Annotated in this window: 49 protein-coding genes, 1 tRNA gene and 1 pseudogene (2 of these 51 cut by a window edge); 33 read left to right on the top strand and 18 right to left on the bottom strand. The window is 72.4% G+C overall.

The window, feature by feature from the left end; translation table 11 throughout:
• The 4 genes from A1QA_RS0110290 to A1QA_RS0110275 form a co-directional block, all read right to left on the bottom strand.
• Positions 1-2,231, bottom strand: partial view of an ABC transporter permease gene (locus A1QA_RS0110290; RefSeq protein WP_017178826.1) — the 5' portion only. Its footprint begins 172 nt before the window's first position; only the first 2,231 of its 2,403 coding nucleotides appear in the window; its start codon is at positions 2,229-2,231; its stop codon lies off the left edge, out of view.
• A gap of 1 nt (position 2,232) precedes the next feature.
• Positions 2,233-2,991, bottom strand: a complete 759-nt coding sequence (locus tag A1QA_RS0110285) for an ABC transporter ATP-binding protein (RefSeq protein WP_017178825.1) — start codon at positions 2,989-2,991, stop codon at positions 2,233-2,235.
• A gap of 146 nt (positions 2,992-3,137) precedes the next feature.
• Entirely contained in the window at positions 3,138-4,442 is a 1,305-nt protein-coding gene (locus tag A1QA_RS0110280) for a HAMP domain-containing sensor histidine kinase (protein WP_017178824.1), read from the bottom strand.
• On the bottom strand, positions 4,442-5,137 hold the full coding sequence (locus A1QA_RS0110275; RefSeq protein ID WP_017178823.1) for a response regulator transcription factor: 696 nt from the start codon (positions 5,135-5,137) through the stop codon (positions 4,442-4,444). The genes A1QA_RS0110280 and A1QA_RS0110275 overlap by 1 nt, the downstream gene beginning before the upstream one ends.
• A 136-nt stretch (positions 5,138-5,273) precedes the next feature.
• Between A1QA_RS0110275 and A1QA_RS16820 the strand changes: the two genes are divergently transcribed.
• From A1QA_RS16820 to A1QA_RS0110220, 11 genes are all read left to right on the top strand, one after another.
• Positions 5,274-6,695, top strand: coding sequence for a hypothetical protein (locus tag A1QA_RS16820; protein WP_017178822.1), 1,422 nt, complete (start codon positions 5,274-5,276; stop codon positions 6,693-6,695).
• The gene (locus A1QA_RS0110265) at positions 6,692-7,753 is read left to right on the top strand and encodes an HAD-IIA family hydrolase (RefSeq protein WP_017178821.1); all 1,062 of its coding nucleotides are present in this window, start codon (positions 6,692-6,694) and stop codon (positions 7,751-7,753) included. The genes A1QA_RS16820 and A1QA_RS0110265 overlap by 4 nt, the downstream gene beginning before the upstream one ends.
• Before the next feature lie 11 nt (positions 7,754-7,764).
• Complete coding sequence (locus A1QA_RS14360) at positions 7,765-7,995, top strand: hypothetical protein (RefSeq protein ID WP_017178820.1); 231 nt, start codon at positions 7,765-7,767, stop codon at positions 7,993-7,995.
• Between the two features lie 10 nt (positions 7,996-8,005).
• Positions 8,006-8,875 (top strand): TlyA family RNA methyltransferase, encoded by an 870-nt coding sequence (locus A1QA_RS0110255; protein WP_017178819.1) that lies wholly within the window; start codon positions 8,006-8,008, stop codon positions 8,873-8,875.
• Between the two features lie 77 nt (positions 8,876-8,952).
• On the top strand, positions 8,953-9,819 hold the full coding sequence (locus A1QA_RS0110250) for an NAD kinase (RefSeq protein WP_026048862.1): 867 nt from the start codon (positions 8,953-8,955) through the stop codon (positions 9,817-9,819).
• Positions 9,816-11,681, top strand: a complete 1,866-nt coding sequence (recN, locus tag A1QA_RS0110245) for a DNA repair protein RecN (RefSeq protein ID WP_017178817.1) — start codon at positions 9,816-9,818, stop codon at positions 11,679-11,681. Before A1QA_RS0110250 ends, recN begins: the two co-directional genes overlap by 4 nt.
• Positions 11,678-12,880, top strand: a complete 1,203-nt coding sequence (gene steA / locus A1QA_RS0110240) for a putative cytokinetic ring protein SteA (RefSeq protein WP_017178816.1) — start codon at positions 11,678-11,680, stop codon at positions 12,878-12,880. Before recN ends, steA begins: the two co-directional genes overlap by 4 nt.
• Before the next feature lie 44 nt (positions 12,881-12,924).
• Positions 12,925-13,854 (top strand): copper transporter, encoded by a 930-nt coding sequence (locus tag A1QA_RS0110235; protein ID WP_017178815.1) that lies wholly within the window; start codon positions 12,925-12,927, stop codon positions 13,852-13,854.
• A gap of 4 nt (positions 13,855-13,858) precedes the next feature.
• A complete protein-coding gene (locus tag A1QA_RS0110230) occupies positions 13,859-14,785 on the top strand; it encodes a hypothetical protein (protein WP_017178814.1) in 927 nt (308 codons plus the stop codon).
• Positions 14,782-16,494, top strand: a complete 1,713-nt coding sequence (gene murJ / locus A1QA_RS14355) for a murein biosynthesis integral membrane protein MurJ (protein WP_017178813.1) — start codon at positions 14,782-14,784, stop codon at positions 16,492-16,494. The genes A1QA_RS0110230 and murJ overlap by 4 nt, the downstream gene beginning before the upstream one ends.
• Before the next feature lie 5 nt (positions 16,495-16,499).
• A complete protein-coding gene (locus A1QA_RS0110220; RefSeq protein WP_017178812.1) occupies positions 16,500-17,717 on the top strand; it encodes a glycosyltransferase in 1,218 nt (405 codons plus the stop codon).
• Here A1QA_RS0110220 and A1QA_RS14350 read toward each other — a convergent pair.
• Positions 17,714-18,562 (bottom strand): inositol monophosphatase family protein, encoded by an 849-nt coding sequence (locus tag A1QA_RS14350; RefSeq protein WP_017178811.1) that lies wholly within the window; start codon positions 18,560-18,562, stop codon positions 17,714-17,716. The genes A1QA_RS0110220 and A1QA_RS14350 overlap by 4 nt on opposite strands.
• A 239-nt stretch (positions 18,563-18,801) precedes the next feature.
• Here A1QA_RS14350 and A1QA_RS0110210 point away from each other — a divergent pair, with 239 nt between their 5' ends.
• The 8 genes from A1QA_RS0110210 to A1QA_RS0110175 all read left to right on the top strand — a co-directional run bounded on the left by A1QA_RS0110210 (position 18,802) and on the right by A1QA_RS0110175 (position 26,317).
• On the top strand, positions 18,802-19,476 hold the full coding sequence (locus A1QA_RS0110210; protein ID WP_017178810.1) for an NUDIX domain-containing protein: 675 nt from the start codon (positions 18,802-18,804) through the stop codon (positions 19,474-19,476).
• A 225-nt stretch (positions 19,477-19,701) separates the two neighbouring features.
• Entirely contained in the window at positions 19,702-20,466 is a 765-nt protein-coding gene (locus A1QA_RS0110205) for a helix-turn-helix transcriptional regulator (protein ID WP_017178809.1), read from the top strand.
• Positions 20,463-21,902 (top strand): Fe-S cluster assembly protein SufB, encoded by a 1,440-nt coding sequence (gene sufB / locus A1QA_RS0110200; RefSeq protein WP_017178808.1) that lies wholly within the window; start codon positions 20,463-20,465, stop codon positions 21,900-21,902. The genes A1QA_RS0110205 and sufB overlap by 4 nt, the downstream gene beginning before the upstream one ends.
• Positions 21,903-21,951: 49 nt before the next feature.
• Positions 21,952-23,202: a Fe-S cluster assembly protein SufD gene (gene sufD / locus A1QA_RS0110195; RefSeq protein ID WP_017178807.1), complete on the top strand. Its 1,251-nt coding sequence runs from the start codon at positions 21,952-21,954 to the stop codon at positions 23,200-23,202.
• 68 nt (positions 23,203-23,270) lie between these two features.
• On the top strand, positions 23,271-24,020 hold the full coding sequence (gene sufC, locus A1QA_RS0110190; RefSeq protein WP_017178806.1) for a Fe-S cluster assembly ATPase SufC: 750 nt from the start codon (positions 23,271-23,273) through the stop codon (positions 24,018-24,020).
• Between the two features lie 16 nt (positions 24,021-24,036).
• Positions 24,037-25,401 carry an aminotransferase class V-fold PLP-dependent enzyme gene (locus A1QA_RS0110185; protein ID WP_017178805.1) on the top strand — a complete coding sequence of 455 codons (1,365 nt, stop codon included), beginning with the start codon at positions 24,037-24,039 and terminating at the stop codon, positions 25,399-25,401.
• Between the two features lie 5 nt (positions 25,402-25,406).
• A complete protein-coding gene (sufU, locus tag A1QA_RS0110180) occupies positions 25,407-25,871 on the top strand; it encodes a Fe-S cluster assembly sulfur transfer protein SufU (protein WP_017178804.1) in 465 nt (154 codons plus the stop codon).
• Between the two features lie 53 nt (positions 25,872-25,924).
• Positions 25,925-26,317: a metal-sulfur cluster assembly factor gene (locus tag A1QA_RS0110175; RefSeq protein ID WP_017178803.1), complete on the top strand. Its 393-nt coding sequence runs from the start codon at positions 25,925-25,927 to the stop codon at positions 26,315-26,317.
• Positions 26,318-26,427: 110 nt separating this feature from the next.
• Here A1QA_RS0110175 and A1QA_RS0110170 read toward each other — a convergent pair whose 3' ends face one another.
• The 5 genes from A1QA_RS0110170 to A1QA_RS0110150 all read right to left on the bottom strand — a co-directional run bounded on the left by A1QA_RS0110170 (position 26,428) and on the right by A1QA_RS0110150 (position 30,976).
• Complete coding sequence (locus A1QA_RS0110170; RefSeq protein ID WP_017178802.1) at positions 26,428-26,910, bottom strand: flavodoxin family protein; 483 nt, start codon at positions 26,908-26,910, stop codon at positions 26,428-26,430.
• Complete coding sequence (locus A1QA_RS0110165) at positions 26,898-28,580, bottom strand: hypothetical protein (RefSeq protein ID WP_017178801.1); 1,683 nt, start codon at positions 28,578-28,580, stop codon at positions 26,898-26,900. The genes A1QA_RS0110170 and A1QA_RS0110165 overlap by 13 nt, the downstream gene beginning before the upstream one ends.
• Positions 28,577-29,530 carry an ABC transporter ATP-binding protein gene (locus tag A1QA_RS0110160; RefSeq protein ID WP_017178800.1) on the bottom strand — a complete coding sequence of 318 codons (954 nt, stop codon included), beginning with the start codon at positions 29,528-29,530 and terminating at the stop codon, positions 28,577-28,579. Before A1QA_RS0110160 ends, A1QA_RS0110165 begins: the two co-directional genes overlap by 4 nt.
• 113 nt (positions 29,531-29,643) lie before the next feature.
• Entirely contained in the window at positions 29,644-30,462 is an 819-nt protein-coding gene (locus A1QA_RS0110155) for a MerR family transcriptional regulator (RefSeq protein ID WP_017178799.1), read from the bottom strand.
• A gap of 103 nt (positions 30,463-30,565) precedes the next feature.
• Positions 30,566-30,976: a DUF488 domain-containing protein gene (locus A1QA_RS0110150; RefSeq protein WP_017178798.1), complete on the bottom strand. Its 411-nt coding sequence runs from the start codon at positions 30,974-30,976 to the stop codon at positions 30,566-30,568.
• 115 nt (positions 30,977-31,091) lie between these two features.
• Here A1QA_RS0110150 and A1QA_RS16775 point away from each other — a divergent pair, with 115 nt between their 5' ends.
• The 4 genes from A1QA_RS16775 to A1QA_RS0110135 are packed head-to-tail and all read left to right on the top strand — an operon-like array spanning position 31,092 to position 34,019.
• Entirely contained in the window at positions 31,092-31,247 is a 156-nt protein-coding gene (locus tag A1QA_RS16775) for a hypothetical protein (RefSeq protein WP_017178797.1), read from the top strand.
• Positions 31,248-31,262: 15 nt separating this feature from the next.
• Positions 31,263-31,733 carry a CDP-alcohol phosphatidyltransferase family protein gene (locus A1QA_RS16770; protein WP_341858231.1) on the top strand — a complete coding sequence of 157 codons (471 nt, stop codon included), beginning with the start codon at positions 31,263-31,265 and terminating at the stop codon, positions 31,731-31,733.
• Between the two features lie 10 nt (positions 31,734-31,743).
• The gene (locus A1QA_RS14340; RefSeq protein WP_425265734.1) at positions 31,744-32,694 is read left to right on the top strand and encodes a phosphatidate cytidylyltransferase; all 951 of its coding nucleotides are present in this window, start codon (positions 31,744-31,746) and stop codon (positions 32,692-32,694) included.
• A gap of 47 nt (positions 32,695-32,741) precedes the next feature.
• Entirely contained in the window at positions 32,742-34,019 is a 1,278-nt protein-coding gene (locus A1QA_RS0110135; RefSeq protein WP_017178795.1) for a lysophospholipid acyltransferase family protein, read from the top strand.
• 52 nt (positions 34,020-34,071) lie between these two features.
• On the opposite strand, the gene ypfJ is transcribed toward A1QA_RS0110135, so the two are convergent.
• Entirely contained in the window at positions 34,072-34,977 is a 906-nt protein-coding gene (gene ypfJ / locus A1QA_RS0110130; RefSeq protein ID WP_017178794.1) for a KPN_02809 family neutral zinc metallopeptidase, read from the bottom strand.
• Positions 34,978-35,069: 92 nt separating this feature from the next.
• Between ypfJ and A1QA_RS0110125 the strand changes: the two genes are divergently transcribed.
• A complete protein-coding gene (locus tag A1QA_RS0110125; RefSeq protein ID WP_017178793.1) occupies positions 35,070-36,125 on the top strand; it encodes a quinone-dependent dihydroorotate dehydrogenase in 1,056 nt (351 codons plus the stop codon).
• A gap of 153 nt (positions 36,126-36,278) precedes the next feature.
• Here A1QA_RS0110125 and A1QA_RS0110120 read toward each other — a convergent pair whose 3' ends face one another.
• Together A1QA_RS0110120 and A1QA_RS0110115 are read right to left on the bottom strand one after the other, a co-directional pair.
• Positions 36,279-37,292, bottom strand: a complete 1,014-nt coding sequence (locus tag A1QA_RS0110120) for an aldo/keto reductase family protein (RefSeq protein WP_017178792.1) — start codon at positions 37,290-37,292, stop codon at positions 36,279-36,281.
• Positions 37,293-37,363: 71 nt separating this feature from the next.
• Positions 37,364-37,981 (bottom strand): DUF3043 domain-containing protein, encoded by a 618-nt coding sequence (locus A1QA_RS0110115; protein WP_017178791.1) that lies wholly within the window; start codon positions 37,979-37,981, stop codon positions 37,364-37,366.
• 19 nt (positions 37,982-38,000) lie between these two features.
• On the opposite strand from A1QA_RS0110115, the gene A1QA_RS0110110 reads away from it, so the two are divergent.
• Together A1QA_RS0110110 and A1QA_RS15520 are read left to right on the top strand one after the other, a co-directional pair.
• Entirely contained in the window at positions 38,001-39,389 is a 1,389-nt protein-coding gene (locus A1QA_RS0110110; protein ID WP_017178790.1) for a dipeptidase, read from the top strand.
• A complete protein-coding gene (locus tag A1QA_RS15520) occupies positions 39,386-40,603 on the top strand; it encodes a glycerate kinase (RefSeq protein WP_082181205.1) in 1,218 nt (405 codons plus the stop codon). The genes A1QA_RS0110110 and A1QA_RS15520 overlap by 4 nt, the downstream gene beginning before the upstream one ends.
• A 44-nt stretch (positions 40,604-40,647) precedes the next feature.
• Here A1QA_RS15520 and A1QA_RS14335 read toward each other — a convergent pair.
• From A1QA_RS14335 to A1QA_RS0110085, 5 genes and pseudogenes are all read right to left on the bottom strand, one after another.
• A pseudogene (locus A1QA_RS14335) lies at positions 40,648-41,652 on the bottom strand (LacI family DNA-binding transcriptional regulator); the annotation flags it as partial.
• Between the two features lie 167 nt (positions 41,653-41,819).
• Entirely contained in the window at positions 41,820-42,779 is a 960-nt protein-coding gene (locus A1QA_RS0110100) for a sugar ABC transporter permease (protein WP_017178788.1), read from the bottom strand.
• Positions 42,780-42,800: 21 nt separating this feature from the next.
• Positions 42,801-44,402: an ABC transporter permease subunit gene (locus tag A1QA_RS0110095; protein WP_017178787.1), complete on the bottom strand. Its 1,602-nt coding sequence runs from the start codon at positions 44,400-44,402 to the stop codon at positions 42,801-42,803.
• Between the two features lie 52 nt (positions 44,403-44,454).
• The gene (locus A1QA_RS0110090) at positions 44,455-45,747 is read right to left on the bottom strand and encodes a sugar ABC transporter substrate-binding protein (protein ID WP_017178786.1); all 1,293 of its coding nucleotides are present in this window, start codon (positions 45,745-45,747) and stop codon (positions 44,455-44,457) included.
• Positions 45,748-45,905: 158 nt separating this feature from the next.
• The gene (locus A1QA_RS0110085) at positions 45,906-47,132 is read right to left on the bottom strand and encodes an alpha-amylase family protein (protein WP_026048856.1); all 1,227 of its coding nucleotides are present in this window, start codon (positions 47,130-47,132) and stop codon (positions 45,906-45,908) included.
• A gap of 322 nt (positions 47,133-47,454) precedes the next feature.
• Between A1QA_RS0110085 and A1QA_RS0110080 the strand changes: the two genes are divergently transcribed.
• From A1QA_RS0110080 to A1QA_RS0110050, 7 genes are all read left to right on the top strand, one after another.
• Complete coding sequence (locus tag A1QA_RS0110080; protein ID WP_017178784.1) at positions 47,455-48,732, top strand: deoxyguanosinetriphosphate triphosphohydrolase; 1,278 nt, start codon at positions 47,455-47,457, stop codon at positions 48,730-48,732.
• 128 nt (positions 48,733-48,860) lie between these two features.
• Positions 48,861-50,855, top strand: coding sequence for a DNA primase (gene dnaG / locus A1QA_RS0110075; RefSeq protein WP_017178783.1), 1,995 nt, complete (start codon positions 48,861-48,863; stop codon positions 50,853-50,855).
• 134 nt (positions 50,856-50,989) lie between these two features.
• Positions 50,990-51,457, top strand: a complete 468-nt coding sequence (locus A1QA_RS0110070) for a hypothetical protein (RefSeq protein ID WP_154652352.1) — start codon at positions 50,990-50,992, stop codon at positions 51,455-51,457.
• Positions 51,458-51,548: 91 nt separating this feature from the next.
• Positions 51,549-51,620: transfer RNA gene (locus A1QA_RS0110065), tRNA-Asn, on the top strand.
• A 1,012-nt stretch (positions 51,621-52,632) separates the two neighbouring features.
• Positions 52,633-54,663 (top strand): DUF1800 family protein, encoded by a 2,031-nt coding sequence (locus A1QA_RS0110060; RefSeq protein ID WP_017178781.1) that lies wholly within the window; start codon positions 52,633-52,635, stop codon positions 54,661-54,663.
• Between the two features lie 17 nt (positions 54,664-54,680).
• Positions 54,681-56,144: a DUF1501 domain-containing protein gene (locus tag A1QA_RS0110055; RefSeq protein WP_017178780.1), complete on the top strand. Its 1,464-nt coding sequence runs from the start codon at positions 54,681-54,683 to the stop codon at positions 56,142-56,144.
• A gap of 31 nt (positions 56,145-56,175) precedes the next feature.
• Positions 56,176-56,459, top strand: the 5' portion of a protein-coding gene (locus A1QA_RS0110050; RefSeq protein ID WP_017178779.1) for a peptide deformylase. Its footprint extends 208 nt past the window's final position; the window shows 284 of its 492 coding nt (coding positions 1-284); its start codon is at positions 56,176-56,178; its stop codon lies off the right edge, out of view.

Raw genomic sequence — 56,459 nt, 5'->3', positions numbered from 1 at the left:
GGCTTGACGAGGGGGATCCCTATCGCGAATCCAAGTGCCGTGCCGATCAGCAGCGGCGGCAGGATGCTCCAGCGGATCCTTGCCGCCGCTTGGGCCGAGGTCAGCCCCAGGGCCTTGAGGAGCCCCGAGGTCTCGCGCGACCGCGCCACCTGCGATGCCGTGACGAGCGCGATCACGAGCACGATGACCAGCGCGGTGAACGCTATGAGCGTCCTGGACAGGATAGGGACGACGGAGACGGCGCTGTCTATCTGGATGGCGATGTTCTTCCCGTAGTTGCTCACCCGGTACCCACTGCCGAGCTCGTCCTGCAGCGCTCGTGTGACGCTGTCGGCATCGGCGGCGCTATCGAGGTAGACCACCGCTCCGGCGAGCTCGGTCGTCGGGCTGAGCTGGTGGAACGCCTTCTGGCTGAGCATGATGAAGTTCCCTCCGTTGCTCGTCCCACTGGCCAGGCCGGTGACGAGGAGCTCCGCGCTGGCCTCTTTCGTCGTCACCGTCCACGTGTCATTGGGCTCCAAGCCGTAGCGCTTGGCGATCGCCGGTCCGATGACGATCTCATTGGCATGCGTGGCCGGCCGGCCCTCGTAGATGGCGCTCTGCGGCGCGCTCTCAGGATCGTCCACCACCTCGGCGCTCACGTCGCTCCCGTTGATGACGAGCGACTCGTAGGACAGCGGCAGCGCCTCCTCAACCCCGGCGATCGAGGACGCCTTCTGAACAGCGGTCGGCACGTCGGCACTCGTCCGCCCCCTGATCTCTATATCGGCGATAGTGGCGCCGAGCAGCGTGTCCTTGGCGCGGTCCTTATCCGCGAGCGCGCCCAGACCCGCCACCGAGAACACCGCGGCCATCGTGCAGGCCATCGCCACCACCATGATCAGCGTCGTGCGCCCTGGCGCGGATAGCATCGATTTCAGGCCGAGGCGTGTGGCGAGCCGCCCTGGCAGGAGGTCGAGCCTGAGACCCGCGTGGCGGAACGAGTGGGCCGACGCGCCGCCATGGAGCGCCTCAACGGCCCCCATCCTCCTGACCCGTCGGGCGACGACGGCCCCGGTCACCCACACGAGGAGCGCCAGCGCGCAGGCAGTGCCCGTCAGAAGGAGAGGGTCGATGCTCGGCCTCCATGTGATGCCCGTCTGCGAGCTCAGGATCTCGGCCATGTGGGGCAGGACGCCGTGGCTCCCCGCGGCGCCGAGAGCGGCGCCCAGCAGGGCGATCAGGGCGAAGCAGAGCACCATCGGGCGCAAGACCCCGCGGGTCGTGTACCCCATCGCGCGCAGCGCCCCGAGCGTCGTCAGATCGTCCCGGATAGCGGCGCGCTGGAGGAACGCCTGGATGACGATCGAGATCGTGGTGATCATCGTCGAGAACAGGAGCATGATGACGGCGATCAGCCCGACGGTGGTGCTCTGCGCGATGGCCAGCATGTCCCTGTCATAGGTCCTCGCCCCGGGGACGTCCAGATCTGAGACGACCCGGATGATGGCGCTCGTGTCCTCCTGCGGATCCACCAGACGCGCCTTGATCATCGATGAGGGCACCCAGCCGGGCACCGAGTCCGGCGATATCCGCGACTCGCCGCCCGCCGCCTGCTGCGCGGCCAGGTCCGTGTAGTACTCGCGCGCCTGGTCGCGGAGGGCATGGAAGGCGTCACTCGGCAGGCCGAGCCACAGCATCCCCAGCAGTGGCGTCCCGCCAGCGCTGGACTCCACGAATCCCTGGATGTGGAAGCGGCGCTCGCCCAGGGGCGAGGAGAAGACCAGCTCATCCCCAAGGGAGTAGCCGCCCGCCGTCTTCAACGCGCTTGGGGCCCACACCGGATCCGCTACGGGTGAGCCGAGCTCTTCGACGACGTCCCATGACCCGATCCTGGGTGCCGCTCCGGCGTCGTAGAAGAGATAGGTGGTGGGAAGCGTGGAATCGCCGTAGGGGATCGAGCCCTGGGAGAGCACCGTCTCGTCGGTCTCCAGGTCGGCGACACGCTCGTCGGCCCCAAGCGTGGATGTGATGGTGTCGGCGCCCTCCCCGCTCGGGGCAATGGCGGTGACATCGGGGAAGTTCCATTCGCGGGTCTTGGCGCTCAGGTAGGAGCCGTGCTGGGTGAGCATCATCAGAGCGGCGTAGACCAGAAGACCGGTGATCAGTGAGAGCGCGCCGATGGTGCCCACCAGGCCGGGGTGCTTGCGCAGGGCTCGGCGGGCGAGAAGGCGGGAGGAGGGGGCGAGCACGTCACCACCCCATGTCATCGAGGAAGCGGGCGAGGGACTCGGTGCGCTCACGCTCCGAACCGCTCAGCGCGCATTCATCGAAGACGCGCCCGTCGCGCAGGTAGAGCACGCGCTCCGCGCGCGCGGCCGAGTTCAGATCATGGGTGACCATGACAACGGTCTGGCCGTCCTCATGAACCTCTCCGAGCAGGTCGAGGACTGCCCTGGAGTGCTCTGAGTTGAGCTGGCCGGTCGGCTCGTCGGCGAAGACCACTGCGGGGCGGTTCATGAGGGCGCGGGCGATGGCGACGCGCTGGGCCTCGCCCCCGGAGAGCGTCGACGGCGACTTCCCCCAGTCGCGCTCGGGCAACTGGACGCGCTGAAGGAGCTCGGCGGCGCGATCGACGACGGCGCGGCGATTCCTGCTCACCAGGAGGCCCACCGCCAGGAGGTTCTCCAGCACCGTCAGCGAGTCCACGAGATGCATCTGCTGGAAGACGAAGCCGCAATGGCGCCGCCTGAAGAGGGCCAGGCCGTCCTCACCCAGGTCGGTGAGGACCGTGCCATCCAGCGCCACCGATCCCAGGGTGGGGCGGTCGAGGCCGGAGAGCGCGTAGAGGAGCGTCGATTTCCCCGCCCCCGAGGGACCCATGACAACGGTGAAGGAGCCCTTCTGGATCCTCATATCCAGGTTGCGCAGGACATGCTGCTGGGCGCCGCCGACCGAGAAGGATCTGGAGAGCTTGCTCGTGGTGATGATGGGAACGTTCTGTGATGACATGCGCTCTCCTCCTCGCGGGGGACCCTCCCGCCGCTCCCTCGACCCTAGGCGCGTTGGGGCGGGCGAATCCTTACGATTCCCTGACGCCTCGCCTCTGATCCCGCGTCGGGGAGGCGCGCGAGGAGCAGGGGCGCGCAGGGGGAGGGCTAGGACAGCGGGAGCGTGAGAGTGATCCGCAGCCCTCCCCGCGCTGGAAGGCTGGCCTCGATATGCCCGCCCATCTTGTCCATGAGCTGCGCGCTGGTGAACAGGCCCAGGCCCTGCCCGGGCTTGCCCGTGGCGCCCCGGCCGCGCTGACCCCGGGCGAAGATGATGCCGGTCTCGTCCGGGTCCACGCCGGGCCCCGAGTCAGTCAGGCTCAGGCGCAGGCAGTCCGCCTCGATCTCCGCGCGCACGGCGAGGGGTGTGCCAGCGTACTTGTAGGAGTTCTGCAGGACGTTGTCGATGACCTGGGCCAGGCGCAGTCGATCCGCGCGCACCAGCGCATCGGGGCCGGGATGGATGCGCGCTAGGCCCCGATGATCCGCCTCGCGCAGCATCCTGGTCACCTCTGCGCAGCTCATATCCTCCAGGTCGATGGGGAGATCGGCCACCCGCGCGCGGTGGGCCCGGACCAGATCCGTGATGAGGGCGTCGATCTGCGCGCTCTTGGACTGGATGATCGCGAGCCTCTCGGCATTCCTGCCGCCCCCATCATCCCGCCCGGGCCCGCTCTCGAGGGCGAGGAGCTCCGCCGTCGCCGAGATCGTGGCCACCGGGGTTCGCAGATCATGACCGATCTGGGCGATGAGCGCCTCCTTGGACGCGCGCTCCGCCGCCTCTCGCAGCCGTGAGGCCTCCAACTCGGCGCGCATGAGGTCGAAGCTCTCGGTCCAGGCGCCGAAGGCGTGCTCGCGGTCCATCTCGAGCGGGGCGGACAGGTCCCAGGCCGCCACCCGCGCAGCGAAGCGCTCCATGCGGTGGAAGGGCATGAGCACGCGCGATCTCAACCAGAGGATGGCCGTCGCCGCGACGAGGACCGCGGCGAGGACGGTGCCCGCGCTCGCCCAGGCCATCGCGCGTCGCCCGGCCCCCGCCCCGGCGGGATACCCGTCGTCGAGGGACAGCCAGGCGACGACGCTACCGTCCACGACGACAGGCGTGGTCAAGGGGCGGTGCTCCGCGCTCCACACGAGGGTCCCGAGGCCCGCGGCGCCACCGGCCTGGCCGACGGGCGCGCCGTCGAGGGGGATCTCCCTGCCCGAGGCGTCGACGAGCCGCAGGTCCTCGCGGAGCGCGCCCAGATCGGCCTGCTCGGGATGGGGCCAGGCGGACGCGATGCGCGCGGCGGCGTCGTTGAGGGAGCTGGTCGCGGGCGCGGGCGGTTCCTGGCGGGACAGGACCGCGATGGCGGCGAGCCCCGCCACCATCGTGGCGATCAGCAGGAGGGCCAGCCAGCGCAGCCCGCGCATCAGGGAGCCTCGAAGAGATAGCCCCGGCCCCACACCGTGCGGATGTAGTCGGGGGACTCCGGGCTCGGCTCGATGCGGGTGCGCAGGCGCCTGATATGGACGCTCAGCGTGCCCTCGGAGGTGTACTCGTCTCCCCAGACCGCCTTGATGATCTCGGACTTGGCGCACACCGATCCCCGGTGGGTGACCAGGTGCCTCAGGATCCGGTCCTCGAGAGCGGTCAGGCGCAGTTCCCTGCCGGCGATGAAGACGCGGCCGGTGGACAGCTCGACGCGCAGGCGCCCGTCGTCGAAGTCCGGGGGCGGGGGCTGGGCCCCGGCGGCCCCCGCCGAGCGCTGCAGCGCCCGGCGCACTTTCGCGAGCAGCACGGCCAGGGAGAACGGCTTGGTGATGAAGTCATCCGCGCCCAGTGACAGCCCGTGTACCTGGTCGACGTCGGTGGCGCGCGCGGAGATGAAGATGATCGGCGCGTCCGTGACCGCGCGCAGCTCCCGGCACAGGTCGAAACCGCTTATCCCGGGAAGGTTGATGTCGAGCAGGATGACGCCCGGGGGCGCATGGCGCACGGCGTCCCGCGCTGCCTCGGCATCGACGTGGTGCTCGACGCCCAATCCGAAAGCGCTCAGGTAGTCGCGGGTCGCCGCCGCGAGGTCGGCATCGTCCTCGACGAGGAGGACGTCAGGGGCTGCGCTCATGCGAGCAGTCTCGCATCCGAGCCCTGGTTGAGCAGATCACCCGGCCGGCTGGCGCGGCTGAGCGCCTGGCCTGAGTAGGCTTGCGCCAGAAAGACTGCGGGAACCCCCGAGGCAGTCGGCCACAGGAAGAAGGACCATGGCTCACGACAGGGCTTATGACAGGAATGACGGCGCTCGCCGATCCGGCGGCGCGCGCGGCGACCGCCACGGCTTCGGCGCTCGGGGCGCCAATCGCTCTGGCGGTGAGCACGGGCAGCACCGCTCCTACCGGTCCGACGAGCGCCGGGGTGGCGGCCGTGACGGTGGCGGCCGGAATGGCGGCTACCGCGATCGCGGCTACGGGGAGAGCTCCGAGCGCCGCTCCTATCGCTCGGGTGACGACCGCCGCGGCGGCCAGCGGGGCACATACCGCTCTGGCGACAGCCGTGACGGTGGCTACCGGGACAACGGGCGCCGTGAGGACCGTGACGGCGAGCGCGGTGATCGCGGCTACGGGGACCGCTCGGAGCGCCGCCCTCACCGGTCGGGCGATGACCGCCGCGGCGGTTCCGGCGGCCCCCGGGGCGGGCGCTTCGGCGGTGACCGCCGCAAGGGCCGCCCCGGCGCGCGCGACACCCGTCCGCCCCAGCGCAACCGCGTCCCCGAGCCCCGCGTCCCCGACGACGTCGAGCCCGCGCAGCTCGAGGCCTCCGCGCGGCGCGAGCTGCGGGCCCTCGGGCGCTCGAACGCGGAGAATGTCGCCAGGCACCTCGTGATGGTGCAGCGCCTCCTCGACACCGACCCGGAACTGGCCCACGAGCACGCCCGCTACGCCGCCTCCCACGCCGGGCGCATCGCCGTCGTCCGTGAGGCGGCGGGCATCGCCGCCTACCTCTCCGAGCACTACGCCGATGCCCTGCGGGACATCCGCGCCGCGCGCCGCCTGTCCGGCCTCGACCTCCACCGCGCCATCGAGGCCGACTGCGAGCGCGCCCTCGGCCGCTACAACCAGGCCCTCAAGGCGGCCGCGGAGGCCGACCCCAGCCAGCTCGACGACGTCGAGGAGGCCGAGATCGCGATGGTCCTCTCCGGCGTCCGCCATGAGATGGGCCAGGACGAGCTCGGGCTCGTCGTCGTCGAGGACGCCATCCGCCTCTTCCGCGGGGACCGAGAGACCCTGCGCCGGCTCCACTCCGTGCGCGCCGACCGCCTCGAGGACCTCGGGCGCGGGAAGGAGGCCGACGCCATCCGTGAGCGCATCGGCGAGGCCCCCGAGCCCGCCGAGCCGGACGTCGAGGTCTACGACGTCGAGGAGGAGTCGGAGGAGGAGCGCGCTGCCGAGGCCGCTGAGACCGCCGGCGCCACTGCCGCCGACGAGGCGGAGCCGGCTGATCTCCCCGAGCAGGACGAGGAGCCCGAGGGGGCCCCCGCCAGTGACCCCGACGCCCCGGCGCCCAGCGCCGACTCCATCGAGGACGAGCTCGTCGAGCACCTCCAGGCGCACGGCATCCCCGCCGACGCCGGCACGGGCGCCGCCGACGACGCGGACGACACCCACACCGAGGAGGACAAGGCATGAGCCCCACGCCCCTGCCCCCGGGCCTGCTGGGAAGCCAGGCCCCCCTGTCGACCGCCTACGACGGCGCCCTTCTCGACCTCGACGGCGTCTGCTTCGCAGGCGCGGCCCGCGTCCCGCACGCCGCCGACTCCGTCAACGCCGCCCGGGCCGCCGGCATGCGCCTCAGCTTCGTCACCAACAACGCCTCGCGCGCCCCGCGCACCGTCGTCGACAAGCTGCGCGCCAACGACATCCAGGCCGAGCCAGGCGAGGTCTTCAGCGCCGCCATGGACGCGGCCGTCATGCTCACCGAGCACCTCGCACCGGGCTCGCTCTGCCTCGTCGTCGGCGGTGACGGCGTGCGCCAGGCCCTCCTCGACGAGGGCTTCACACTCACCGACACCGCCGCCGACCGCCCCGCCGCCGTCGTCCAGGGCTGGGACCCCGCCGTCGACTGGGCCATGCTCTCCGAGGGCCTCTACGCGATCACCGCCGGCGCTTTGCACGTGGCCACCAACCTCGACGCCACCCTGCCCACCGAGCGCGGCTTCGCCCTGGGCAACGGCAGCCTCGTCGCCGCCATCGCCCACGCCTCCGGCAAGGAGCCCCTGGCCGGAGGCAAGCCCTTCCCCGGCATCTACGAGCGCGCCCTTGCCCGCAGCGGCGCCACGAGCCCCATCGCCGTCGGCGACCGCCTCAACACCGACCACGTCGGCGCCCGCGCCGCCTCCATCCCCGGCCTCCACGTGCTCACCGGCGTGAGCACCGCCCGCGACGTCATCCTCGCCGACCCCGCCGAGCGCCCCGCCTTCCTCCACACGGACCTGCGCGGCCTCATCGAGGCCCACCCCGAGCCCGTCAGCGACGGGGACTGGTGGCGCGTCGGCCAGGAGAGCGCGCGCGTGAGCGGTGATCGCCTCGAGCTCGCGGGGACCGGCGCCCTCGAGCAGCCCGCCACCGTCACCCTCGACGCCTACCGGGCGCTCGCCGCGGCCGCCTGGGCCAGCGCCGACGCCGCCAGCGGGACTCAGGCCGGCGCCCCCGCGCTGAGCGTCCCCGAGATCACCGTCGCGGCCTGAGCGGACAGCCCATGAGCACCGAGAGCGAGCCGGGCCCCGCCCCGGGCCCCAGCACGGCGGCCCCCGCCGTGCCGCGTCCCTCCCCGCCCCGTGAGCAGCGCCTCGCCGAGGCCTCCGAGGCAGGCGCCGGCGCCTCCGAGCGCCTCAGCGCCCTGGCCGGGGAGCCGCTGGAGACGCGGGCCGAGGGACTGGCCGAGCTCGCCGAGGATCTCCGCTCCGCCCTGCGGCTGGCCGAGGGCTGAGGCGGGCCGCATGGCACGACTCATCCGCATCGACTCCGAGCTCGTCCGGCGCGGCGTGGCGCGCTCCCGCGCCCACGCCGCCCAGCTCATCACCGATGGCCACGTCACCCTCGACGGCGCGCCTGTCACCAAGCCCGCCAGGCAGGTCAACCCCGCGCAGGCCATCGAGATCGTCGCGCCCAGCGGCGACGACTACGTCTCGCGGGGCGCCCACAAGCTCGCCGGCGCCCTCGACGCCCTCCAGGCCCGGGGGCTCGCCCCGGTGGTCGAGGGGCGCCGCTGCCTGGACGCCGGAGCCTCCACCGGCGGCTTCACCGATGTGCTCCTGCGCCGCGGCGCGGCCAGCGTCGTCGCCGTCGACGTCGGCTACGGCCAGCTCGCCTGGTCCCTCCAGTCCGACCCCCGCGTGCGGGTCCTCGACCGCACGAACGTGCGCACCCTCGACCCCGCCGCCGTCGCCCCGGCGCCCGGGCTCATCGTGGGCGACATGTCCTTCATCTCCCTGACCCTCGTCCTGGAGCCGCTCCTGCGGGCCGCGGCCGACGACGCCGACCTCCTCCTCATGGTCAAGCCCCAGTTCGAGATCGGCAAGGAGAGGCTTGGGCACGGGGGAGTGGTCCGCGATCCCGAGCTGCGCCTCGAGACCATCCTGACGGTGGCCGAGAGCGCGCACGGACTGGGCCTGGGCATCGACGCCATCACCGCATCGCCGCTGCCGGGCCCCTCGGGCAACGTCGAGTACTTTCTGTCCATGCATGCTGGCGGTGCCGGGAGCGGCGCCGACCTGACCGGCGATGCCCTCATCGCCGAGGCCAGGCGCGCCGTCGCCGAGGGCCCCGACGGCAAGGGCGCCAGACGAGGGAGGACGAGCAGCCGATGACCGCATCGACAGACCCCGGGCGGCGCAGCGACCACAGCGACCACAGTGACCACGGCGATGACAGGATCACGCGCGTCATGGTGGTCCGGCGCGACGTCAACGACCAGCCCGTGCCGCCGGGGCAGCGCCGCTCCGCCTCCACGGCCTCGGCCGGGGCGCGCGCCGAGGCGGCCCTGCGCGAGCACGGCGTCGAATGCGTCGACCACCGCTTCGGCGGGGATATCGACCTCGTCCTCGTCCTGGGCGGGGACGGCACCATCCTGCGCGCCAGCCAGATCGCCCGCGACAAGGACGTGCCCCTCATGGGCATCAACACCGGCCACGTCGGCTTCCTCGCCGAGGCGGACCCCGACGCCGTCGAGCACGTCGTCGCCGAGCTCGTCGCCGGGCACTACACCGTCGAGGAGCGCATGACCCTGGGGGTGACCGTCGAGAGCCCCGAGGGCACGCTCCAGCACGGCTGGGCCCTCAACGAGGCGGCCCTGGAGAAGCGCGACCGCGCGCGCATGCTCGAGCTGGCCATCGGCGTCGACGGCCAGGCGGTCTCCTCCTTCGGCTGTGACGGCCTGGTCATCTCCACCCCCACCGGCTCGACCGCCTACGCCTTCTCACTGGGCGGCCCCATCATCTGGCCCGAGGTCGAGGCCCTGCTCCTGACCCCCATGGCCGCCCACGCCCTGTTCACCCGCCCCCTTGTCGTGGCGCCGAGCTCCTGCCTGGAGGTCGTCATCGACCGCACCGGCTTCGACGGCGCCGAGATCTGGTGCGACGGGCGCCGCAGCCTCGACGTCGTCGAGGGCAGCCGCATCCGCGTCACCCGCGGGGAGCGCCCCGTGCGCCTGGCGCGCCTCAACGACGCCCCGTTCTCGCGCCGCCTCGTGCGCAAGTTCGACCTGCCCGTGCAGGGATGGAGGGCGGCCAGCGAGAACGGGCTGGGCCATTGATCGAGTCCCTGAGCATCGAGGACCTGGGCATCATCGAGTCCGCCGAGCTGCGCTTCGGCCCGGGCCTGACCGCCCTGACCGGGGAGACCGGCGCGGGCAAGACCATGGTGCTCACCTCCCTCGGCCTGCTGCTCGGCCAGAGGGCCGAGGCCTCGGTCGTGCGCGCGGGCGCCCAGCGCGCCCTCGTCGAGGGGGCCTTCCTCACCGACCCCGACTCGCCGGCCGGGCGCCGCGCCGCCGAGGCCGGAGCCGAGCTCGACGACGACCTCCTCATCGCCACCCGCTCCGTGCCCGCCGAGGGCCGCTCACGGGCCCACCTCGGGGGCCGCTCCGTGCCCTCGACGGTGCTCGCCGAGGTCGGGTCCCGTCTCGTGGCCGTCCACGGGCAGGCCGACCAGCTCCGCCTGCGCTCCGCGGCCGCCCAGCGCGCCGCCCTCGACTCCCTCGGCGGGCCCGAGCACGCCGCCCTGTGTCGCCGCTACGCCCAGGCCTATCGGCGCCGGGCCAGCGCCGCCGAGGAACTGGCGCAGTGGCAGGCCGGCTCCCAGGCGCGCGCCGAGGAGGCCGCCCGCCTGCGCGCCTGGCTGGAGGCCATCGAGGCCGTCGACCCCGCGCCCGCGGAGGATACCGATCTTGAGGCCGAGGCGAGCCGCCTGGAGCACGCCGAGGACCTGCGCCTGGCAGCGACAGCCGCCGCCGCTGCCCTGACCGCCGACGCCGACCCCGCCGCGGCCTCCGTGGGCGCTGACACGGTGGATGTCTCCTCCCTCATCGCCGCCGCCGCCCGCGCCCTGGCCGCCGTCGACGGCGTCGACCCCGCCCTGACCGAGCTCGCCGGGCGCGTGCGCCAGCTCGGCATCCTCAGCGCCGATATCGGGGCGGACCTCGGCGCCTACCTCTCCGGCCTCGACGCCGACCCCGCGCGCCTGGCCTGGGTCAACCAGCGCCGCGCCGAGCTGACCCGCCTGTGCCGAGAGACCGGGGGAGCCACCGAGCCAATCGACGGCGTCGACGCCCTCCTGGACTGGGGGCAGCGCGCCGCCGACCGCCTCGCCCGGATCGACGGGCCCGCCGACGGCGCGGAGGCCCTCGGCCAGACCCTCGCCGAGGCCCAGGCCGAGCTCGACGCCACCGCCAGCGAGCTCAGCGCCGCCCGGGCCCGACTGGCCGAGCGCCTCCAGGAGGCCGTCACCGCCGAGCTCGCGGGCCTGCGGATGAGCGGCGCCCGGCTCGTCGTCGGCCTCGAGGCGCTCGACGAGCCCGGCCCCACCGGCGCGGAGGCGGTCTCGCTGCTGCTGTCCCCGCACCCCGGCGCGACCCCGATGCCCCTGGGCAAGGGGGCCTCCGGCGGCGAGCTGTCCCGGATCATGCTCGCCCTGGAGGTCGTGCTCGCCGACGCCACCATGGCCGGGCCCACCCCCGACGCGGAGGACGGCGGCGCGGCGCCGGACCGCCAGCACGCCCGCACCTTCGTCTTCGATGAGATCGACGCCGGCGTCGGTGGCAAGGCCGCGCGGGAGATCGGGCGGCGCCTGGCGCGGCTGGCCCGCAGCCACCAGGTCATCGTCGTCACCCACCTGGCGCAGGTGGCCGCCTGGGCGGACACCCACCTCGTGGTCCACAAGGAGACCCCGGGGGAGGGCGGCGCTCTGGAGGGTGCTGAAGGCACTGACGTCGCTGACGGCACTGCCGGCGCCAGCACCGGGACGAGGATCACGCGCACGCGGGTCACCCATGTCACGGGGGCCGAGCGGGAGCGCGAACTGGCGCGGATGCTCTCCGGCCACGACGATTCCGAGGCCGCCCTCCGGCACGCCGCGGAACTCCTGGCCGAGGCCGGCATGGCAGAATCAAGCGCGTGAGGTTCCCGTTCCACAAGCACTCTTCCCCGGACGACCACCCTGTTGGCGTCATCCGGGTCGATGCCCGTACCAAGGACCTGGTCAAGCGCCTCAACCCGGGCGATATCGCCGTCATCGACCACTCCGACCTCGACCGCGTCGCCGCCGAGTCCCTCGTGGAGAAGCGCCCCGCGGCGGTCCTCAACGCCTCCCCGTCGGTCTCCGGGCGCTACCCGAACCTCGGCCCCGGCATCCTCCTCGACGCCGGCATCCCCCTCATCGACGACCTCGGCGCGGACGTCATGCGCCTGCACGAGGGCGATCGGATCACCGTCACCGACGGCGCCGTGCGCCTCGAGGGCGAGGAGGCGATCGTCGCCGAGGGCACCGTGCAGACCCCAGCAACCGTCGAGGCCTCCATGGAGTCGGCCAAGGAAGGGCTGGCCGTCCAGCTCGAGGCCTTCGCCGCCAACACCATGGAGTACATGAAGCGGGAGCGCGATCTGCTGCTCAACGGGATCGGCATGCCCGAGATCCGCACCTCCATGGCGGGCAAGCACGTGCTCGTCGTCGTGCGCGGCTACTCCTACAAGGAGGACCTGCGGGCTCTGCGCGCCTACATCCGCGACTGCAAGCCCGTCATCATCGGCGTCGACGGCGGGGCCGACGCCGTCATCGAGGCCGGCTTCAAGCCCACGATGATCGTGGGGGACATGGACTCGGTCTCGGACAAGGCCCTGCGCTGCGGGGCGGAGATCGTCGTCCACGCCTACCGCGATGGGCGCGCGCCCGGCCTTGCCCGCGTGGAGGCCCTCGGCGTCGACCATGTGGTCTTCTCCGCGACCGGCACCAGCGAGGACATCGCCATGCTCATGGCCGATGAGGCCGACGCCGAGCTCATCGTGGCGCTTGGCACGCACGCCACGCTCCTGGAGTTCCTCGACAAGGGCCGGGCGGGAATGTCGTCGACCTTCCTGACCCGCCTCAAGGTCGGTGGGCGCCTCATCGACGCCAAGGGCGTCTCGCGGCTCTACCGCACCCGCATCTCCAGCTGGCACCTGTTCTTCCTGGCCATGGCGGGACTGCTCGCCCTGTTGGCGGCGCTCCAGTCCACGCCCGCCGGCCAGACCTTCCTCGGCCTGTTCGGCGCCGCCTGGGATGATTTCATCAACTTCCTGAGGTCGCTCGTGGGCCTGTCCCCGAAGACCCCGTCCCTGTGACGATCCGCATCCGCGCCATTCGCTGAAGCAGCAAGGAACGCATCATGATCGACTTCCGCTACCACCTGGTCTCCCTCATCTCGGTCTTCCTCGCCCTGGCCGTGGGGATCGTCCTGGGGGCGGGCCCCCTGCAGAACTCCCTGGGGGACGCCCTGCACAACCAGGTGGAGTCCCTGCGCGAGGATCGCAACGCGGCGCACGCCCAGCTGGAGACGGCCTCCGCCGCGCTCAACGACCGTGACGCCTACATCACCGCCGCCGCATCCTCCTACCTGCCCGGAACGCTGAGCGGGCGGTCGATCGCGATCGTCTCCCTGCCCGACGCCCAGGATGAGGACGTCGAGCTCGTCATCTCCCAGATCGAGGCCGCCGGCGGCAAGACCGTGGGCCGCGTGACGCTGACCTCGGTGTGGACCGACCCCGACCGCGAGTCCTTCCGCTCCACCTACTCCGGCCAGTTCGCCGGCAACATCGGTCAGCCCGTCTCCAGCGACGCCAACGGCATCCTGGGCGAGGGCCTGGCCAAGACGCTGACGACGGAGGGCCCGTCCGCCACCGCGCTGCGCGACCTGCTCACCGCCTCGGACACGCCCCTCATGACGGTCGACTCCCAGTTGACGGCGAAGGCCGACGCCGTGGTGGTCGTGGGGCCCCGCTCGGCCCAGTCCAATGCCGCGGGCGCCACCCCGACTCCTGGCGCGGACGCCACCGGGAAGGCCTGGGCCTCTGCGCTCAACGGCGTGGCCGCGGGCGGCTCGGCCGTCATCGTCGGCGGGGCCGACGACGAGCTCGACATCATCTCCGTCATGCGCGAGGCCAAGACCAAGGCGACGACGATCGACTCCGTGGGCCAGGCCAGCGCCGCCGTTTCCGTCCCCCTCGCCCTCGCCGCGGTCCTGGCGGGGACGCAGGGCGCTTATGGCTTCGACGACGGCGCCACCGCCGTCATGCCCCCCATCCCCTCGAAGGGCTGACCTCATGACACGCGTAACCTCACCCGTCCGGCACGCGATCACCGCCGCCGCCAGCGGCCTTGCCTGGACGGCCGCTGCCTCCCTCGCCCTGCGCGCGCTCCCGGGGCAGGCGCGCCTGGAGCGCACTAATTTCCACGGGCGCACCGTCTCCCTGCGAGGCGGCATCGCCACCGCCATCGGCGCCACCGCGGCGGCCGGGCGCACGGGAGCCCTCGCCCGGCGCCTCCCGGCCAACCCCGCCCCGCGGCCAGTCCTCGCCGCCGTCATCGCCGCCTCCGCCGGAGGCACCGCCGGCCTCATCGACGACCTCGACGCCGGTGCCCACGACGGCGACGCCCCCGCCAAGGGCCTCTCAGGCCACCTCGGCGCCCTCGCCAAGGGACGCGTCACCACCGGCGCGCTCAAGATCGCCATCATCGGCTCCGGTGCCCTCGTCAGCGGCGTCCTCCTCGCCAGGCACCGGGCCCTGACAGCACCCGCCCCCCGCCCCGCGCGGCTGCCCGCGTTCGCCGCCGACGCCGTCGTCAGCACCGTCGCCATCGGCGCCTGGGCCAACGTCCACAACCTCCTCGACCTGCGCCCCGGCCGCGCCCTCAAGGCCAGCGCCCTCATCAGCGCCCCCCTGGCGCTCTGGCCCGGCCACGCCGCCGCCCCCACCCGGCTCCTCGCCACAGGCGCCCTCGGCGTCGCCGCTGCCTCCGCGCCCGAGGACCTCGCCGAGCGCACCATGCTCGGCGACACCGGCGCCAACTCCCTCGGCGCCCTCGTCGGCACAGCCCTGGCCGCCGCCCCCTCGCGCGCGATCCGCCAGGCGGCCGCCGCCACCGGCGTCGCCCTCATTCTCGCCAGCGAGCGCGTCTCCTTCTCACGCGTCATCGACTCCACCCCGGCCCTCGCCGCGCTGGACGCCCTGGGGCGCCGGGACCGATGACGAGCAAGGCCACCGCCGCCGCGCGCGCCGAGGAGGGAACCGCTCCGGCGCAGCGCGGCCTCGCGGGCGTCGTCGGCGGCGTCGCGGGACTCACCCTCATCTCCCGCGCGCTCGGCTTCCTGCGCTGGATCGTCCAGGCCGCGACCGTCGGCACGGGCGCCGTCGCCGGGGCCTATGCCACCGCCAACCAGATCCCCAACGTCCTGTACGAGGTCGTCGTCGGCGGGGCCCTGGCCGCCACCATCGTCCCCCTCCTGGCCAGCGCCATCATGGCCGGCGACCGCGAGACCGTCTCCCGGACCGCCTCCGCCATGCTCAGCCTGGTCCTCACCATCCTCGTGCCCCTGGGCATCCTCCTCGCCGTTTTCGCCGACCCCATCGCCGCCCTCTTCCCCACCTCCGCCGATGCCGACCCCGCCTTCCAGACGCGCCTCGTCGCCAGCTTCCTGCGCATGTTCGCCCTCCAAGTGCCCCTCTACGGCATCGGCGTCGTCCTCACCGGCGTCCTGCAGGCCCACCGGCGCTTCGCCTGGCCCGCCATCACCCCGATCCTGTCCAGCGTCGTCGTCATGGCCTCCTACGGCCTCTACGGCGCCCTCACCCCCGCAGGCGCCGAGAACTGGACCAGCGCGGCGGACTCCATGGGACTGCTCGTCCTCGGCTGGGGCACCACCCTCGGCGTGGCCGCCCTCAGCCTGCCCCTCCTCATCCCCGCCTCCCGCCTCGACATCGACCTGCGCCCCACCCTCCGCCTCGACGCCGCCACCCGCCGGCGCGCCTGGAGCCTGGCCACCGCCGGCATCACCGCCCTCATCGCCCAGCAGGCCTTCATGCTCGTCGTCCCCGTGCTGGCGCGCTCGGGCGGCGTCAGCGGCACCATCGCCGTCTACCAGTACACGCAGGCCATCTGGGTGCTGCCCTACGCCGTCCTCGCCGTGCCCGTCGCGACCGTCCTCTACCCGAGGATCGCCGCCCTGCTCGGCGACGACGCCGACCGCGCCGCCCCCACCGGGAGCGGCAGGGTTGAGAAGAGCGCCATCGCCCCGGGACGGCACGCGCGCAGCCCGCGCGAGGAGGCCCTCGAGCTGTGCGGGGCCTCCACCGCCCTCGTCACCGGCGTCTGCTTGGCGGGAATGGCGATGCTCCTGGCGGCGAGCACCGGGGCCGAGGCCTTCTTCGCACTCCTGACCAACAACGTCCGGGGGATGTCCACCGCCCTGGTCGCCTTCGCCCCCGGCATCGTCGGCTTCGGCCTCATCCACCAGGTCACCCGCGTCCTGTTCGCCGCCGACCGGGCGCGCTGGGCCGCCCACGCCACCGCCCTGGGCTGGGCCGGAGCGGCCATCCTCTCCGCCGCCGCCGTGCGATGGCTGGCCCCTGGGGGAGCCGACGGCCCCGCCACCCTCAAAGCGCTCGGCCTGGGCACATCCGTCGGCATGACGATCGCCGGCATCGGCCTCCTGGCCGCACTCGCCCGCTGCCTGGGCGCCCCCGTGCTGCGCCCCATCATCCGGGTCATCCTCGTGGGAGGACCGGCCGCGGCCGCCGCCGGATGGGCCGGGCGGGCACTCAGCCAGATGACCAGCGCGCCCTGGTCCCAGATCCTGCTCTCCTGCGTCTGGGCGCTCCTGGCCGCCCTCGCCACGATCACCGCCATGCACGTCGCCTGCCCCCAGGCCCTGGGAGCGCTGCGCCGGGGGAGGAGATGACCGGTATGACCGGGACGACGGGATCAACTGGGCCCGCTGGGGCCACGGGCGCGACGGGGGAAGCCATTCGCGTCATCGAGGTCAGCGGCAGCGCCGCCGGGGGAGTGCGCGCCCACCTCGGGCAATGCGCCCGCACGCTCACCGCCGCCGGGCACGGGGTGGTCGTCGCCGCCCCGACGGCGGTCCTCGACGGCCTCGACACCGGCGCCGCCCGCCGCGCCCCCCTCGAGATCGGCCCCCGCCCCTCGCCCTCCGACCGCTCCGTGGTGCGCCGCCTGGCCACCCTCGCCCGGGGGGCCGACGTTGTCCACGCCCACGGTCTGCGGGCGGGCTCAGTGGCCGCCCTCGCGCTCGGCCGGCGCCGGAGCGGGCGGGCGCGCCTGGTCGTCACCCTCCACAACCTCCCCGTCGGTGGGCGCCTCACCCGGCTCATCGGGAATGGGCTCGAATCCCTCGTGGCCAGGAGGGCCGACGTCGTCCTCGGCGTCAGCCCCGACCTCGTCGAGCGTGCCCGCGCCCGTGGGGCGGCCAGCGCCCGGCTCGCCGTCATCCCCGCGCCGCAGACGGCGCCGGGGCGGGGAGAGGGCGCCGCGGGTGGCGCAGGCCCGGACAGCGCCCCAGACAGTGACTCGGGCAGCCGCGCTTTGAGCGTCCCCGGAGCGGCCGAGGCCCTTCCGGGCGCGAGCGGCGACGGCCCCGTCATCCTCACCGTCGCCCGCCTGGCCCCCCAGAAGGGCCTCGACCTCCTGCTCGACGCCGCCTCGATCCTCACCCGCCGCGCTGAGGGCGGCGGCCCCGCCCCGACCTGGCTCATCGCGGGGGAGGGTCCGCTGCGGGGCACCCTCCAGGCCCGTATCGACGCCGAGGGCCTGCCGGTCGCCCTGCTCGGGCGGCGCGACGACGCCCCGGCGCTCATGGCCAGCGCTGACGCCGTCGTCCAGACCAGCCTGTGGGAGGGGCAGCCGCTCACCATCCAGGAGGCGCTGCGCGCGGGCGCCGCCATCGTCGCCACCGATGTCGGGGGCACGGGCGTCACCGCGCGCGGGGGCGCCATCCTCGTGGCGCCCGAGGCCCAGTCCATCGCTGACGCCGTCGGCCGCCTCCTCGCCGACCCCGACGCCCGGGATGCCTGGCGAGAGCGGGCGAGGGCTGCCGCCGCGCGGCTCCCCACCGTCGCGGACCTCCTCGCGCAGCTGGGCGCCGTCCTGGCCCCCGGCCGCTAATCGCGAGGCCCCGGCTCGCCCGCCGCCTCGGCGCGGCCGCGGGCGCCGGCGAGGATCTCCAGGACCTGGGCGTGCGCAGTGGGCGTGGCCGCCAGCACGGAGCCGGCGCGGCGCACGTCGAGAGGGGATCCATCGGCGCGCGTGACGAGCGCGCCCGCCTCACGGGCCAGGAGGACCGCCGCCGCCATGTCCCAGGGCTTGAGCCCGCCGTGCAGGAAGGCCACCGCTGTGCCCCTTGCCACCTCAGCGATCTCCAGGGCCGCAGAGCCGTAGGCGCGGGCCGCCAGCGCGGCGCCCGCGACGCCGTCGGCACCGGGCACGCCCCCAAGCGCGCTGAAGGGGACGATCGCCGCGCCGCGCTCCAGCGGCAGATCGGGCGCCGGGGGGATCGGCTCGTCGGCGTCGCTGGCCGCCCGCAGCGGCCCCACCCAGGCCCCGCGCTCGGCGACAGCCGTCATGAGGCGGCCCGCCACAGGGTCGGCGAGTGCCGCGACCACGGGGGCGCCGCCGTCGACGAGGGCGAGGGACACCGCCCAGTCGCGGTGCGTGGCCACGTAGTTCGTCGTGCCGTCGATCGGGTCGACCACCCAGGCCGGGCCGGAATGGGCCTCGAATCCCTCGACGCGGTGCTCCTCCTCGCCGTGCAGCGGAATGCCGGTGGGCGTGATGCGCTCGGCGACGATCCGCTCCGCGCCCCGATCGACCTGGGTGACCAGGTCCTTGTCGTTCTGCTTGGTCTCCACGCGCAGCTCGCCGCCCGGGTCGAGGGCGAGCGCCGCCGCGGCGAGGACGGCCTCGCGCGCCGCGCCCAGCAGTGAGTCCAGGTCCAGTCCTGTCGTGCTCATCGCTCCTCCTCGCCGGCTCCGCCGTCGCCGACACCGCCGCCAGCCGCCCCCGATTCTATCCGCGTCGAGACCGGGCGATCAGCACGCCGAGACCGGGCGATCAGCACGCCGAGATGCGAGACTGCCTGAGAATTCAGAATCTCGCGGTGCTGTTCGCCCGGTCTCGCGCATGGGGAGGGCGGGGTGAGGGAGCGGACGGGGGCACAATGGGGGCGATCGCTGACCCGAGGGAGACCCCCATGACCCACGAGAACCCCGCCGACGAGCGCGACACCCGGGAGGTGCTCAGCACCCAGCGCGTGTGGACCGGCCCCATCTGCGCCGTCGACGACGAGATGATCCGCCTGTCCTCGGCCCCGGGCGCCTCCGAGCCCATCCGCCGCCAGACGATCGCCCATCACGACGCCGTCAGCATCATCGCCCTGCGCGAGGGCGACGACTCCTCCCAGCCCGACGGGGCGGCCGAGATCCTCATGGTCCGCCAGTACCGCCACCCCGTGCGGGCCGCCCTGTGGGAGATCCCCGCGGGCCTGCTCGACATCCCCGGCGAGGACCCGGCCATCGCCGCCGCCCGCGAGCTCGCCGAGGAGACCGATCACGCCGCGCAGCGGTGGGACACGCTCGTCGACTTCTACGCCTCGCCCGGCTTCACCACCGAGGGCGTGCGCTGCTTCCTCGCCCGGGACCTCGCCCCGATCCCCGTCGAGGAGCGCACCGCGCGCGAGGCCGAGGAGGCTGAGTTCGAGCCCACCTGGTTCCGCTTCGACGACGTCCTCGACGCCGTCATGGGCGGGCGCCTCCACAACCCCTCCACCGTCGCCGGGGTCCTCGCCGCCGAGCGCGCGCGGACTCGCGGCTACGAGGGGCTGCGCCCCGCCGGCGCCCCCTGGCTGCGCAGCCCCGAGAGCATGTGAGGCGCGCGTAGGACTTCCGGCCCTCGCGCGTCGCCACCGATCCCTCCCTCCCACCCGGCCATCCGTGCGCCACGCCACGTGAAGACACGGCGCCGTCAAGTTGCATCACACCAATTTGGGCACAAAAATGATGCTTAAAATGGGTGCCAGGCCGACGGCGCCCCGGGCGCCCCGGCGGCGCCCGCGCGCAGAGCGAGGGACAGGAGAGGGGGAAGCATGAGTCCGATGAGTTCGACCACGGGTCCTGCCAGTCCAGGCGCTCCCGCCGACGACGAGTCCACCCGCGCCAAGGTCCTCGACCTCATCGTGGAGAAGGGCCCGGTCTCCGCCGCGCAGCTCGCCAGCATCCTCCACCTCACGCCGGCCGCCGTGCGCCGCCACATCACCGCCCTGGAGGACAACGGCCAGATCGCCGTCCACACCCCCACCGGTGTGGGCAAGCGCGGCCGCGGGCGCCCAGCGCGCCACTACGTCGCCACGGCGTCGGCGCGCACGAACCTCGGCGAGGGCTACTCCGACCTCGCCGCCCGGGCGCTCAGCTACCTCTCCCAGGTCGCGGGGGACAAGGCCGTTGGCTCCTTCGCCGCCTCGCGCGGGCGGGACCTCGAGCGCCGCTACATGCGCGTCGTCGAGGCTGCCGGCAAGGATCCCGCGGACCGCGCCCTCGCCCTGGCCGATGCCCTGTCCATGGACGGCTACGCCGCCACGATCCGCGATGTCGGCGACGGCACCTTCGCCGTCCAGCTCTGTCAGGGCCACTGCCCGGTGCGCGATGTCGCCGGGCAGTTCCACGAGTTGTGCGACGCCGAGACCCAGGCCTTCTCCCGCCTGCTCGGCGTGCCCGTCCAGCGCCTGGCCACCCTGGCCGGGGGAGACCACGTGTGCACCACGCACGTGCCCATCGTCATGCCCGCGCTGCGCAAGCGCGCCGCGCGGACCATCGCCCACACGCGGGGCAACCGGCCCCAGCGAACGGAAGGAACCCGATGACGTCAACCACGACCGAGCCCGCCATGCGCAGCGACGACGAGATCATCGACTCGATCTCGGCGTCCTACGACTTCGGCTGGCATGACTCCGACGAGGCCGGCGCCAACGCCAAGCGCGGCCTCGACGAGCAGGTGGTCCGGGAGATCTCCGCGATCAAGGGCGAGCCGGAGTGGATGCTCGCCAAGCGCCTCAAGGCCTATGAGACCTTCGAGCGCAAGCCCATGCCCACCTGGGGCGTGGACCTGTCCCAGCTCGACATGGACTCCGTGAAGTACTACGTGCGCTCCACGGACCGGCCCGCCAGCTCCTGGGACGACCTGCCCGAGGACATCAAGGCCACCTACGACCGCATCGGGATTCCCGAGGCCGAGCGCGAGAGGCTCGTGGCCGGCGTCGCCGCCCAGTACGAGTCCGAGGTCGTCTACCACCAGATCCGCGGCGACCTGGAGGAGCAGGGCGTCATCTTCGTCGACACCGACACCGCCGTGCGCGAGTACCCCGAGCTGGTCCGCGAGTACTTCGGCACCGTCGTCCCCGCGGGCGACAACAAGTTCGCCGCCCTCAACACGGCCGTGTGGTCCGGGGGCTCGTTCATCTACGTCCCCAAGGGCGTGCACGTCGAGATCCCGCTCCAGGCCTACTTCCGCATCAACACCGAGAACATGGGCCAGTTCGAGCGCACGCTCATCATCGCCGACGAGGACTCCTACGTCCATTACGTCGAGGGCTGCACCGCCCCGATCTACTCCACCGACTCCCTGCACTCGGCGATCGTGGAGATCATCGTCAAGAAGAACGCCCGCGTGCGCTACACGACCATCCAGAACTGGTCGAACAACGTCTACAACCTCGTCACCCAGCGCGCCACCTGCGCCGAGGGCGCCACCATGGAGTGGGTCGACGGCAACATCGGCTCCAAGCGCAACATGAAGTACCCCGCCGTCTTCCTCATGGGCCCCCACGCCCGCGGCGAGGCCCTGTCCATCGCCTTCGCCGGCGCTGGCCAGCACCAGGACACCGGCGCCAAGATGGTCCACATGGCGCCGCGCACCTCGAGCCACATCGTCTCGAAGTCCATCGCCCGCCACGGCGGCCGCTCCGCCTACCGGGGCCTGGTGCAGATCATGAAGAACGCGCGCCACTCCAAGTCCAACGTGCTGTGCGACGCCCTGCTGGTCGACGAGATCTCCCGCTCGGACACCTACCCCTACGTGGACGTGCGCACCGACGACGTCGAGATGGGCCACGAGGCGACCGTCTCCAAGGTCAGCGCGGACCAGCTCTTCTACCTCATGCAGCGGGGGCTGACCGAGACCGAGGCGATGGCCACCATCGTGCGCGGCTTCGTCGAGCCCATCGCCCGCGAGCTGCCCATGGAGTACGCCCTCGAGCTCAACCGCCTCATCGAGCTCCAGATGGAGAACTCGGTCGGCTGACGGCCCCGCCGCGCCGAGACCATCACCCCACCCCGATCAGGAGCACGACATGACCGACCTGCGCACCGACCACTCGCGCGCCACCGCCCAGGGCGCCCACAGCCACGGCGCCGCCCAGCAGCCGCGCTACGTGGCCTCCCGGGCCGACCGCCCCACCTCCTTCGACCCCGCGGACATCCCCGTGCCCGGCGGGCGCGAGGAGGAATGGCGCTTCACCCCGATCAAGCGCTTCGCCCCCCTGTTCGATCTCGACGCCGTCGCCGCGGGCACTCGCGCCGGCGGAGTGACGATGAGCGTCGACGCCCCCGCGGGCGCCGTCGTCGAGGAGATCGCCCGGGACGACGCCCGCCTCGGCGCGGTCGGCGCGCCCGTGGACCGCACCGGCGTCGTCGCCTGGGCGGCCTTCCAGAGCGCCACCGCCATCACGCTCGGCGCCGGGGCCCGCCTCGACCGCGCCGTGCGCGTGGCCATCCAGGGCGACGACGCCGGGCTGGCGCGCCCCACCTCCCAGCACCTGCTCATCACCGCCGAGCCCGGCTCGGCCGGCACCGTCATCCTCGACCACACCGGGACCGCGGCCCTCACCCAGGGCGTGGAGATCGTCGTCGGCGACGGCGCGGACCTCACCGTCGTCACCGTCCAGGGATGGGACGACGCCGCCGTCCACGCCTCCAACCACCGTGCCCGCGTCGAGGGGGGCGGCGCGCTCAAGCACGTCGTCGTCTCCCTGGGCGGGGACACGCGCATCGCCCCGGACCTCGGCTTCTCCGGCGAGGGCGGGCGCATCGACGCCTACGGCGTCTACTTCACCGACGCCGGCCAGCACCAGGAGCACCGTCCCTACGTGGCGCACACCGAGCCGCACTGCTACTCCCGCGTCACCTACAAGGGGGCCCTCCAGGGCGACGCCGCCCACGCCGTGTGGGTGGGGGACTGCCTCATCGGGGCAGGAGCGCGCGGCACCGACACCTACGAGCTCAACCGCAACCTCGTGCTCACCCCGGGCGCCAAGGCGGACTCGATCCCCAACCTGGAGATCGAGAACGGCAACATCGAGGGCGCCGGGCACGCCTCGGCCACCGGCCGCTTCGACGACGCCCAGCTGTTCTACCTGCGAGCCCGCGGCATCCCCGAGCGCGAGGCCCGCCGGCTCGTCGTCCTGGGCTTCTTCAACGAGATCGTCTCCGAGATCGGCGTGCCCGAGGTCGAGGAGCGCCTCATGACCGCCATCGAGCACGAGCTCGAGCTCACCGGCCTCATCCAGGCGGGGCCGGGCGCCCCAGCCGACGAGCGGCCCTGAGCCCCGACCCCCGACACCCCGCGCAAGCCGCACCTCCACCAGGCACCAGAAGGCAGCAGAAGAAACTCATGAGCACTCTCCAGATCACGAACCTCCACGTCCAGGTCGCCACCAACGACGGCCCCAAGCCCATCCTCAAGGGCGTCGACCTGACCATCGCCTCCGATGAGATCCACGCGATCATGGGCCCCAACGGCTCGGGCAAGTCCACCCTGGCCTACTCCATCGCCGGCCACCCCGACTACGAGGTCACCGACGGCCAGGTCCTCCTCGACGGCGAGGACCTGCTCTCCCTCAGCGTCGACGAGCGCGCCCGCGCCGGCCTCTTCCTGGCCATGCAGTACCCCGTGGAGGTCCCGGGCGTGTCCGTGGCCAACTTCCTGCGCACCGCCAAGACCTCCATCGACGGCCAGGCCCCCAAGGTACGCCAGTGGGTCGGCGAGGTCTCCTCGGCCATGGAGCGCCTGCGCATGGACCCCTCATTCAACCAACGCGACGTCAACGCCGGCTTCTCCGGCGGTGAGAAGAAGCGCTTCGAGATCCTCCAGATGGAGCTGCTGAAGCCCCGCTTCGCCGTCCTCGACGAGACCGACTCCGGTCTCGACGTCGACGCGCTGCGCATCGTCTCCGAAGGCGTCAACCGCCTGCACGAGGCCTCCGACGCCGGATTCCTCCTCATCACGCACTACACGCGGATCCTGCGCTACATCAAGCCCGACTTCGTCCACGTGTTCGTCGACGGCCGCGTGGCCGAGCAGGGCGGCCCCGACCTGGCCGACCGGCTCGAGGAAGAGGGCTACGACCGCTACCTCAAGTGAGCAGAATGAGCCGATCATGAGCGCCCCCATTCCGACCCAGGTACCCGCCGCCGAGCCGCTGAGCCCGGCGGAGGTGGCCCGCGCCCGCAAGGACTTCCCCTACCTGGCGCGCCCCGCGCGCAACGGGCAGGAGCTCGCCTACCTCGACTGGGCCGCCACCGCGCAGAAGCCGCAGTGCGTGCTCGACGCCGAGTTTCGGTTCTACCGGATGAGCAACGGCGCGGCCGGGCGCTCCACCTACCAGCTCGCCGATGAGGCCACCGCCTCACTGGAGGACGCCCGCGAGGCCGTCGCCGCCTTCGTGGGCGCCCGGGCCTCCCAGCTCGTCTTCACGAAGAACGCCACCGAGGCGATCAACCTCGTGGCCCTGGCCATCGGGCACGCCAGCCTCGGCCGCCCCGCTGCCGGGGGGCCCGGGGCCGCGCCCGCCTCCGATCCCGCCCGCCGGCTCGCCCTCGGGCCGGGGGACGAGGTCGTCGTCACCCGCGCCGAGCACCATGCCAACCTCGTGCCCTGGCAGGAGCTGTGCGCGCGCACCGGCGCCACCCTGCGCTGGCTCGACCTCGACGGCGCGGGCCGCATCGACCTGGCGGGCCTCGACGTCCTCACCGCCCGAACCCGGGTCCTCGCCCTCGGCCACGCCTCCAACGTCACCGGCGCCATCGCGCCGCTGGCCCCCGTCCTCGACGCCGCGCGGGCCGCGGGAAGCGCCGCGGGGCGCGAGCCGATCGTCGTGCTGGACACCTGCCAGACCGCGCCGCACATGCCCCTCGACTTCACGGCCCTGGCGGCGGCCGGCGTCGACGCGATCGCCCTGTCCAGCCACAAGATGTGCGGGCCCACCGGCGTGGGCGCGCTCGTGGCCACCGAGGAGCTCCTCGACGCGATGCCGCCGGTCCTCACCGGTGGTTCCATGATCGAGGTCGTCACCATGGAGTCCTCCACCTACATGCCGCCCCCGGCGCGCTTCGAGGCCGGCAGCCAGCCCCTCGCCCAGGCCGCCGGCTGGCGCGCCGCCGTCGACTACCTCGGGATCCTCGGGATGGACCGGCTGCGCGCCCGCGAGGAGGGGCTCACCGCCCATGCCCTCGACGGCATGAGGCGCGTCCCCGGCCTGCGCATCATCGGACCCGACTCCGCCGCCGACCGCCTCGGCGTCATCGCCTTCACCATCGAGGGCGTCCACCCGCACGACGTCGGCCAGGTCCTCGACGCCGCTGGCGTGGCCGTGCGCACCGGCCACCACTGCGCCCAGCCGATCCACGCCCATTTCGGGATCCACGCCTCCTCGCGCGTGTCCTTCGGCCCGACGACCACCATCGAGGAGATCGACCGCTTCCTCGAGGCCGCGGCCGGTGTCCAGTCCTACTTCCGGAGGTGAGCACCATGAACGACCTCGACCAACTCTACCAGCAGGTCATCCTCGACCACTCCCGCGAGCGCCACGGCGAGGGCCTGCCCGCCGAGCCGGCCAGCCTCAGCCACCAGGTGAACCCCACCTGTGGGGACGAGGTGGACCTGGGGCTCACCGTTGAGGACGGGCGCCTCGTGGCCCTGGGCTGGAAGGGCGAGGGCTGCTCGATCTCCCAGGCCTCCATCTCGATCATGCACGACCTCGTCGACGGCGCGGATCTGGCAACCGTGGCCCGCCTGTCCCGCGACTTCGATGAGCTCATGCACTCGCGCGGGCGGGGTGTCGACGACGCCGTCCTCGACGACCTCGAGGACGCCGCCGCCCTGGAGGGCGTCTCGAAGTACCCCAACCGCGTCAAATGCGCGCTCCTGGGCTGGATGGCCCTCAAGGACGCGCTCGCCCAGGCGGGTATCGCCCTGCCCGCCGTCGAGGACTGATCCAGCCGGCTCCTCACCGCCCCAACGACCTCTCACACGCCCCAGGAGGGACCATGACCGACAACCCGACCGCCGCCCCGGCCGAGCCCGGCACCGCGAACCCGATGGCCGCCCAGCACGCGCCCGCCCCAGCGGCGCCCGTGGACGTCGCCGCCGTCGAGGAGGCGCTGCGCGACGTCATCGACCCGGAGCTCGGGATCAACGTGGTGGACCTGGGTCTCCTCTACGGCGTCTCCTTCGACCCCGATGGCACGGTGGTCCTCGATATGACGCTGACGACCGCCGCCTGCCCGCTCACCGACGTCATCGAGGAGCAGGCCCAGCAGGCCCTGTCCCTCATCGCCGACAAGGTGCGCATCCAGTGGGTGTGGCTGCCGCCGTGGGGCCCGGACAAGATCACCCCCGAGGGCCGCGAGCAGCTGCGCGCCCTCGGCTTCAACGTCTGACCCTTTCCTCCGCCTCCCCTTTGCCCACCGAGACCGGGCGATCAGCACCGCGAGACCGGGCGAACAGCACGGCGAGATTCTGAGGACCACTGCGCCCGTGGGCGCAGGGCTCAACCGCGCGCCAGCTCGGCTCCCCAGGCCCGGGCCAGTGCGGCCTGGCCATCGGCGAGGCCCTTGTGGCTGCCCGTCCTCACGAGAAAACTGCGGACGACGGCGTCCCGGCGGCGCGCGAGCCTCACGGCCTGCTTGGCCGCTGAGCCGTTGATCCAGCCGCGCCCCGTCACCGTGTCGAAGGCCGCGACGCGCGCGCCGGTCGGCAGGCTCGTCGTCGCGAGCCATTCCCGCATCCCCGTGCTCTCCGCCGTCCCGCCGCGGTCGACGGCGCTGCCGCGGGACTTCGGGGTGGGCAGTCCCCGGTTGTGCGTCGGCGCGCCGAGCACGATGAGCCCGGCGCCGGCGATCGCCTCGGCGCTGGCCTGGCGCGGTGCCAGGACGACGGCGCCCACGCCCTCCTCGCGCAGCCCCCGCGCGATTTCCTCGGCGGCGGCGCGGGTGGAGCCGAAGCAGGACTCGACGACGATCAGTGCGTCCATGGTTGTTCTTCCTCTCGATGAAGCGGGATTGGCGCCTGGGGCTCATGCCGATGGCGGGGGCGCCTATGGGAGGAGACCGCCAGCGCGAGGTCACGGCGCCTCGCGCGGGCGACGGCGATGACGATCGCCACGACGGAGGCGGCGAGCAGCCACCACGAGCCGGTGCGGCCGGCCTGCGCCAACGGGTTGGCATCGCGCAGGCGCTCCGGCACATCGAGCGTGCCCTGGAACTGGATGAGACCGACGCAGATCAACGGCGGCAGCCATGACGCCCCGCGCCATCGGGGCCCGAGCGCGCAGATCAAGGAGGCCACCGAGGCAACTGCGATCGCGGAGGGCCACTGCCCGGCCACCAGCCGGATCGCATCGCCCTTGCTGAGCCCCAGCGCGTCGTGCCCGATGAGCGCCGCCGCCCCGGCGGCGCAGCACAGGGCAAGACCCGAGGCCGCCACCGCCGCGAGCCACCAGGCGAGCAGGAGCCGCACTGGCCGGATACCGGTCGCAACCAGCGCCTCCGCCAGCCCTGCCAGCTCCTCTGCCCCCGCTCGGCTGGCCAGTCCCACCGCCTGCAGCGCGGCCAGCGCGCCGATGAGGGAGCCTGCATAGCCCACGTAGGCCTCGGCGGGACCATCGCCACGGCTGAGAATCGCCCCCATGGCGCTGTTGGCCGAGAACGCGCCCTCCTGGGCCCGCTTGACAAGCGGGCTGCCCATATCGATGAGGAGCCACCCCGCTGCCGCCTGCGCGAGGGCCCACACGATGATGCTGCCCAGGCAGAGCCGCAGCGCCAGGGGCACGGGGCCGCTCACCTCCAGGGGGCGCCCCGCCCAGGGCGCGCGGATCGTCATGAGGCCCTGCCCCAGGTCCCTGCGGCCGGCCGCCAGGGCGGTGAGGGTAACGAGGAGGACCCACGCGCACCCCGCCCACAGCGCGGGCAACCAGTGATCGCCCCCGCCTGGCGCGAGGGCCTCGCGAAGCGCGAAGGGGGACGCCCCGCCAGCCAGCTCCGCCCATTCCCAGTCCCTGGAGCAGGACAGCCCGTAGGCGAGGAACGCCGTTGCCAGGATCGCCAGCCCCAGCCCCCGCGCCGCGGTGCGGTCGGAGGCCAACTGCGCCGCGAGATGCGTGAGCGCGGCGAGCACGAGGCAGGTCAGGCCCACCGCTGCCCCGTAGGCACGCGCGTCGGCGGGGCTGGCGCCGTCGAGCGCGAGCAGGCCCGTGCCCGCGCCGATCCCGATGAGCGCGCTGAGAAGGGCGAGTACGAGCGCCTGCCCCAGGACGCGGCGCGCCGGCGCCACGGAGACGGAGTGCAGGATCTCGGCACGCCCCTGGTCCTCCTCGCCCCGCGCGATGGCCGCCGTGTGGAGCACGACGACGACGCCGAGCCCCAGGCAGGTCATCGCCCCCAGCTCCCAGACGGCGATCTGGACGGGATCGGCGCCGCTGGCCAGGCGCCCGTAGAGGAGGAGCACGGTGTCATTGGCGCGCGCCGACGCCACCGCCCGGGCCATCGCGGCCTGGCTGGAGTAGGTGGTGGCGTAGGAGGGGCACAGGATCGCGGTGAGCACGAGGACAGCCGCGGGCAGTACGAGGAGCCAGGCGCGCTCCGAGCGCAGGCGCAGCCCGGCATGGGCGGCCCACCCGCGCGTCTGACGGCGGCGCTGGCTCATCGCGCTTCCCCCTGGTAGTGCTCGAGGAAGACCTCGTCGAGCGACGCTGGCGCGCAGGTGATCTCGTGGGCGCCGGCCTCGATGAGGGCACGCAGAATCTCGGGCGCCTCATCGGTGGGCACGGAGGTGGTGACGACGCCGTCCGCGTCGGGCTCGGGCCAGGGGCGCTCCTCGCCGCTGGGGGAGGGGTCGCTGCGGAGCCGGGCAGGAGGAGATCCCCCGAGCGGCTGGCCTGCCCGGGCATGTCGGGGTAGGCGGCAGGTGATGCGGGAGGCCCGCAGGTGCTTCAGCTCGGACATGGACCCGGTTTCGACGGCGCGGCCGTCCTTGATGATCGTCACCGAGTCGCACAGCCGATCGACCTCGGCCATGATGTGGCTCGACATGAGGACACTCCGGCCGCGCCCCGCCGCGTCGCGCACGGCCCCGACGAAGACCTCTGATTGGAGGGGATCGAGCCCCGAGGTCGGCTCGTCGAGGATGAGCAGGTCGCAGGGCGCCGCGAGGGCCGCCACGAGCATGACCTTCTGCCTGTTCCCCTTGGAGTAGGAGCGCACGGGCTTGGAGGGGTCGAGGCGGAAGGCCTCGATGAGCTCGGCCTCCCGGCGGGCGTCCCGGGCGCCGCGCATGCCCGCGAGGGCGTCGAGCGTCTGGCCGCCGGTGAGCGAGGGCCACAGGGCGACGTCGCCGGGCACATAGGCGCATCTCCTTGTGATCGCCGCTGCGTCGCGCGCGGGATCGAGGCCGAGCACCCGCGCGCTGCCCGCGTCGCGCCGGTACATGCCGAGCAGCACGCGGATGGTCGTGGATTTGCCCGCTCCGTTGGGCCCGAGGAAGCCATGGATCCTGCCGGCCGGCACGCGCAGGTCGAGGCCGTCGAGGGCCCTCAGGCGGCCGAAGGCCTTCACCAGGCCGGTGGCCTCGACAGCGGGGGAGTCTGAATCGCTCATGCCCTTTAGGGTCGGGTGCGACGCCGCGTCGCACGCAAGCGCCATCCCGAGGTGGCGGGCCCAGGAGGCGAGCCGCGCGCGTGACGCCGCGGCCCGCTCGGCCGGCCTCGGCCTCAGTCCTGCGACCAGTCGTCGATCGCCTGGAGGAGCTGGCGCTCCATGGCGAGGGCGTACTCGGTGCCCAGCTGCTCGAAGGAGGCGAACAGCTCGAAGACCATGTGGATGGCCTCCCGATCCGCGGACCTGGCCAGGACCCGGAGGCGCTCGGGCTCCACGCGCCGGATGAGGCGGCGGACCATCTCGGCGGCCGTCGCCTCGACCTCCTCCTGGCTCATCCCCTCGCCCGCCCTCCCATAGGCGGCCAGGGTGGCGGCGTCGTCCTCGGCGTCGGGATCGGGGAAGAGGAGCTCGGCCTCCGGGGGCATCTGGCCCCGGTAGCAGGCGAGGTCGACGGCGTCGCGATCCGCCCTCACCGCCGACCGGGTCCGCTCGTCCGGGGCCGCCGCCTCCATCCGGTCGAAGAAGGCGGCCATCCGCTGGGGCATGGGGCTCACCGACATGCCCTCCTTGGACCGCTCCAGGAGCGAGGCGAGCATGTCGCGCTGGGCGATGGCCTCCTCCAGGTGGGCCTCGGCCGAGGCCAGCGCGGCGGCGAGGTCGCGGGTCACCTGGTCGCCCTCGGCGTCGGCATCGGTGGCGGGCCCTTGGGGCGACGTCGTCGCCTCAGCGCCGTCGAGCACGCGGGCGACCGCGCCGAGCGGCACCCCCGCCCGCACCAGCCAGCGGATGCGCGACAGGCGCGCCACATGGCTCAGGTCGTAGTCCCGCCAGCCCCCGCGCTCGGCCGGCACGGGAAGCAGCCCGAGGGAGTGGTAGTAGCGCACCGCGCGCACGGTGGTGCCCGTCAGTCGGGCGATCTCCGCGACTCGCATGGGCACAGTCTGGCAGGGGGCGGGCCGGGCCGGGCCACGGACGCGCGATCCGCGCCCCGAAACAGCCGCGCTGGGCCAGGGCCGACGGCGCCGCCGCGCCCGGCTACGGCAAGTCGGGGTCGGGCGCGCCGAGGATCGCCTCGCGCAGGACGCGCGCGTGGGTCCGCTCGTGGTCGTGCCCGGCGAAGAGCAGCGTCAGCCGCCGCCGCAGGGCCAGCTCGCGCAGATGCGCCACAGCGTCCCGCGCCGGCGCCTCATCGGCGAGCTCGGCCCGGTAGGCCTCCACGAACTCCGGCCACGGCAGGTCCCCGGAGTGGAAGGCCCTGCGAAGGGCGGTCGACGGCGTCGCGTCCTTGGCCCACTCGTCCAGCGCCGCGCGCTCCTTGGAGACGCCCCGCGGCCACAGGCGGTCCACGAGGACGCGCGCCCCATCATCCGCGCTGGGCTCCTCACGGATCCCCTTGAGCACCACATGGGCGGGATCGGGCAGGCCAGCGGGGGAGGAATCACTCATGGCGCCACCCTAGGAGCCCGGAGCGCCCCTGGCGAGAGCACCAGTGTGCAGTGCTCCCCATCGGTGGCCAGGCGTTTTCCACCAGCCTCGGCCCCCGTCTTGCTAGCCTCGGGATATGCCCTCCCTCTACGGCCTCAAGCACTGGTACACCCGTCGGCTGACCTTCCTCATCAACGCCTCCGTCCGGCGCGGCATCAGCCCGGACGTGTGGACGATCGCAGGAGTGGTCGCTGGCGCCCTCGGCGCCGGGGCCGTCGCCATGGGGTGGTGACCGCTCGCCTTCCTCCTGCTGGCCGCCCGGCTGGGAGGCGCCAACCTCGACGGCGCCGTCGCCCGCGCCCGCGGCGTCTCCCGCCCCTTCGGCTTCGTCCTCAACGAGATCGGCGACCGCGCCTCCGACCTTCTCATGATGGCAGGGCTCGTCGGGCTGGGGCTGCGGACCGGCGCCTCGCACGCCACCGTCTGCCTGGTGCTCGTGGCCGCGCTCGCGGCCACCCTGCCGACCTTCATCAGCCTCTCCGCCGCCGGGGCGGGCGCGCCGAGGCTCAACGGCGGCCCCCTGGGGAAGACCGAGCGGTGCCTCATCGCCGTCGTCGCCTCCGCCGTGCCGTCCTGGCTGGCACCCATCGCATGGCTGCTCATCGCCGACTCACTCCTCACCGCCGGCGTGCGGCTGGCTCGCGCGAACCGCCTGCTGCCCACGCCCGGCGGCCAGGCAAGCGCTGAGGCCTCGCGGGCCGCTGGCCCCAGGGCATGAGGCGCCCGCCATGCTCAGCCCCCTGACTCTCCCCGCGGTCACGGCTGCCACCGCCCAGGGCGCGACGACTGGGCTCTTCGCCGCTGACCGCGCCTGGTCCTTCACCGTCCCCGGCATCGGGCTCACGCTCACCGGCCGGGCGGTGCTCCTGGCCGGCACCACCCTCGCGGTGCTGGCGATCAGTGGTGTGGCGGTGGCGCTGTCCCACAAGGACGAGCTTCGCAAGAGGTGGATGACCTGGGCGATCATCGTGCCCGTCGTCGGGCTGCCGATCTGGGCGGGTCGGGCGACGACGGCGCTGCTCGCCGCCGCCCTGGCCGCGCAGGCCACCCGCGAGCTCGCCCGTCTGACCCGGCTCCCCAGGGCCGAGACCCTGCTGCTGCTCGTCCTCGCGGCGGTCTACCCGCTGGCGGCGTGGCTGAGGCCAGGCCTCCTCGCGCTCGCCCCGGTGATGGTGCTCGTATGCGCCCTGCCCGCCGTGCTCCAGGGGGACGTCGCCGACGGGCTGCGCCGGGCGAGCATCACCGGCTTCGCCTCGGTGTGGATCTGCTGGTCACTGGCCCACCTGGTGGTCCTGTGGCATGACGCCTTCCTCATCGCCTTCGCCGCCGCGGCCGCCGACGTCGCCGCCTGGTGCGGGGGAATGGGCCTGCGCCGCTTCGGCTGGGCCCGCCGCCCCCTCTCACCGCTGTCCCCGAACAAGACGGTCGGCGGCCTGGCGGGCGCGCTCACCGGCACCGTCATCGTCCTGGGCCTGCTCGACTCGCTGAGCCTGGGGGGCGGTCGTGGCCATCGGCGTGGGCGGCGTACTCGGCGACCTCCTGGAATCCCTTATCAAGCGCACCGCCGGCGTCAAGGACGCGGGCGCCTGGCTCCCGGGCTTCGGGGGCCTGCTCGACCGCGTCGACTCCCTCCTCCTCGTCCTCCCACTCGCCGCCGTCCTCGCCTGACAGGCACCTGACCGACGTCGCCAGCACCCCAACAGACCGACCACCCGAAGGAGATCCCATGCCGCTGCCATCCTCCCTGACAACACTGCCGGGCGCCGTCGAGATCGGCCGGGCCGGGACCCGCCTGCGCTCGGTGGTGCGCACCCCCGCCAAGGTGACGTGGCGGGCCGTTGCCCGCCAGAAGTTCTGGTCCGCCGTCATCGCGCCCTTCGGCGGCGTGCGCGTCGAGGGCGAGTTCGACTCGAGCGGGCCCTACGTCGTCGTCGCCAATCACGGCTCCCACGCGGACACGATCGCCCTCATGAGCGCTTCGCCGACCATGATGCGGGTCGTCACGGTGGCGGCGCAGGACTACTGGTTCGTCAAGCGCTCGCGCCGCCTCGTCGCCCGCGGGCTGCTCGGCGCCCACCCCGTCAGCCGCGACGGCGAGGGGGCCTACGAGGAGCTGCGGGGCGTCCTCCAGGACCGCGTCGCCGAGTCCATGAGCGTCCTCATCTTCCCCGAGGGCACGCGCAGCGTCGACGGCGAACTCGGCCGCTTCCACTCCGGCGCGGCCCGCCTGGCCCGGGACTTCGGCATCCCGGTGCTCCCCGTGGCGCTCGTCGGATCACGCGAGCTCATGCCGAAGAAGGGCGGGCGCCCCCGCTACTCGCCGGTCGAGGTGCGCGTCGGCGAGCCGATCGAGCCCAGTGACGACGTCGCCGCCGTGAGCGAGGAGGCCAGGGCGCAGATCATCGCCCTCCTGGAGGAACCGCGCCGCCCCTACCCGGTCTCGGATATCCACAGTATCGCCTCGCAGGCGATGAACGGGGCGCGCGGGGACGCCATCATGTTCGTCTGGGGGATGGCCGAGGCCCTGTCCTTCCCCGTCATGGCGGAAATGAGCCAGGTCTGGCTCGGCATCACCCAGCCCGGCCTGCTGTGGAGGCGCGGCGCCGCCGTCGTCGCCGGATCGGCCAGCGGAGTGCTGCTGGGCCACATCCTCGCCTCGCATGGCGCGCGCCTCCCCGCCCCGTGGACGAGGCCGGCGATGCGCGAGGCCGCCTCCCGGTACCTCGAGCGCGGCCCGAGGGGCTACTGGATGCAGGCCCTCACTGGCATCCCCGTCAAGCTCTTCGCCGCCGAGTCCGGCAAGAGGCACCTGCCGCTGGGCAGGGTCGCCCTCCACGCCACGGGCGAACGGGCTGCGCGGATGGCCGCCTCGACGGCGTTCATCGTCATCGCGGAGAAGCCGCTGGGAAACCTCGTCCGCCAGCACTACGGCCCCTACCTGGCCGCCACGGGCGTGACCTTCGGGGTGCTGCTGCGCCGCGTCATCCGGCACTGGGAGCGCTGAGCCCGTCCCGCGGCCCCAAGGAGTGAGGGGCCTCTGAGGTGGCTGAGCGTCCTCAGAGCTGGGAGCCGTCGACGGCGAAGGTGTTGCAGGCCTTGAGATCGCCCTGCTCCAGGCCGGTCTTGAACCAGCGCACGCGGGACTCCGACGAGCCGTGCGTCCAGGAGTCGGAGTCGACGCCCGCGCCGGAGCGCTGCTGGATGTGGTCATCGCCCACGGCCGACGCGGCGTTGAGGGCCGTCTGGATCTCCTCATCGGACGGCTTGTTGAGGAAGGGCTTGCCGGTCTCGGGGTCGTTGGTCGTGGCGGCGTAGTGGACCCACGTGCCCGCGTAGCAGTCCGCCTGGAGCTCGGTGCGCACGGAGTCGGAGTCGGCGCCCGTGCCGGAGCGATCGGTTGTGCCCATCGTCCCCTGGAGGTTCTGGATGTGGTGGCCGAACTCGTGGGCGACGATGTACTCCTCGGCCAGGGGCGTGTCATTGGCGCCGAGCTGGGACTCCATCTCGGAGAAGAACGACATGTCGAGGTAGACGGTGGAGTCGCCGGGGCAGTAGAAGGGGCCGACGGCGCTGCTGGCGGACCCGCAGGCGGTGGAGACCTGGCTGCCGTCCCACAGGACGAAGGCGGGCTTGGTGTAGGCGCGCCCGTCCTGCGCGGGCAGCTGCTCGCCCCACACGGCGTCCAGGGACTCGGCCGTGGCGACCATGCGGCACTGCGTGTAGGTGTTCGCGGCCTCTCCCGTGGTGCACATCGAGGTGTCGATCGAGGACGATCCCGTCTGGGAGGCCTGCCCGCTGTCCTGGCTCACCAGGCCGGTCAGGTCCACGCCTGTGAGCTGGGAGAGCAGCAGGACAGCGATGACCGCCACCACCGATCCACCGCCGATGACGGCGCCGCGGCGCCCCGTCGATCGCGTTGAGACCCGGTCAGGGTCGAGCTCAATGCCAGAGTTGAAGGACACGGTTCCTCCGATGCGGTGCGATAACTGGAAGACAGCGTCTCCCGGCGCGAAACAGCACCAGAGTACCGGTTGAGCGCGGGTAGGCTGGTTGCGTGCTCTACGACCTGCTCTACAAGACCGTGCTGACGCGCATCGACCCCGAGGTCATCCACGACGTGTGCCTGGACGCCATCGAGCTGACCGGGCGCGTCCCCGTCGTGCGCGACGTCGTGCGCCAGATGTGGGGGCGCCGCCCGAGCCTGCCCGTGCCCAGCGCCTCCCAGGGAGGTCCCTTCGCCCGTCCGGTGCCCGGGATCATGGGCCTGGCGGCGGGCATGGACAAGGAGGGCAAGGCCGTCGAGGGACTGGACATGCTCGGCTTCGGCTTCATCGAGGTCGGCACCTTCACCGCCCACGCCCAGCCCGGCAACGACAAGCCCCGCATGTGGCGCTACCCCGAGATGCGCGCCATCCGCAACCGCATGGGCTTCAACAACGACGGCGCCGACGAGGCCGCCCGCCGGCTCAAGGCCCTGCGATCGACGCAGCGGGGCCGCTCGATCATCGTGGGCGCCAATATTGGCAAGACGAAGGCGACGGCCCTGGAGGACGCCGTCGAGGACTACCGCTACTCGGCGTCCCGCGTGGCGCGCTGGGCCGACTACCTCGTCGTCAACGTCTCCAGCCCCAACACGCCCGGACTGCGCAGCCTGCAGAGCGTCGAGTCGCTGAGGCCCATCCTTTCCGCCGTGCGGGAGGCCGGGGACGCCGCGGCGCGCAGGCGCATCCCGCTCCTGGTCAAGATCGCCCCGGACCTGGCCGATGAGGATATCGACGCCGTCGCCGACCTCGTCCTGGAGCTGGGCCTCGACGGCGTCGTGGCCACGAACACGACGATCGCCCACGACCTGGGCGAGGGCGGCCTGTCCGGCTCGCCGCTGCTGCCGCGCGCCCTGGAGGTCGTGCGCCGCCTGCGCGCCCGCCTGGGGGAGGAGCCCACGATCATCGGTGTCGGCGGCATCTCCTCGATCATGGACGCCGAGCTCATGCTCGAGGCCGGCGCGGACCTCCTGCAGGCCTACTCCGCCTTCATCTACAACGGCCCGGCCTGGCCCGGCCGCATCAACCGCGCCCTGGCCGTCTCCCACGCCCGCCGCCCCGTGCGCTGAGGCACCGCTTGCCGGGAGGGCGCGGGAATCGGTTCGCGGGCCGGTCCCCCGCACCATCGGGCGCTGGGGCGCTCTCAGGCGCTCCCGCCAGACCCGATGCCAGCCCCGCGAACCGACCCCCGCATCCCTCCCGCTGGTCCCGCGTCCCGCCGATCAGGCCGGGCGCGGGTTGGGGGAGACGGTGTAGGTCCGTGCGGGGTCGCGCATGACGACGTCGCCGAGCGCGGCGTCGATCGCCGTCATGATCGACTCATCCAGGGTGACGCCGGAGGCGGCCACCGTGTCCCGCAGTTGCTCGGGGCGCGAGGCCCCCACGATGGCAGCCGAGATCGCGGGGTTCTGCAGGACCCAGGCGATGGCGAGCTGCGGCATGGTCAGCCCCGCCTCCTCGGCGACGGGACGCAGGCCCTGGACGGCGGTGAGGACCTCGGGGCGCATCCACCGCGAGATCATGTCCTTGCCGCCCTTGCCATCCGTGGCGCGCGAGCCTGCGGGCGGCTCCGCCCCGGGCAGGTACTTGCCGGACAGGACCCCCTGCGCCATGGGGGAGAAGACGATCTGCCCGAGGCCCAGCTCGGTGGAGGCGGGGATGACCTCGTCCTCGATGACCCGCCATAGGGCGGAGTACTGGGGCTGGTTGGACACCAGGCGGAAGCCCATCTGGGTGGCGAGCTCCTGGCCGGCGCGGATCTGCTCCGCCGTCCACTCCGAGACCCCGATGTAGAGGGCCTTGCCCGCGCGGACCACGTCCGCGAAGGCCTGCATGGTCTCCTCCAGCGGGGTCTCGTAGTCGTAGCGGTGCGCCTGGTAGAGGTCGACGTAGTCCACGCCGAGGCGCTTCAGCGAGCCGTTGATGCCCTCCATGATGTGCTTGCGGGACAGTCCCACGTCATTGGGGCCCTTGGGGCCGATGGGCCAGTAGACCTTCGTGAAGATCTCCAGGGACTCGCGTCTCTGGCCCGCCAGGGCCCGCCCGAGGACCTCCTCGGCGGCGGTGTTGGCGTAGACGTCGGCGGTGTCGAAGCTCGTGATCCCGAGGTCCAGCGCGGTGCGCACGCATTCGATCGCGGTGTCGGCCTCGACCTGCGAGCCGTGCGTGATCCAGTTGCCGTAGGTGATCTCGGTGATCTTCAGTCCGGAGGAGCCCAGGTGGCGGTAGGTGACCATGGCCTGACGCTAACCCCGCGCTCCGGGCGCGGGAAGGGGGCTGGTGCCGGTAGCGAACAGGACCCCGCCCGTCACTTCGGGTACTGGCGGCGGGCCACCTGCGGCTTGGGCTGGCGCATCCGGCGCATGGAGACGCAGCGGGACATGATGTACCAGAAGATCCGTCCCTGCCCCGACCACTTCTCCCGGCCGAACTTGGCGTCGAGGCGCCGGCGCAGGATGAGCCAGCAGGCGACGACGTCGAGGATCATGAGGAGGGTCAGCGCGTAGAGCCCGATCATGAGCCACAGCATGGTCTGCGGCATGGACTGCCCGAACATGCCCAGGATGACGACGATGAAGGCCACCGGCAGGAAGTACTCGCCCACGGAGAACCGGGCGTCGATGTAGTCGCGGATGTAGCGCTTGACCGGGCCCTTGTCCCGGGCGGGCAGGTAGCGCTCGTCGCCCGTCTCCATCGCCACGCGCTGGCGCTCCCAGGCCTCGTCGCGCCTGGCGCGGGCCTCTCGCTTGGCGGCCTGGCGGTCCGTGGGCACCACCGGGTGCAGGCCCTTGGCCTCGGCATCACGGCGCTTGGGGGTGGGGCGGCCCTTGCCCACGGCCTTGGACAGCGTCGTCTCGGGCTCGGGAGCGGGGGCGGGAGCCTCGTTCTTCTTGAAGAGCTTCACCGGCTCAGGGTAGCGGCTCATCCGCGCTACCCTGCAAACCATGATCACCGTCGACTCCATCCGCGCCGCGGTGCGCGACGCCTTCCCGACCATCGTCTCCGACCTCACCGACCTCGTTGCCATCCCCGCGGTCTCCGCCTCCAGCCACGACCAGGCCGAGGTGCTCCGCTCAGCCGAGCACGTGGCCGCCCTCCTTCGCGACGCCGGGCTGGAGGCGGAGGTCACCAGCGTCGACTGCCCTGACGGCACACCCGGCCGCCCCGCGGTCCTCGCCCACGCCGAGGGGCCCGCGGGCTCCCCGCACGTGCTCATCTACTCCCACCACGACGTCCAGCCCGTGGGCGACCCCTCCGCCTGGCAGCAGGCCGACCCCTTCGTCGCCGAGCAGCGCGGCGAGCGGCTCTTCGGGCGGGGCACCTCCGACGACGGCGCCGGCGTCGTCACGCACCCCCACGCCCTGCGGATCCTGCGCGAGCTCGGCGGCGGGCAGCTGCCCTGCTCGGTGACGGTCTACATCGAGGGGGAGGAGGAGGTCGGCTCTCCCTCCTTCGAGGCCTTCCTCGCCGCCCACCGCGACCGCCTCGACGCCGACGTCATCATCGTGGCCGACTCCTCGAACTGGAGGGTCGGCGTCCCCGCGCTCACCACCTCGCTGCGCGGCGTCGTCCAGGTCGACGCCCGCATCGACGTGCTTGACCACGCCCTGCACTCGGGCCAGTACGGCGGCCCGGTCCTCGACGCCGTGACCACCATGTGCCGCCTCGTGTCCACGCTCCACGACGACGCGGGCGACGTCGCCGTCCCCGGGCTCGTGAGCGAGCCGACCGCCGCGCCCGACTTCCCCGAGTACTCCGAGGAGGACTTCCGCGCCGACGCCGGCGTCCTGCCCGGCGTCGAGCTCATCGGCACGGGGGACCTCACCGCCCGGCTGTGGACCAAGCCGACCATCACCGTCATCGGCATGGACGTCACGCCCCTGGAGCGCTCCGGCAACGTGCTCGCCCCCTCCTGCACCGCCCGCATCTCCATGCGCATCGCCCCCGGGCAGGACCCCGAGTCGGCGATCGAGGCGCTCACCGCCCACCTGTCCTCGCACGTGCCCTTCGGCGCGCGCCTGACCGTCACCGGGCGCGAGGCGGGCCCCGCGTTCCACGGCTCCTCGGACACGCCCGCCGGCCGCGCCGCCCACTGGGCGCTCAGCACTGGCTTCGGCGCTGAGGCCGTCGACATCGGCCAGGGCGGCTCCATCCCCTTCATCGCCACTCTCCAGTCCACGTTCCCGGACGCGCAGGTCCTCGTCACCGGCATCGAGGACCCGGACACCCGCGCCCACAGCGAGGACGAGTCGATGCACCTGGGGGACCTGGAGCGCATCGTCGTCTCCGAGGCCTTGCTCCTCGCGCGCCTGGGCGGGTCCATCGAGGAATGAGGGTCCTCATCGCCCCGGGGGCGATGAGCCCCGAGCCCGGGGGCGCGCCCATCGCCGCGCTCGGTCTGGGCGCTCGCGAGGCCGCCGAGGCGCTGGCCCGCGGCTGGGTACGCGCCCGCCCGGACGACTCCCTCGCGCTCCTGCCAATCCCCGACGGCGGCCCCGGCCTCGCCGAGGCGATCCCCCCGAGCGTCGTCGAGAGCCGGATCGTCCTCCAGGCCCCCGGGCCCCTGGGCCAGGAGCGGCGGGCAGGCCTCCTCCGGCTCGCCCCGGCCAGCGCTGCGGGCCCACGAGCCAGCGCCGCCCCGGGCGCCACATGGATTCTCGACGCCGCGAGCACGGCCCCCGTCCCCGCCGATCGCCATGAGGCGGGCATCGAGGCCGAGCGCGGCAGCACGCGGGGCCTCGGCGAGGCCCTGCGCCAAGCGCTGGAGAGCACCGGCGAGGGAGACGTGCTCGTCGTCGGGCTCGCCCGCACCGCCGCGCACGACGGCGGCGCCGGACTGCTCGACGCCCTCGGAGGAGCCGAGCGGGCCCGCGGCCTGCTGGCCGGTCGCGGCATCGTCCTCGCCCTGGCCGACACCCTGCCGCTGGGCGGGATGAGCGGCGCGGGGCAGGCCCTGACCGCCCTCACCGACCTCGCCCCGGAGGTGATCCAGGAGCTCGACCGCCAGGCCTGCTCCCAGGCCTCCGCCCTCGCCTCAGGCGCGAGCCGGGGAGCCCCCGGCCCGGGAGCGCTCCCGCTCATCCAGGCGGCGAGCGGCGGCGCGGGCGCGGAGGCTGGCCGTGATGGGCAGCCGCGCCCCTCGGCCTGGGGGACGGGCGCCGGGGGAGGGGCGGCGATGGTCCTGCTAGCGCTCGGGGCCCGCGCCCTGCCCGGGGCCCGAGTCGCGGCGGGGCTCCTGGGTCTCGACGCGGCCGTGGAGGAGGTGGATGCGGTCGTCACCGCCGTCGGGGAGGCCTACGACATCCTGGCCGACTCGGTGCCCGAGGTGGTGGGCACTGCGGCATCGCGCCTGGCCCTGCCCGCGATCCTCGTGGCGGGGCTGTCGGCCGTTCCCAGGGGCGAGCTCGCCGGGGCGGGCATTGTCTCCCAGTACGCGCTCACCGACCCGGGGGCGCCGGGCGGCCAGTGGTCCGACGGCGGCGCGGCCGGCATCGTCCAGCGCCTGGAGGCCATGGGGGAGCGCCTGGCGCGCACCTGGTCCCGCTGAGGCCCCGGCGGCGTGGCGGCGCTTCCGCGCAGGGCGGCGATACCCGGCGCCATGGCGGTCGAGCCCCGCACGATGAGGTCGGGGATGAAGGTCATCTCCGCATCCACGGGCTTCTCGCCGTTGATCGCCGCGAGCAGCGTGGAGATGGCCGCGCGGCAGATCGCCTCCACGGGCTGGCGGACCGTCGTCAGCGGCGGGTGCGTCATCGCCAGGAGGGGGGAGTCGTCGTAGCCGATGACGGAGATATCGGTGGGGACCGCGCGGCCGGTGGACTGGATGCCCTTGATGGCGCCCAGCGCCATGAGGTCCGACCCGCAGATGATCCCGGTGCATCCCTGCTCGGCCAGGGCGGCGCCCGCCGTCGCCCCGCCCTCGTAGGTGTAGAGGCTCTCCACGATCCGCAGGTCCTCGCCCGGGCAGCAGGCCCTCATGGCGTCCTCGTAGCCCGCCCGCTTGCGCACGGCCGGGACCATGCGGGTGGGGCCGGTGGCGAAGCCGATCCGGCGGTGCCCGAGGTTGGCCAGGTGCTCGACGGCCATTCGAGCCGCGGCCCGATCATCGGTGGTGAATCCTGGCGCCTTGATCATGGGGGCGTTGCCGTTGATCGTCACCAGGGGGACGCCCCGGGAGCGCAGCTTCAGGTAGCGGGTGACATTGCCGGTCGTGTCCGCGTGCCGCCCGGAGACGAAGACGATGCCGGACACGCCCCGCTCGACGAGCATCTCGATGTACTCGTCCTCGCTCACCCCGCCGGGGGTCTGGGTGCACAGCACCGGCGTGTGCCCACTGGGTGTGAGCAGCTGCTCGATCTCCTGGGCGAAGAGCGGGAAGATCGGATTGCTCAGCTCGGGGACGATGAGGCCCACCAGGCCGCGGGAGCGGTTGTCGACGGACTCGGGGCGCTCGTAGCCCAGGACGTCGAGGGCCGCCAGCACCTGGCGCCGGGTCTCGTCGGCCACGTTCGACTTGCCATTGAGCACGCGGGAGACGGTCGCCGTCGAGACACCGGCCTGCTCGGCGATGTCCGTCAGGGTGATGCGCTGCGCCACTGGTCCCCCTTCGAGGATGGATGATCGGCCAGAGCCGATGCTCGGTTTCTAGGATGACTCTACGTCCCGTTGGACCCGGGATGCCCACAATCCCACGCGCCCGCGACGATGACGGCTCCTCGTGGCCCCGGCGGGCGGGGCCACGAGCAGTCAGGGGGTGTCGGGGCTCAGCCCTTGACCGCGCCGGCGGTGGCACCGCCGACGATGTACTTCTGCAAGTACTGGAAGAGCGCGACCACGGGCAGCATTGTCAGCACCGCGCCGGCGGCGAACATGCCGAGGTTGTTGGAGCGGTCTCCGGAGAGCAAGCCGTACAGGCCCACCGCCAGCGTCTTCTTGGAATCATCGGTCAGGAAGATCGTTCCGAGGAGGAAGTCGGAGATGATCCCCACGAAGGCCAGCAGGAAGGTGGTGGCCAGGATCGGCTTGAGAGTGGGCAGCAGGATGATCCGGAAGACCTGCCAGTGCGTGCAGCCGTCGAGGAGGGCCGCCTCGTCGAGCTCCCGGGGGATCGTGTCGAAGGTTCCCTTGATGAGCCAGACCTGGCCGAGCGCCCCGCCCATGAGGGCCAGCGAGTAGCCGGTGAGGGTGTTGAGCCCGATGGCCGGGACGACCCCGCCGATATCGCTGATCATGTTGTAGATGGCGATCATGGCGAGGATCGCCGGGAACATCATGATGAGGAGGAGGGCGAGGAGGCCGCCGCGGCGGCCCCTGAAGCGGAAGCGGGAGAAGGCGTAGGCGGCCAGCACCGAGAAGAAGATCTGGAAGGCGGCCACGACGGCGCACACGATGATCGTGTTGGCGTACCAGCGCAGGAAGGGGCCCTTCTCATTGCTGAGCAGGCGCGAGTAGTTGGTCAGGCTGATCTCGGTGGGGATGAGCTTGGTCGAGGAGACCGTGCCCAGGGGATTGAATGAGGCCGAGATGACGTACAGCACCGGGAAGACGGCGAAGATGAGGGCGAGGATGCCGACGACGTGCCGCCATCCGATCTCGGCGAACCAGCGCCCGAAGGACATCTTGTTCTCAATGGGCGCGGCAGGCGGCTCATCGTCGGGGAAGGCCACCTGCGCGGCGATCTGATCGGCGTCGAGCGCCTTGGCACCGTGGGGGTTCTGAGTCATGGTGATCGTGTCCTTCCGCGCTCAGTTGATGTCTTCGAGCGCCTTGGTGGCGCGGAACTGGATGGCCGCGAGCAGTCCTGTGATGATGAACAGGATGACGGAGACCGCGGAGGCGAATCCGTAGTCGGCGCCAGAGCCGCCGAAGGCGATGCGGTAGATCATGGAGATGAGGATGTCCGTGCCGCCGCGTGTGTACTCATCGGCTCCGAAGGGGCCGCCACCGGTGAGCAGCTGGATGGCGTTGAAGTTGTTGAAGTTGAAGGCGAAGGAGCTCACGAGCAGCGGGGCGACGGCGACCAGCAGGAGCGGCGCGGTCACGCGCGTGGTGGTCTGCCATCCGTTGGCGCCATCCATCTTCGCGGCCTCCTTGACGTCGCCGGCGATGGACTGGAGCGCCCCGGTGCACACGATGAACATGTAGGGGAAGCCCATCCAGGTGTTGGTCAGCAGGATGGCGATCTTGGCCATCGTGGGATCGGAGAGCCACGGGATGGACAGATGCAGGGTCTGGTTGATGAGGCCGAAGTCCTTGTTGTAGAAGTTCGACCACACCAGCAGCGAGATGAAACCGGGCACGGCGTAGGGGAGCAGGAGGAAGGAGCGGTAGAGCTTCTTGCCCCGCACGCGGTCGTCGTTGAGGGTGAGGGCCAGGAAGAAGCCGACGAGGAAGCTCAGCAGCACCGAGCCGAAGGCGAACACCACCGTCCACAGGAAGGCCTTGAAGAACTGCTTGCCGATAGAGCCGTCCGTGAACAGGCGCTTGTAGTTCTCCAGTCCCACGTTCTGCTTCCAGGACTGGGCGAGCTTGGTGCCGTCGTCCGCGACGAAGTAGTCGGACTTGCCGACCTTCTGCACCGAGTAGACCACGCTCGTCGGGGCGCCGGTGTTCGGATCGGGAACGGTGGCGGTGATCGTGTCGGAGGCCTTGTCGTAGACCATGGAGCGGGTGCCCTCGAAGGCGGCGCGCACGCCCTGGGGCTTGATGACCGTGTCACCGCTCGCCGTCACGTTGAGGGCCTCGATCTTCTTGTAGGCATCGTTGACCTGCTGCGCGCTCAGGATCGTGTAGCCGTCGGCCTTGGTGACGAAGCCGTCCTCGACGGTGACATCCGAGCCGGCCTCCGACACGGTCTCGCCGTCGGCGCCGCGCAGCGCCTTCCCGGTGGCCGGGTCGACGAGGAACAGGGTGAAGGGGCCCTCCGCGGCGCTCTCCTTCGTCCCGACGGACAGGTTGTAGAGCGGGGAGTCCTTGGTCTGCTGGATGGAGTTGTTGGTGATCGTGCTGATCGCCTCCTCCTTCGTGCCGCGGAATCCATCGCCGAAGTTCGTGAAGGACGTCTGGATCGTCAGGATGATCGGCACGATGAGGAAGATCACGAGGAAGAAGGTGCCGGGGAAGAGGTACTTGCCCGGGATGAAGCGCTTGGTGGAGTAGAGCAGGAACGCCGCCAGCACGCTCACGACGACGATGGCCAGCCACAGCCACATCTTGAAGGTGATGAGCAGGGGGATGAGGTAGACGGCGGCGGCGGCGATGAGCGCCAGGGCGGTGATGCGACCGATGAGTCCGGTCAGGGTTGTTGTTCTCTCCCGGGGTGTGGCGGGCTTGGGGGTTGACGGCATTGTCGAGGCCTTTCGGGTTCTGACGGCAAAGGGGCTGGGAGGGAGGCGGGCGTCAGCCCTGGATGGACCTCTTGATCTCCTCGCCAGCGCTGGTCATCGTCGACGTGGGGTCGGCGCCGTTGATGATGTTGGCCTGCGCCTTGCCCAAGGGGCCCCAGACCGCGGCCATCGCGGGGATCGAGGGGAGTGGATCGGCTGAGGCCGCGAAGTCGTTGAACGCGGCCATCTCCGGGCTGGTGGACTTGAGCTTCTCGATGAGGTCCTTCTGAGCCGGGGGCAGCTCGTTGGAGGCCATCATCGCCTCGGCGAAGGAGGAGTCCTTGGCGACGTCGATGACGAATGACTCGGCGAAGCCCTTGTTCGCGCCGTTGGAGGCGACGTAGAAGCAGTTGACACCGGCGAAGGGTCGCGCCTGCGATCCCGGGATGCTCTCGAACCCGGGCACTTTGACGACGGCGTAGTCCATGCCCGCCTTCTTGACATCCGCCAGTGCCCAGGGGCCGGTGAGGAGATAGGGGGCGTTGCCATCGGTGAAGGTCGAGATGGCGTTGTTCTTGTCGATCGAGGTGGTGAGCGCGCCCTGCTGGCCCATCCAGGCGATCTTCTCCGCCGCCTTGATCGAGCCCTCGCCACCCACCCCGAGGTCGTCGGCGTTGTAGGAGCCGTCGGCGTTCTTGCCGAACATGTAGCCGCCTCCGGCGGTGAAGATCGGCTCCAGGTGGTAGGCGTCGCCGGCCTCGCCGACCTGGATGGCCAGGACCGCCTTGGTCCCGGCGGCCTTGCCGGCCTCGACGATCTCCTCGATGGATTGGGGCGCCGTGTGGGAGGTCAGCGCCTTGTTGATGTACAGCGCGACGCATTCAACGGCATAGGGCACCGCGTAGGTCTGGCTGTCGTAGGTGACCGCGGCCAGAGCGACGTCGGAGAAGTTCTCCTTGGCCTTCGCGCTGATGCTGACCGGGACGATCGAGCCGTTCTGGATGAGGTTGCCGATCCAGTCATGCGCTCCGATGACGATGTCAGGGCCGTTGCCGGCCTGGTTCGCGGTGACGAAATTGGGCTGGAGGTCGTTGGCCACGATCTGCACGGCGACGGTGATGCCCTGGGCCTGGCCCCAGGCGGCGGCCTTGTCCCGAATGGACTCGGCCTTCTTCTGATCCGCCCAGATGACGAGATCAGCCTTGGCCCCGCCCGCGGCGGGAGCCGCGGGATCGACGGTGGCGTCCGCCGCCGGGGCGCCCGAGCTGCTCGAGGGGGATGGGGAGGAACTGCTGCACGCGGCGGCGGCGGACAGCGATGCGGTGATAGCCGTTACATGAAGGAACGACCTGCGATTGATCGGCACCTGTGATTCTCCTTCGAATCTGTGAAGGGCGATGAAACCCCTTGCGCAAAAATGTAACGAAGGTGCAAGTCAGGCGCAATGACATTGATCGTGGACGCGGGAGGTTTGCAGGTTTCCTCAAGTCGGGGCGGTGCGCGGTGGTGGGAGTCGCGCTCCGCTCAGGCGACGGTGTCGGCCACGCACCACACCGTGGTGGTGGGCGGCACGATGAGGTGCCCATCGGCATGGGCGAGCTCATGTGAGGCAAGGAGCACCTCCGTGTGCTCCGGGAGGCTGATCGGGGCGTCGGTGGTGTTGGCCAGGACAAGAACGTCCCGCACCAGGATCGTCAGGGCCTCATCGGGGCACCAGTCCATCCCGGAGACGAAGGCCATGGGGGCGCAGGGGAGCTTCCGCTCTCGCCGCAGGTGGGAGGCGTGGCGGACCGTCGCCACCGGGGAGCCGAACAGGCTGCCCTGCTCGCCCGCGAGACGGTTGACCTCCTCCACGAGCGCCAGGGGGCTCTCGTCCTTATCCTCGTCGAGGATCCCGACCTCGTCCCCCTGGCGGAGGTAGATCGCGCCCGGGAGGGCCAGCATGAGCGTCTGAAGCGCGGTCCCGCGGCGCAGGCGCGTGGCGCGGTCCGTGACGAACCAGCGCCGATCATCGCTCGGCTCGAGCTCGGGGCGGTAGCGGTACGGGGGCATGACTCGCCAGGCGGGCGGGGCGCCGAAGCGCTCGTACTCCTCCAGGGAGGCGGTCAGGTGCCGGGCGATCGAGTCGGCGTTCCACCGGGTCAGGAAGAGCCTGTCATTGCGCAGGTGGTGGAACCAGTCCCTCTGCAGGTGGTGGTGCAGGCTGTCCCCGTACTCAGCGGTGACGTCGGCGCCGAGGATGCCATCGGGGGTGGCCGAGCTGACAAGCATGAGCAGCTCCGCGCAGGTCCGACTCAGTAGGTCGAGATCGGTGGTCTGGCTCGCCTCCGGCGGGATGATCGCTCCCAGGTCGATCCCGTCGACGCCGGCGTCGACGAAGCCCTCCGCGCGCTCCAGGAGCCCGGGGCCCAGGGCCTCCTGACCGGTTGTCAGGGGGTTGTCGTCGTGCGCGTGCAGTCCGGTCACCGGCCCCATGGCCCCCGTGAGACGCGCGATCACCCGCAGGCCGAGACTGTGGGCGGCCTCGGAGAAACGGCGGAGGTCGGCCAGTCCGGGGTCGGCCTGGCCGAAGAGGCTGGGGCGCACGAGGATGCCGTCGAAGCCGAGGGACTGGACATGGTCGATCAGGCCCAGCGCCCTGCCGTGATCGACCTCGCCGATCACCGGGGCGTTGATCTCATAGATCTGAGCGCCCCTCCACCAGTCGCAATCGCCGCTCGAAGGACGATGGACCAGGGTTGTCGTCGTCATGACAGCCGGCTCCCTTCCGCCGAGCGCGAGCGCGGCGTCGACCCGGCAGCGCGCCAAGGATAAAGAGGACCCGTCGGGGATCGGGGGCGGCTCGGGTGCCCCTGACCATACCAATGCCACGCGCTCCGCGCAGGCCGTCTCAGGAGCGCATTCCTTCCTGATCCCTCACCTGCCGGGAGCAGGGCCTCCGCCACTCCAGAGCTCCGTCGTCATCCTGCCCTTCCCGCCGCGCCCCGCGCCCCCGGCGCCGAGGGTGCGCTACCTTGGGCGCGTGACCCCGCCACACCACAGCGATGCCAGTGATACAGGCGCCATCGAGCCCGTGGGCCCGGAGGGATACAGCCAGGCCGACGCCGAGCGCTTCTCGCCCGAGCGGGCCAAGAACCCCCAGCGCACACCCTTCGAGAGGGACCGCGCCCGCGTACTGCACTCCTCCGCCCTGCGCCGCCTGGGGGCCAAGACGCAGGTGCTCGGCCCCGCCTCCGATGACTTCGTGCGCACCCGCCTCACCCACTCCCTCGAGGTCGCGCAGGTGGGCCGGGCGCTCGGCAAGGAGCTCGGCTGCGATCCCGACGTCGTCGACGCCGCCTGCCTCTCGCACGATCTGGGCCACCCCCCGTACGGCCACAACGGGGAGAAGGCCCTCGACGAGATCGCCCGCTCCATCGGAGGGTTCGAGGGCAACGCCCAGACCTTCCGCATCCTGACCCGCCTGGAGCCCAAGACCATCGATGCCTCCGGGCGCAGCCTGGGGGTCAACCTCACCCGCGCCAGTCTCGACGCCGTCGCCAAGTACCCCTGGGCCAAGGGGGAGGGGCCCGGGGGGCCGGAGGGGAAGAGCTCCCGGAAGTACTCGGTCTACGCCCCCGACCGGGAGGTCTTCGAGTGGATGCGCACCGGGGCGCCCGCCGGGCGGCGCTGCATCGAGGCCCAGATCATGGACCTCTCGGACGACATCGGCTACTCCGTCCACGACGTCGAGGACGCCGTGGCACTGGGGCGCATGGACCCGGGCGCCCTGGACCGTCCCGGTGAGATCGACGGGATCATCGGGGCAACGCGGGCATGGTACGGCCCCGTCTTCAGCGCCGACGAGCTCGGCGCCGCATGGGAGCGCCTGGCCAGCACCCCCTATTGGATCGAGTCCTACGACCACGGCATCGCCGACGCCGCGGCCCTGAAGAACCTCACCAGCCAGCTCATCGGGCGCTTCGTCGGCGCCGTGGCCACCGCGACCAGGCGGGTTGCCGGCGATGGCCCCCTGACCCGCCACGCCGCCGACCTCGTCATCCCGGCGGACACCGCGGCAGAGATCCTCGTTCTCAAGGGGGCCGCCGTCCGCTACGTCATGGCCCCCAGGGAGCACGAGCGCGTCTACCTCATCCAGCGCACCGAGATCTTCGACCTCGCCGACGCCCTCCTGGAGTCGGGGGATACCCATCTGGACCCGATCTTCGCCGAGCTCTGGCGCGAGGCGGACGACGACGCCGGGCGCACCCGGGCGGTCGTCGACCAGATCGCCTCCCTGACCGACACCTCCGCCCGCGCCTGGCACGCCCGCATCTGCGGGATGCTCTCCGAGATCCCCGACGGGCTGTGAGCGCCAGGGGCTGTGAGCGCGCGGGCGGCACGGGAGCGGCGGCCGGTCGCGCGCCCCTCCTCCCGCCCTCCCAGCGGCCTGGTCAAGCGCTGGCCATTCCTGTCACAGCCCGGCCGTAGGATGGCGCCATGGCGGGACTGATCAAGCGCGAGGACATCGACGCGGTGCGCGAGCGCGCCCGGATCGACGAGGTCGTCGCCGAGCACGTCACCCTCAAGCCCGCCGGCGTCGGCTCGCTCAAGGGCCTGTGCCCCTTCCACGATGAGCGCACCCCCTCCTTCCACGTCCGCCCGCAGGTGGGCATGTACCACTGCTTCGGCTGCGGCGAGGGCGGGGACGTCATCTCCTTCGTCCAGAGGATCAACCACCTGCCGTTCGCCGAGGCCGTCGAGTACCTCGCGGGCAGGGTCGGCGTCCAACTGCGCTACGAGGACGGTGGCGGGCAGGTCCACCGCGGCGTCGAGCCCGGCACCCGCCAGCGCCTCCTGGACGCCAACCGCCTCGCCGAGGCCTGGTTCATCGAGCAGCTCGCCACCCCCGCCGCCCAGCATGGGAGGGACTTCCTGACCTCGCGGGGCTTCGACCGCCTCGCCGCCGAGCGCTTCGGCGTCGGCTACGCCCCCGCCGGGTGGGACAACCTCGCCCGCCGCCTGCGCGACGCCGGGTACACCGAGGCCGAGCTCGTCTCCTCCGGTCTGTGCTCCCAGGGCGGCCAGGACGGCCGCCGTGTCTACGACCGCTTCCGCGACCGCCTCATCTGGCCCATCCGCGACGTCACCGGCGCCACGCTCGGCTTCGGCGCCCGCCGCCTGTCCGATGAGGACTCCGGCCCCAAGTACCTCAACACCCCGGAGACGCCGATCTACCACAAGGCCCAGGTCCTCTACGGCCTCGACCTGGCCAAGCGGGACATCGCCCGCGAGCACTCGATCGTCGTCGTCGAGGGGTACACGGACGTCATGGCCGCCCACCTGTCCGGCGTTCCCACGGCCGTGGCCACCTGCGGCACCGCCTTCGGCAGCGAGCACGTGCGGATCGTGCGCCGCCTCCTGGGAGACATCGCCGACCCCTCGGCGGGCGTCATCTCCGGCAACCGCGCGCGCGGCGGGGAGGTCGTCTTCACCTTCGACGGGGACGCGGCCGGCCAGAAGGCCGCGATGCGCGCCTACGCTGAGGACCAGCACTTCGCGGCCCAGACCTTCGTGGCCGTCGACCCCCACGGCTACGACCCCTGCGATCTGCGCATGGCTGAGGGCGATGAGGCGATCCCGAGCCTGCTGGCCCGGCGCATCCCCCTGTTCGAGTTCGTCATCCGTACCTGTCTGGGCAGCGTCAACCTGGACACCGCCGAGGGGCGCGTCGCCGGGCTGCGGGCCGCCGCGCCAGTGGTCGCCGGGATCCGCGACCGGGCGCTGCGCCGCGAGTACACGCGGCGCTTGGCAGGCTGGGTCGGCATGCCCAATGACGAGGCGCGCGCCGCGGTGCGTGCTTACGAGGGCCGCGCCCGCCACCTCCAGGAGCCGCCCCCGGACGACGCCGGGGAGCCGGCCTCCGCGGCTCGCCCGGGGCTGCCCCCGGCGGACGACCCCGTTGTCGCCCTGGAGCGCCAGGCGCTGGAGGTCATCCTGCAGATGCCGCTCGTCGCCGAGCGGGCTGGCGCGGATGACATCGCCCCGTCCTCCTTCACCCTGCCCATCCACCGCGCCGTCTTCGAGGCTGTGCAGGCCGCCGGCGGGAGCAGCGCGGTGCCCGGCCTCGTCGAGCGGGCCAGCGCGGCAGGCATGGAGGCGCGCGAGGCCCAGTCCCGGGCTATCCGCCACTGGATCGATCTCGTGCGCGGCGGGGCCATCCCCTCGGTCGACTCGGCCATCACCGAGCTCGTCGTCGCCGCGCTGCCCCTCCCGGCGCCGCGCGGCAAGGACGCCGAGCCCGACGCCGACTCCGTGCGCCGCTACGCCGAGGGCGTCCTCGCAGCCCAGGTGCGCCTCGACGTCAACCGTCGCTTGGCCGAGCTGCGGGCCCGCCACCGGCGCATGAGCCCGGAGGACGAGGGCTACCGGGAGCTCTTCGAGGAGATCACGGGGCTGGAGCGCCGCCGCCTGCGGATCGGGCAGCGCGCATGAGCCCGGCGCGCTGGCCCCGGTCCCGTGGGCGCGATGTGGCGGAGGGGCGGCGCTGGCGCCGTGGGCGCCCCGGGCTCGCCAGCCTGCCCGCGCCGTGCCGGACCCATCTTCCCGTGGGCAAGGTGCTGGGGGCTGTGCCGATCGATGAGGCGGGGGAGTCCTGGGCCGTCGCCATGGCGGATGGGCTGCGCATCGTCTCGGCCAGCGCTTTGACGGCCGACCACCCCTGGGACCGCGTCGACAAGGGCTCCTGGGACGCGGAGGGCCGCGCCTTCACCCTCGCTTTCTCCGGCGGCCCCGAGCAGGGCCTGACCCTCGTGGTCCCAGAGCAGATCGAGCAGGATGGCGGCGCGCGTCCCGTCGCCGTCGATGCTTTCGCGCGGGCGCTGCGCCAGCGCGTGGAGGCCTCGCTCGTCCACCTCGTCAGCAGGGCCCTTCCCAGCGGCGCCCAGGCGAGGATCGCCATCCGGCGGGACGCGGGCGGGGCCCTCTACGCCGTCGCCTCCCCGGAACCGGGGAGCGCCGCCACCGAGGAGGACCGCGCCGAGGTCGAGGCCCTCCTGCGCTCGGCCCGGGACAGTGTGGGTCTGGACACACGCTGACTTTTCCTCGTTTTGGCGCGCGATTCCGGGCGTGGCGCGATTCGACGCCCCGGCCGGAGGTTGCTAGAGTTCTATCCGCGCTCAGCGCCTTTCCCGCGTAGCTCAATGGCAGAGCATCCGACTGTTAATCGGACGGTTGCTGGTTCGAGTCCAGCCGCGGGAGCAGATGGAGCCCCGGCCCGGATGGGTCGGGGCTCTTCTCGTTCCTCATCCGCCGGCGGCCGAGGCTCCGATAGGTCGCCGAACCTGCGCGAGGGACTCGTCTCGTTGTGGACGTGCCTGAGGGGTGTGGACGTGCCCCGGGGTTGCCGACGCGCCCCGGGGGAACGTCCGCAACCCTGGCGCACGTCCGCAACCCCGCCCCGCGTCCGCGAGTGCGGGGGCGGGGTGTCACCCGTGTGAGCCCATGAGTGAGCCCAGGAGACAGGAGAGGCCTCCTCCGATAGGTGGCCGTCGTGGTCCTCTGGACGGGGGTTCGCCCCTCTGGACGGGGTCTTCCCCCACTGGACGGGGGTAGCGACCCCGTCCTGTGCCCCGAACCCCCGGCATGATCCCCGAACCCGCGTCGTGTCGCCCGAACCCGCGTACAGACAGTCCGGACGGAGCGCGGCGTGGGCGTCGCTGGCGACGCTGCGTCGTCGGCCAGCGCCTGGAGTCCGCCGCGGGGTGCCTCCTGCACCGGTGGTCGCCTCCAGCGCCGTGGGGTGCGGTGGGGACGCAGCCGAAGGTGCTCCGCGCAACCAGCAGTGCTCAGCGCAGCCGCCGGTGCTCCGCGCACCCGTCGAGGCTGCCGACCGGGCCATCGACCCCGGCCAGCAGTGGCGCGGCCAACAGAGAATCTTATGAGGCCAGGCCAGACCATGAGAGCGAAGGACGCGCGGTTCACATCACTGTGAGTGATCCCCCGCTGCGCGGACGGGCTCCCAGGTTCGCCGGAGCGCAGGAGCGCAGGTGAGGGCGCCAGGGCGTGCGCGACACCACGTCCTACCTGGTGGTTTGGTTCATGGAACCTGAAAACTCCCTGATCAAAGGCCTAGTGGGGGTGGTCTAGCATGGGGAGCACGACCCAGCGGTGCTCGCACGGTGGAGAGGGAAGAGGGTCTCCACCGCGCACCTGCCCACGACAACACAGGAGGAAACTCGTGCCACGAGCCGAAAGCCCGGGCGAGAATCCAATGAGCGATGGCCTCGCTCCTGTCGGCCCCCGCCACGCGGGAGGCAGCACTGCCAGTCTTCTCGGATCGCGGCGCGCCGCGCTCGCAGCGCTGAGCACGGCGGCTGTTGGCGCCGCCGGTGGGCTCGGCGCATGGCTGTGGGACAGCGGCACGGGGGGAGAGACCTCCTCAACGCCCACGGGCGGGCCCGCTCCGGGAGAGGGCGGCCCCCTGTCCCTGCCGGACTCCCTCAAGCGGACCGTGGCCGGGGGCAACGAGGGCGACGCCGGCGACACCAGCCCAGACCCGTCGGCCGTGGGCGGCGGTGCGAGTGGCGCCAACGGCGCGGACGGCGCCGGTGGGGCCAACGGCGCGAATGGCGCGCAAGCCGACGGCTCGGGCACCTCCGGCGACGCCGGTCAGGCCGCCGCTGATCAGGGAGGCGCTGGCGGCTCGGGCCAAGGCGCCGCGAGCGGCGCCAACAGCGGTGAGGCCCCCGCCTCCTCGGGCAGCGGGAGCGCCCCGGAAACTGCTACAACCGACGCCCTGGACGTCTACCGCAAGGCCCCGGGAACAGCGGACCTGGAGGCCGCCTCCGAGCTCGCCCCCGGGCTCCAGCTGCGCACCTCCTCGGCATGGCACCTGGCCAGGCGCGCCTCCATCGCGGCCACAGCCGAGATCGCCGCCGATATCGAGTCGATGGGCGCCACGGCCTGGATCGATAAGCAGCTCGCCCCCGAGAGCATCGACGACACCTACGCCGAGAGCCTGGTGTCCCGCCATTACGGCTGGTCGCAGCTCTCCGCCCTTGAGATCAAGCAGGTTACCGGCGACCACTCCGCCAAGGCCTCGCCCTCGGTCATCAACGCGGCCCTCACCCGCATGCGCTTCGGCAACAGGGTCCTGGCCGAGTCCGTCGTCGAACTCATGGCCGACCACGTCTACGTCCCGATCCACGGCAAGGGCGAGCCCTTCATCACGGAGTTCGACGTCCTCCTGCGCAAGCACGCCCTCGGCCGCTACGCGGACTTCCTCTACGCCGCGGTGACCAGCGCCGCCCTCCTGCGCGAGCTGGACAACACCGCCTCCACCAAGGACAACCCCAACGAGAACCTGGGGCGCGAGCTCCTGGAGCTCTACACCGTGGGGCGCGACTCCTACTCGGAGGATGACGTCAAGGTCTCCACCCGCATCCTGACGGGCAATGGCAACGACTGGTCCACCATGGGCTACGTCTACCGGCCGGAGGACCACGCCGTCGGCAGCGTCGACGTCCTGGGCTTCTCCGACGCCAACGCTGATGCCTCATCCGGCCAGGACATGCTCAAGCGCTACGTCGAGCACCTGTGCCACCTCAGGCCCACCGCCCTCAGGCTGGCCAAGAGGATCGGCCGCCGCTACATCGCCGACGAGCCCTCCGACGCCGCCGTCGAGGCGATCGCCAAGGCCTACCTGGACAACGACACATCCATCGCCGCGGCCGTCAAGGCCGCCCTCACCCACCCCGACTTCGCCGCCTCGGTGGGCAAGAAGTGGCGCCGCCCCACGGAGTTCTACATGACGATCGCCCGCGCCGCGCACGCGCAGGTCGCTGTCGCGCACGGCGACGTCAACGCGGGCGATTACTTCAACCTGGGCTCCTACGGCTGGCTCATCAAGGAGGCCGGCCACGAGCCGCGGATGTACGGGACCGTGGACGGCTACCCGGACACCGCCGAGTACTGGATGTCGGCCGGGACCACCATGGCGATGTGGAACGGCGCCCAGAACGCCGTCGACGGCGATAAGAAGGAATCGGGTGGGACCGACTGGCCCACCGCGCTGTCCATCTCCGCCGGCCAGCCCGCGCTGGAGACAGCGCGGCGCATCAGCTGGCACCTCACCGGCTACGCCTGGACCGACGCCGAGCTGTCCGGCGTCGCCGAGGTGCTCGCCGGCCTGCCCGTCTCCGGCTCCGCGGCCACGTGGACCGTCACCGACAAGAACCTGATCGCCTTCGCCGAGCACGCGGTCCGCCTGTGCTTCTGCAGCCCCTACGCCTTCCTGCGCTGAGAGGAGACGAGACAACCATGGCGCACTCCAAGCCCAGGAACCGCAAGACCCGCTTCACCCAGGGCGCCGCCCTCATGAGGGAGGACATCGTCACCCCCATGCACCACCACGACGAGGCCCAGGACGCCCTCCTGGTCGACGTCGACGGTCAGACCAAGCACATGACCGGGTGCCAGGCGGACGGCTACGTCACCGAGAAGTACGACCTGCCCGAGCTCACCGACGTCGACCACGTCGACGGCGGCCCCACGAACGTCAAGCGCCGCCACATCCTGGCTGGCGCGGCCGCCGGCTTCGGCGCGCTGCTGACGACCACCTCGATGCCCCGCTACTCCTTCGCGGCCCCCTCGGCCGACGGCGGCAACGAGCTGCTCGTCTGCGTGTTCATGCGCGGCGGCTTCGACGGCCTCTCCGCCGTCGTCCCCCTCAACGACCCCGCCTACTACGCGGCCCGCTCGACGATCGCCGTGCGCGCCGAGCAGACGATGTCGCTGGACTCCACCTGGGGCCTCAACAACCACATGAAGGCCCTCAAGCCCATCTGGGACGCCGGGGAGATGGCCATCATCCAGGGCTCGGGCTCGCCGGATGTCTCCCGCTCCCACTTCACCGACCAGGTCACGGTGGAGCGGGCCGCGCCGGCCTCCGTCCGCTCGGGCTGGCTCGGCCGCCACCTCCAGACCAAGTCCTCGGACACGGGGACCTTCCGGGGCGTGACCATCGGGACCTCGACCGTCTTCTCCCTGACCACCAACAACCTCGACACCCTGGCGGTGTCCTCGATCGACGAGTTCGACCTGCAGGTCTGGGGCGGCGATGACATGAAGTCCCGTATCCGGCGGGCCCTGGACGAGATGTACGGGGGCGCCGGGGGAGAGGTCCAGCGCTGCGCGCAGTCGGCCTTCGACGCCGCCAGCACCCTCCAGCAGGTCCGCTCCTCCTACCCCCAGAGCTCCTCGGCCGGCTACCCGGACTCCGACTGGGGCAAGGGCCTGGCGGAGATCGCCCGCATGGCCAAGGCCGGGGTGGGCATGGAGGTCGCCTGCATCGACATCGGCGACTGGGATATGCACTCGGGCCTGGGCCAGGCCTCCGATGAGCAGGCCTGGTTCTCCCGCCGCGCCCGCGACTTCGCCGACGGCCTGGCGGCATTCCGCAAGGACCTGGGGGACAAGTGGGCGACGACGACGATCGTCACCATGAGCGAGTTCGGCAGGCGCGTCGCGGAGAACGGCTCCGGCGGGGTCGACCACGGCCAGGGGAACACGATGTTCGTCATGGGCGGGGGAGTCAAGGGCGGGCGCGTCCTGGGCAAGGTCCCCAGCCTGGTGGACTCCAACCTCTCCCTGGGCGACGTCCCGATCACCCTGGACTACCGACAGGCCCTGTCCGAGATCGTGTCGAACAAGCTCGGCAACAAGGCCTCCGTGTCCGAGGTGTTCCCCGGCTTCACCCCGGGGACCCCGCTGGGCATCGTCTGAGCGCGCCCACCGGCCGTGAGAGGATGGGCGCATGGCATACCGCGACATCCGCATCATCGGCGACCCGGTCCTGCGCACGGAGTGCGCGTGGATCACTGATATCGACGACTCAGTGAAGTCGCTCGTGGAGGACCTCCTCGAGACGGTGGATGAGGATGGCCGCGCGGGCCTGGCGGCGAACCAGATCGGCGTCGGCCTGCGCGCTTTCTCCTGGAACATCGACGGCGAGATCGGCTACATCCTCAACCCCCGCCTCGACGAGCTCGTCTGGGACGAGTACCAGGATGGTGAGGAGGGCTGCCTGTCCGTGCCGGG

The organism is Actinomyces timonensis DSM 23838 (genome assembly GCF_000295095.1).
GTDB lineage: Bacteria > Actinomycetota > Actinomycetes > Actinomycetales > Actinomycetaceae > Actinomyces > Actinomyces timonensis.
This window is presented reverse-complemented; position numbering and strand designations above follow the sequence as displayed.

What these genes read in the sequence shown, in the direction of transcription:
- A1QA_RS0110165 (WP_017178801.1), bottom strand. Translation starts at nt 28,580, where the DNA reads ATGAGCCAGCGCCGCCGTCAGACGCGCGGGTGGGCCGCCCATGCCGGG.
- A1QA_RS0110160 (WP_017178800.1), bottom strand. Translation starts at nt 29,530, where the DNA reads ATGAGCGATTCAGACTCCCCCGCTGTCGAGGCCACCGGCCTGGTGAAG.
- sufB (WP_017178808.1), top strand. Translation starts at nt 20,463, where the DNA reads ATGACGTCAACCACGACCGAGCCCGCCATGCGCAGCGACGACGAGATC.
- A1QA_RS15520 (WP_082181205.1), top strand. Translation starts at nt 39,386, where the DNA reads ATGAGGGTCCTCATCGCCCCGGGGGCGATGAGCCCCGAGCCCGGGGGC.
- A1QA_RS0110110 (WP_017178790.1), top strand. Translation starts at nt 38,001, where the DNA reads ATGATCACCGTCGACTCCATCCGCGCCGCGGTGCGCGACGCCTTCCCG.
- A1QA_RS16820 (WP_017178822.1), top strand. Translation starts at nt 5,274, where the DNA reads ATGGCTCACGACAGGGCTTATGACAGGAATGACGGCGCTCGCCGATCC.
- A1QA_RS16775 (WP_017178797.1), top strand. Translation starts at nt 31,092, where the DNA reads ATGCCCTCCCTCTACGGCCTCAAGCACTGGTACACCCGTCGGCTGACC.
- A1QA_RS0110205 (WP_017178809.1), top strand. Translation starts at nt 19,702, where the DNA reads ATGAGTTCGACCACGGGTCCTGCCAGTCCAGGCGCTCCCGCCGACGAC.
- A1QA_RS0110150 (WP_017178798.1), bottom strand. Translation starts at nt 30,976, where the DNA reads ATGAGTGATTCCTCCCCCGCTGGCCTGCCCGATCCCGCCCATGTGGTG.
- A1QA_RS0110135 (WP_017178795.1), top strand. Translation starts at nt 32,742, where the DNA reads ATGCCGCTGCCATCCTCCCTGACAACACTGCCGGGCGCCGTCGAGATC.
- murJ (WP_017178813.1), top strand. Translation starts at nt 14,782, where the DNA reads ATGACGAGCAAGGCCACCGCCGCCGCGCGCGCCGAGGAGGGAACCGCT.
- A1QA_RS0110285 (WP_017178825.1), bottom strand. Translation starts at nt 2,991, where the DNA reads ATGTCATCACAGAACGTTCCCATCATCACCACGAGCAAGCTCTCCAGA.
- A1QA_RS0110250 (WP_026048862.1), top strand. Translation starts at nt 8,953, where the DNA reads ATGGTGGTCCGGCGCGACGTCAACGACCAGCCCGTGCCGCCGGGGCAG.
- A1QA_RS0110265 (WP_017178821.1), top strand. Translation starts at nt 6,692, where the DNA reads ATGAGCCCCACGCCCCTGCCCCCGGGCCTGCTGGGAAGCCAGGCCCCC.
- A1QA_RS0110115 (WP_017178791.1), bottom strand. Translation starts at nt 37,981, where the DNA reads ATGAGCCGCTACCCTGAGCCGGTGAAGCTCTTCAAGAAGAACGAGGCT.
- A1QA_RS0110155 (WP_017178799.1), bottom strand. Translation starts at nt 30,462, where the DNA reads ATGCGAGTCGCGGAGATCGCCCGACTGACGGGCACCACCGTGCGCGCG.
- A1QA_RS0110210 (WP_017178810.1), top strand. Translation starts at nt 18,802, where the DNA reads ATGACCCACGAGAACCCCGCCGACGAGCGCGACACCCGGGAGGTGCTC.
- A1QA_RS0110120 (WP_017178792.1), bottom strand. Translation starts at nt 37,292, where the DNA reads ATGGTCACCTACCGCCACCTGGGCTCCTCCGGACTGAAGATCACCGAG.
- A1QA_RS0110280 (WP_017178824.1), bottom strand. Translation starts at nt 4,442, where the DNA reads ATGCGCGGGCTGCGCTGGCTGGCCCTCCTGCTGATCGCCACGATGGTG.
- sufC (WP_017178806.1), top strand. Translation starts at nt 23,271, where the DNA reads ATGAGCACTCTCCAGATCACGAACCTCCACGTCCAGGTCGCCACCAAC.
- A1QA_RS0110095 (WP_017178787.1), bottom strand. Translation starts at nt 44,402, where the DNA reads ATGCCGTCAACCCCCAAGCCCGCCACACCCCGGGAGAGAACAACAACC.
- A1QA_RS0110175 (WP_017178803.1), top strand. Translation starts at nt 25,925, where the DNA reads ATGACCGACAACCCGACCGCCGCCCCGGCCGAGCCCGGCACCGCGAAC.
- A1QA_RS14360 (WP_017178820.1), top strand. Translation starts at nt 7,765, where the DNA reads ATGAGCACCGAGAGCGAGCCGGGCCCCGCCCCGGGCCCCAGCACGGCG.
- A1QA_RS0110275 (WP_017178823.1), bottom strand. Translation starts at nt 5,137, where the DNA reads ATGAGCGCAGCCCCTGACGTCCTCCTCGTCGAGGACGATGCCGACCTC.
- A1QA_RS0110060 (WP_017178781.1), top strand. Translation starts at nt 52,633, where the DNA reads ATGAGCGATGGCCTCGCTCCTGTCGGCCCCCGCCACGCGGGAGGCAGC.
- sufU (WP_017178804.1), top strand. Translation starts at nt 25,407, where the DNA reads ATGAACGACCTCGACCAACTCTACCAGCAGGTCATCCTCGACCACTCC.
- A1QA_RS0110100 (WP_017178788.1), bottom strand. Translation starts at nt 42,779, where the DNA reads ATGACTCAGAACCCCCACGGTGCCAAGGCGCTCGACGCCGATCAGATC.
- A1QA_RS0110220 (WP_017178812.1), top strand. Translation starts at nt 16,500, where the DNA reads ATGACCGGGACGACGGGATCAACTGGGCCCGCTGGGGCCACGGGCGCG.
- A1QA_RS0110235 (WP_017178815.1), top strand. Translation starts at nt 12,925, where the DNA reads ATGATCGACTTCCGCTACCACCTGGTCTCCCTCATCTCGGTCTTCCTC.
- A1QA_RS0110085 (WP_026048856.1), bottom strand. Translation starts at nt 47,132, where the DNA reads ATGACGACGACAACCCTGGTCCATCGTCCTTCGAGCGGCGATTGCGAC.
- A1QA_RS0110255 (WP_017178819.1), top strand. Translation starts at nt 8,006, where the DNA reads ATGGCACGACTCATCCGCATCGACTCCGAGCTCGTCCGGCGCGGCGTG.
- A1QA_RS14340 (WP_425265734.1), top strand. Translation starts at nt 31,744, where the DNA reads ATGCTCAGCCCCCTGACTCTCCCCGCGGTCACGGCTGCCACCGCCCAG.
- sufD (WP_017178807.1), top strand. Translation starts at nt 21,952, where the DNA reads ATGACCGACCTGCGCACCGACCACTCGCGCGCCACCGCCCAGGGCGCC.
- dnaG (WP_017178783.1), top strand. Translation starts at nt 48,861, where the DNA reads ATGGCGGGACTGATCAAGCGCGAGGACATCGACGCGGTGCGCGAGCGC.
- A1QA_RS14350 (WP_017178811.1), bottom strand. Translation starts at nt 18,562, where the DNA reads ATGAGCACGACAGGACTGGACCTGGACTCACTGCTGGGCGCGGCGCGC.
- A1QA_RS0110055 (WP_017178780.1), top strand. Translation starts at nt 54,681, where the DNA reads ATGGCGCACTCCAAGCCCAGGAACCGCAAGACCCGCTTCACCCAGGGC.
- A1QA_RS0110170 (WP_017178802.1), bottom strand. Translation starts at nt 26,910, where the DNA reads ATGGACGCACTGATCGTCGTCGAGTCCTGCTTCGGCTCCACCCGCGCC.
- A1QA_RS0110230 (WP_017178814.1), top strand. Translation starts at nt 13,859, where the DNA reads ATGACACGCGTAACCTCACCCGTCCGGCACGCGATCACCGCCGCCGCC.
- A1QA_RS0110185 (WP_017178805.1), top strand. Translation starts at nt 24,037, where the DNA reads ATGAGCGCCCCCATTCCGACCCAGGTACCCGCCGCCGAGCCGCTGAGC.